This is a genomic window from Burkholderia sp. A9 (genome assembly GCF_000801975.1).
Genome location: NZ_JSZN01000028.1, coordinates 1 through 57,671, shown reverse-complemented (window position 1 = coordinate 57,671; position 57,671 = coordinate 1). Strand labels below are relative to the sequence as shown.

The window sequence follows — 57,671 nt, the reverse complement described above, 5'->3', positions numbered from 1 at the left end:
GGTCAACGGCCGCAACGCGCCCGCCGAGAACCAGTACGTGCTCGACGCGTTCGACTGCGAGGTGCTGTTCTTCCACCACGCGTTCGCGGACGCGATCGACGCGCTGCGGCCGAGCCTGCCGAAGGTGCGGCTGTGGGTGTGCATCGACGCCGACCTGCCGTGGGCGCCGTCGCTCGCGACGTGGAGCGAAGGGCAGCCGGCGACGCCGCCGGTCGTCGACTACGCGATGGACGACGTCGTCACGCTGTCGGCCACCGGCGGGACGACCGGCTTGCCGAAGGGCGTGATGAACACGCACCGCTCGTTCCAGACGTATTTCGCGAACTTCATGATCGCGATGTCGTACGGCGCCGAGCGGCCGGTGAACCTCGCCGCGGCGCCGATGACGCACACCGCCGGGATGTTGTCGCTGCCGTGCACCGCGCGCGGCGGTACGGTGGTCGTGCTGCCGAAGCCCGACCCCGCGCTGCTGCTCGGCGCGATCGTGAAACATCGCGTGACCGAGTTCTTCCTGCCGCCGACCGTGATCTACCGGCTGCTCGACATCCCCGGCATCGACAAGGTCGACTTCTCGTCGCTGCGTTACTTCCTGTACGGCGCCGCGCCGATGTCGGTCGAGAAGCTCAAGCGCGCGATCGACGTGTTCGGCCCGGTGATGACGGGCGGCTACGGGCAGACCGAAGCACCCGCGTCGATCTCGTACCTGACGCCGGCCGAGCATTTCGTCGACGGCGCGCTGGCGCCTGACGAACGGCTGGCGTCGGTCGGCCGTCCGAACCCGCTGGTGCGCGTCGAGATCATCGGCGAGCGCGGCGAGGTGCTGAAGCCGGGCGAGACCGGCGAGATCTGCGTGCGCGGCGACCTCGTGATGAAGGGCTACTACCGCGCGCCGGACAAGACGGCCGAGACGATCGTCGACGGCTGGCTGCACACCGGCGACATCGGCCATCTCGATCGTGACGGCTACCTGCACATCACCGACCGCAAGAAGGACATGATCATCAGCGGCGGCTTCAACGTCTATCCGAGCGAAGTCGAGCAGGTGATCTGGGCGCATCCGGCGGTGCAGGACTGCGCGGTGATCGGCGTGCCCGACGACAAGTGGGGCGAGGCCGTGAAGGCCGTCGTCGAGCTCAATGCGGGCCAGCAGGTGAGCGCCGACGAGCTGATCGCGCTGTGCAAGGCGCAGCTCGGCTCGGTGAAGGCGCCGAAGAGCGTGGACTTCATCGCCGCGCTGCCGCGCAGCACGGCCGGCAAGGTGCTGAAGAAGGACCTGCGCGAACAGTACTGGCAAGGCCAGCAACGCAGGATTTGAGCCTGATCGATAGGGACTCCAGACGATGAGCAACATCTACATCGCGGGCATTGCGATGACCGTGTTTGGCAAGCACCCCGACCGCAGCGTCGAGGACCTCGCACGCGAGGCACTGCAGCGCGCGTTGCGCGACGCCGGCTGCCATGCCGATGCGATCCGTGCGGCGTTCTACTCCGGCATCACCAACGGTGCGCTGCAGGGGCAGCTGTCGATCCCCGGTCAGGTCGTGTTCAGCAAGATCGGCCTCGACGGCATCCCGATGTTCAACGTCGAGAATGCGTGCGCGTCCGGCAGCACGGCCGTGCACCTGGCCGTGCGCGAGCTGCAGGCGGGCGCGTGCGACGTCGCGCTGGCGCTCGGCGCGGAAAAGATGAACGTCGCGGACAAGGCGAAGTCGTTCGCGCTGTTCGAGGCCGGCTGGGATGTCGCGCGCGTCGACGACAATTTCGCGACGCTCGCGCGGCTCGGCGAAGGGATCGAGCCGCCGCCCGGCTCGGAATCCGAGCGGCCGTACAGCCGCTTCATGAAGATCTACGCGGCGATGTGCCGGCATCACATGCGCACGTACGGCACGACGCAGCGGCAGATCGCGGCCGTGTCCGCGAAGAACCACGCGCATTCGGTGCACAACCCGTACTCGCAGTTCCGCCAGCCGTTCACGATCGACGAGGTGCTGGCAGCGCCGCCGATCACGTATCCGATCACGCTGCCGATGTGCGCGCCGCTGTCGGACGGCGCGGCCGCGGCGATCCTCTGTACCGAGGAAGGGCTGGCCCGCATCGGCGCCGATCGCAGCCGCTGCATCCGGATCGCCGCGAGCGTGATCCGCAGTTTCACGCGCCGCCGGATCGACGAGCCGCACAAGCACATCGGCCGGCTCGCTGCGCTGCAGGCATACGAGCAGGCCGGCGTCGGGCCGGAGGACATGGATGTCGCCGAAGTGCACGACGCGTCGGCGATGGGCGAAATCATCCAGGCCGAGAACCTCGGCTTCGTGCCGCTCGGCGAAGGTGGCCCGGCCGCGGAGCGCGGCGAGTTCACGCTCGGCGGGCGGATCCCGATCAACCCGTCGGGCGGCCTCGAATCGAAGGGCCATCCGCTCGGCGCGACCGGCATCGGGCAGCTTTACGAACTGGTCACGCAGCTGCGCGGCGAGGCCGGTGCGCGCCAGGTGCAGGGCGCGCGCCATGCGATCCAGGAAAACGGCGGCGGCCTGCAGGGCATCGAGGAAGCGGCGCTGGCGATTCACATTCTCAGCCGGGATTGACGGAGGCGGACATGGGCGACGCATATGGTGTGACGATGGCCGGACACACAGGACCGGCGGAACGGCAGGCGGCGGAGCGCGCCGCGGGCGGCGTCGGCGCGGCCGCGTCGATGCAGGCGGCCGGGATGGAGGCGGCCGGCCCGCTCGCGCGCTGGGGCGAGGCAATCCGTGCGGACGCCGCGTTGCAGAAGTATCGGCCGATCGGCGGCTGGATCGAAGCGCCGGATCACGCGCAGCCGCCGCTCGAAGGCGACGTGCACGCGGACGTGATCGTAGTCGGCGCCGGCTTCGCCGGCCTGTCGACGGCGCTGGAGCTGGCCTCGCGCGGCGCGAGCGTCGTCGTGCTCGAGCGCGAGTTCGCGGGCTTCGGCGCGAGCGGGCGCAACGCCGGCTATCTCGCGGGCGGCCAGGGGCTCGAGTACGAACTGTTCGTCAAGCGCGTCGGGCACGAGCAGGCGAAGCGGATCGTCGGCTTCTACGACGAAGGCGTCGCCTATGTCGAACGCAAGCTCGCCGACTACGCGATCGATTGCGACTACCGCGCGTCGGGCATCATCCGCGCGGGCGTGCATCCGTCGCAGGAGAAGCGCTTGCGCGAGAGCATGGCAACCGGAATCGAGCTCGGCTCGCCCGCGCAGTTCCTCGACGGCGCAGCGATGCGCGCGCGCGGCATTCCGCCGGCTTTCCTGTTCGGTGCGTACGTGCCGGGCGGCGGCACGCTCGATCCCGGCAAGTACGTGACGGGGTTGCGGCGCGCGGCGCTCGCGGCAGGCGTGAAGCTGTATGAGAACACCGCGCTGCTCGGCTTCGACGAAGGCGAGACGGTGCGCGTGCGCACCGCGCGCGGCAGCGCGAGCGCGCCGGTTCTGGTGCTCGCGACCAACGCGTACACGCCGCAACTCGGGCTGCTCGGCGACAAGGTGATGCCGTTGCGCGTGTCGGCGCTCGAAACCGAGCCGCTGTCCGATGCGCAGCTCGATGCGCTGGGCTGGCCGAACCGCGAGGGCATCGTGACGCCGCACCTGACGATGGAAAGCCATCGCCTCACCGCGCGCAACACGCTGCTGCTGACGACCAAGCGGCTGCACTACGTGTACGGTTCGCAGACGCCGAACGTGGCGGACGACGACGCGTATCGCGCGCTCGCGAAGACGCTGCACGCACGCTTTCCGCAACTGGGCAACGTGCCGGTGCGTGCCTGCTGGAGCGGCTACATCTCGTTCGCCGGCGACGCGCTGCCGGTGGTCGGCGCGGCCGGCGCGCACCGCAACGTGTTCTACACGGCCGGCTGTTCGGGGCACGGTGTCGGCACGCAGTCGCTGATCGGGCGCGTGCTGGCAGAGCGCATACACGACGGGCAATCGCCGCTGCTCGACACGCTGACCCACAAGACGCCGTCGGTGCCGCCGGAGCCGCTGCGCTGGTGTGCGGTCAACGCGTTGCTCGGCGTCGCGAACCTGCTCGACGAGCGCGTGAACCGCAAGGTGCGCCCGATGTAGCCCCGCACACGCTCGTTGCGACGCGGGAATGCGGATCCGGCCGGACCGCCCGGCGAAGGGGCGGCTCGATGGAAAATGAGGCTCGCATCGGGTATAGTCGTTTGCGCTCCGTAAGGTACGGAGCGTCCATTCGACGAAGCCGAACGCCATCTTCACGACGAACACGATGACAGTGTCCAACGAGCAGCGCAGCACCCGAAAGCGGCGCACTTCGACTGCTACCGCAGCAGCGGGCAACCCCGACGGTTTGCGGGCGCAAGGCCTGCGCACGCGCAACACGATCATTCGCGTTGCGCGCAAGCTGCTGCTGGAAGGCGGCCCGCTGGAATTCTCGCAGCGCGCGGTCGCCGCTGCGGCAGGGATCAGCGTCAGCAATCTGCAGTACTACTTCCCGACCCGGATCGCCGTGTTGCGGGCCGTCATCGAGCCGGTCATCGATACCTATCTCGAAGACATGAAGCGCGCGATCAGCAGCGACGCGTCGCCGCGCGACGTGTTCGAAGAGATCATCCTGCGCTCGATCTCCGATGCGAAGGATGCCAAGTACAACGCACTGTTCCGGCATTTCCTGTCGTTCGCGGCCACCGATGACGAGTGCTTCAAGCTCTATGACGAGTGGTACGCGACGCTGACGCGCGACCTCGCGCAACTGCTGCGCGCGGTCAATCCGGCGTTCAGCGCGGCCGACAGCCGGCACGCGGCGACGATGCTGATCGCGCTTGCGGACGGCTTTGCGATGCAGTATGGCACCGGGCGGCATACGCAGGCGCTCGATGCATATTTCACCGCGACGTCGCGCGCGATCGCCTACGGCACGCTGACGGCGCCCGCCGGCAAATAACCGCGCGAACCGCACAGCGGTGAATCAGGAAGAGACAGGGGAATACCCTGTCTTTTTTTTGCTCCCTGTGTTTGTCATGATGACCTATGTTTTGTATTTTTTACTAGAAGTGGGATGGCCGGGTGCAGCTGCTGCCCGGTCGACATGACTGGAGTCCAGGAGGAGAACGGAGATGATTCGTCTGAACAAGTCTGCGGCGCTGCCGCTGGTCGGCCTGACCGGCTTCGAGACGCCGCTGAGCGAAGAGGAAAACGCGATCCAGCACACGGTTCACCGCTTTGCGCGCGACGTGCTGCGGCCGATCGGCCGCGAGCTCGACCGGATGACGCCGGAGGAGGTGATCGCCCCGGGCTCGCCGTACTGGGCCGCGATCGTCGAGAGCGCGAAGCTCGGGCTCGATCCGCAACTGATCGCGCAGTTTCCGCCTGAAACGGCGGTGCGCATCGAGTCGCTGATCGGCGAGGAGCTCGGCTGGGGCGATTCGGGCCTGGCCGTGTCGATCGGCGCCGCGACGATGCCGCTGATGATGGCGCATTCGGTCGGCAGCCCGGAGCTGGTCGAGATGTGCGCGGGCAAGGTCGGCTGCTGGATGAACACCCAGCCCGATCGCGGCTCCGACGCGGCGATCCTGTATCGGCAGGAACTCGGCGCGAACGGCCGGCAGCCGGTCGGCAACGTGACCGCGAAGGTCGGCGCCGACGAGATCGTGATCAACGGGCAGAGCTCAGCGTGGATCTCGAACGGATCGGTCGCGCAGGTCGCGCTCGCATACATGGCGGCCGACTACGGCGACGGGTTCTATGGCGAAGGCGAGCGCAGCATGTTCACCAACGGCATCGCGATGATCCTGCCGCTCGATCTGCCGGGCGTGTCGCGCGGCAAGCCGCTCGACAAGATCGGCCAGCGCTCGCTGCCGCAGGGCGAGATCTATTTCGACAACGTGAAGGTGCCGAAGCGCTTCGCGATCGCGTTGAAGGACGACTACCTCGGCAACCTCGCGTCGACGTGGTCATACGCGGGCACGCACATGTGCCAGGTGTTCGTCGGCGTCGCGCGTGCGGCGTTCGAGCTTGCGCTTGCGTATTGCCACGAGCGCAAGCAGGGCGGCGTGCTGCTGATGGATCACCAGATGACGCACCTGCGCATCGGCGAGATGCTGCGCCGGCTGGAGATGGCGCGCGCGATCGCGCGGCGCAGCCTCGCGTTCTCGCGGATGTCGCCGCAGAGCCATCCGTACGCGACCGCGCAGGCCAAGGTGAGCGTGACCGAGGAAGCGATGAAGGTGACGCACGAGGCGTTTCAGCTGTTCGGCGGCAACGGCACCACGCGCGAGTTTCCGATCGAGAAGCTGTTCCGCGACGTGCGCTCGGCGCTGATCGAGGACGGCGAGAACTACGTCCTCGCGTCGCGTCTCGGCGTGCTGGCCGGCGAGCTTTATCAGAACGGGTGGACGCGGGAGTAAGCGGCGCAGTGCCGACCTGCGGCACGCCGCGCCCCGGCAGAACGCCTGCCGGGGCGCGGCGTGCGCGACGTCAGTTCCCCACTTCCTTCAGCAGTGCGGCGGCCGCGAGCTTGCCGATGCCGTTGGACGCGAGCGGACTGTCGCCCGTGATCAGCTTGCGGTCCTGATGGCAGCGGCCGGTCATGTCCTTGTTCAGCACGCGCGCGCCGAGCTTTTCAAGGCTCTGCGCGACGAGCCACGGCAGCGGGCCCGGCATGTAGCCGATGTCGAGGTTCGGCCCGGTGTCGAGCGCGTCGGGAAATACGCAGATCTCGTAGTCCTTGAACGGATAGTCCTGCGGCGCCTCGCCGACCGCCGCGGACAACAGGCACGCGGGCCCGTGACACAGCGTGATGATGTGCCGGTCATTGTCGAGCGCCCACTGGAGGGTTCGCTTGACTTCCTTGCTGTGCGGAATGGCGGCGAGGACGCCGTGGCCACCGGGAATGAACACCGCGATATATGGCGAATCGGCGCCGAGATCCTGCTCGAGCACGTCGGACAGCTTGAGCGGCGTCTTGAGCTTCGACAGGTATTTCTGGTACGTGCCCTGCACGGCTTCGTCGTCCTGCGGCATCGCCCACAGTTCGAGCTTGGCCGGGTTGCCCGACAGCGTCGCGACATCGATCTCGAAGCCCGCCTTGTCCATGTGGTGCATCGGCAGCAGCATCTCGACCGGATGGTTGCCGGTCGAGAACATCTTGCCGTTCGTCATCAGGATGTAGCGCTCGTCGGTCGCGATCATCAGGACTTTCCATTTGCCGCCCGTGTACGGATTCGGGTAATCCGCGCCGTCGAAATCGGTCTTCGACGACGTGTACTGCGACAGCGAATACGGCGACGGAAAGTACGCGTTGTTCTCCGCGTGATCGGGCGCGGGTGCGCGGTCCATCTGCGTCGTTTCGGAAGTCATGGCTGCTCCTTGCTCGGGGATGGGTTCAGGGGGGCATGGGCCAGCCGGCGTGCGGTCTCGATACGCAATCCGGAACCGGCTGCGCCGGCCCTCCGTTCGTGCCGGGTCGTGCGGACGGGTACCCCACAGGGCGGCTACGCACTGCGATGAATCCTACAACGCCGTCTTGCGGCGCAGGCCCCCCCGAACAGGTGGGTGGCGCGCCGCGGCCGTCGTGCCGCCGGTACCAGGGATCGACAGCCCGGTCGTTCCCCGGCAGCCCTCCCCCTGACAGGGGGGGGGCGCGAAACCCGACCCGTCCGGTATCGTGGCCGCAATCGCGACGACCGGCCCGGTCGCTTATGGAGACATTCATGAATTCGTCATACCCCTGCCCGGACGACGGCGCGGCCCCGGCCGCGCATGCGTACCCGCTGCTGATCAAGCAACTGCTTCATGCGCCGCTGGCGACGCGGCCCGAACAGGAGATCGTCTACGGCGACCGGGTCAGGCACGACTACTGGACGTTCCGGCACCGCATCGGCCAGCTCGCGAGCGGACTGTCGTCGATCGGTGTCGGCGCGGGCGATGTCGTCGCCGTGATGGACTGGGACAGCCATCGCTACCTGGAGTGCTACCACGCGATTCCGATGATGGGTGCGGTGCTGATGACGGCCAATGTCCGGTTGTCGCCCGACCAGCTGCTGTACACGCTCAACCATTCGGGCGCGCGCGTCGTGCTGGTTCACCGCGACTTCCTGCCGCTGCTGGCGGGCCTGCGCGACCGGCTGGAGACGGCGCGGCACTTCGTGCTGATCGCCGACGGCGACGCAGGCGGCCTGCCGGACGGTTTCGCCGACGAATACGAGCGGCTCGTCGCGGCCGGCTCGCCCGATTTCGCGTTCCCCGATTTCGACGAGCAGACCCGCGCGACGACGTTCTATACGACCGGCACCACCGGGTTGCCGAAGGCCGTCGCGTTCACCCATCGCCAGCTCGTGCTGCACACGCTCGCCGGCATGGCCGCGTTGTCGAGCCCGCGCGAGCGCGGGCGCGTGCATCGCGACGACGTGTACATGCCGATCACGCCGATGTTCCACGTGCACGCGTGGGGCATGCCTTACATTGCGACCGCGCTCGGACTCAAGCAGGTGTATCCGGGGCGCTACGCACCGGACGGCTTGCTGGCGCTGATCGCGCGCGAGTCCGTGACGTTCTCGCACTGCGTGCCGACGCTGCTCGGCATGATCCTCGACAGCCCGGCGTCGGCCGCGGCCGACCTGTCGTCGTGGAAGGTCATCGTCGGCGGCTCGCCGCTGCCCGAAGGGCTGGCGCGGGCGGCGCTCGCGCGCGGCATCGAGGTGTACACCGGTTACGGGATGTCGGAAACGTGCCCGCTGATGACGATCGCGCAGGTCGATGCGCCGCTCGCGGCCGGCGACGCGCCGGACGACGATATCGCGCGCCGGACCAAGGCGGGGGTGCCGCTGCCGCTCGTCGACCTGCGCATCGTCGACGCGCAGTTTCGCGACGTGCCGCACGACGGCCGGTCGGCGGGCGAAGTCGTCGTGCGGATGCCGTGGGCGACGCAAGGCTATCTCGGCGACGCATCGGCGTCGGCGGCGCTGTGGGCCGGCGGCTACCTGCACACGAACGACATCGGCGTCATCGATCCCGATGGCCGGCTGCAGATCACCGACCGGATCAAGGACGTGATCAAGACGGGCGGCGAATGGGTGTCGTCGCTCGAGCTCGAGGACATCCTGTCGCGCCATCCGGCCGTGCGGGAATCGGCCGTGATCGGCGTGAAGGACGCGCGCTGGGGCGAGCGGCCGCTCGCGCTCGTCGTGCTGGCCGACGATCATGTCGGGCGCGTCGAACCGGCGGAGCTGCAAGCCCATGTGAAACAGGTGGCCGACCGCGGGCTGATCTCGCGATATGCGGTGCCGGAACGCCTGCTGATCGTCGACGCCATCGAGAAGACGAGCGTCGGGAAGATCAACAAGCGCGCGCTGCGCGAGCGCTACCAGCCCGACTGAGCGGCGCGCCGGCCGCCGCGCCCATTCATCGCCAGGCCTTGCGGGAAACCGCGGCGCCGCCGGCGGCGCGGGCCGCCCGCTGCCGTCCAGTCAGGATGAAGCCACTTTTCCGCCGGAGGTAGCCCCCCGAATGGGGGGCTGAACATCGCGCGTCCGTTCAAGAACAATGCGGGTCCTTTGCCGTCGACCGTGACGCGCCGCCGCGAGCGCGCGCGCCGGTGCGGACATCACCTATTTTGACGGCCGGCGCCGAATCGCTATGCTGTTTCGGCGCGCGGCGCAACCCGGCCCGGGCATCCGGCCGGGCCGCCGGCTGCGCTTTCCGGCCGGGCGGACACGCGCACAGCGTGAGGAGAACGGGAACAGCATGACGCCGAGGGACAGCAGACAGCCGGCCGGCCCGGCGGACGCCGACACGATCGAAGTGCTGGTGCGCACCAAGCTCGCGCCGGCGTCGACCCGCGGGATCGTGTCGCGCATGGCCCGGCTCGGGCGGCTCAGGCGCGGCCTCGACCGCCGGCTGACGCTCGTCTGCGCGCCGGCCGGTTACGGCAAGACGACGCTGCTGGCGGAGTGGCGCAACGCGCTGGTCGAGTCGGACGTGAAGGTCGCATGGGTGAGCCTCGACCAGGACGACGACAACGCGTCGATTTTTGCGTCCTACGTGGTCGCGGCGATCGTCGCGGCGACCGGCGGGGTCGGCACGCGCGCGCAGCAGCTGCTGCGCGACCGCGCGTTGATTCCGCTGAAGATCGTGTTCGACGAACTGCTCAACGAGCTGGAGAGCTCGGGCATCGAACTGTTCCTGATGCTCGACGACTTCGATCGCCTCGCGTCGCCGGTCATCCACGGCGCGATGTTCGAGCTGCTGCGCTATGCGCCGTCGAACCTGCATGTCGTGCTGTCGTGCCGGTCGCTACCGGCATTGCCGCTCAGCTACTTCGAGTCGCGCGACCAGCTCGTGCGGGTGGACGAGAACGACTTGCGCTTCGACGACGCGGAGACGCACATGTTCTTCGAGCGGGTCGCCGGCAAGCCGCTCAATCCGGACAGCGTCGGGCGCCTGCGCACGGCGACCGAAGGCTGGGTGTCGGGCCTGCAACTGGCGGCCCTTGCGCTGCACGACGACAGCGACGCGGCGCGCGTCGCCGAACAGGTCAGTCACGCCCGCGCCGGCATCGCGGCGTACCTGAACGAGAACGTGATGACGCAGGTGCCGGACCCGATCCGTCAGTTCCTGCTGCACACGGCGGTGCTGGACCGGATGACCCCGGCGCTGTGCGATGCGCTGACCGGCCGGGACGATGCGCTCGACTGCCTCGAGTGGCTGAGCGCGCACAACCTGTTCATCCGGTCGATCGACGGAGACCGCCGGCGCTATCGTTACCACGCACTGTTTCTGCAATACCTGCGCGAGGAACTGGCACTGCGCGAGCCCGGCGTGGTCGCCGGGCTGCAGCGCCGCGCGAGCGAATGGTATGCGGCCGAGCGGCAATGGCCGGACGCCGTCCGGCACGCGCTCGCGGCCGGCGATTTCGACGCGGCCGCCGGCTGGGTCGAGGCGTGTGCGATGAAGCTGATCGCGTCGAGCGACGTGCGCACCGTGCTCGACTGGGTATCGCGCCTGCCCGGGCAGGCGCTGGCCGGCCGTCTGCGGCTGCGCATCGCGCATGCGTGGGCACTGGCGCTGTCGATGCAGATGGTCGACGCGCGTCGCGCGCTGGAGGCGCTCGAAGCCGACATCGAGGCCGGCTGGCTCGACACCGATGCCGTCACGGCGACCGAACTGCTGGCCGTCCGCTCGCTGATCGCCGCGCTGTCGGATCGCAGCATCGAGTCCCTGCACCTCGGCGAGCGCGTGCTCGCGGCCGGGCCGCCCGCCGGTTCGTGGATCGAGCAGATCGGGCAGACGACGCTGAGTTTCGGGCTCGGCTACGCGGGCCGCCTCGACGACGCGCGGGATCTCCGGGCGCGGGCGGAGCGCGCGGCGTCCGGCCACGAACCGCTGTTCGCGCACGTGTACCGCCAGAACATGTCCGGCCTCGCGGAGTTCGTCGCAGGGCGCCTGCACGACGCGTCGAAGACCTTCGAGACGGCGCTGCGCGGCGCCGAGCGGGCGGCGGGGCGCCTGTCGGCGGCAACGGCGCTGTCGGCCGGCTACCTGTCGGCGATCTACTACGAATGGAACGACTGGCCGAAGGTGCGCGACGCGCAGGCTGACCGCTTCGACATCGCGATGCAGGCGTGCTCGCTCGGGCCGCTGCTGAGGTTCGTGCAGACCGCCGCGCAGCTGCAGTTCGAGTCGGGGAACGACGCGCGTGCGCACGAACTGCTCGACGAGGCCGACCACGTCGCGTGCAGCCGGCAATGGCTGCGGCTGCGCGTCGCGTGCATGGCGACCGGCATCCGGTTTCACCTGACTGCCGGGCAGCCGACGCAGGCGCATCGCGTGGGGCGGGCGCTCGCGTCGCTGGTGACGGCCGCACCGCCGGAGCAAACCTCGAGCGAGGTCGAGACGTGGCAGATGGCGCAATCCGCGCATGCGCGGCTCCTGCTCGCCGACGCGCGCGCGGACGAGGCCGCGCAGGTCATGGCGACCGTGCACGAGGTGCTTGCCGCGCGCGGGTTCGACTGGCTCGCCGCGCAGGCGGCCGTGTTGCGCGCGGTGGCGTGCGAACAGGCGGGCGACGAGGATGCGGCGCTCGAGGTGCTCGCCCGCGCGCTCGAATACGGTCAGGGCAACGGGCTCGTGCGCACCTTCGTCGACGAGGGGGCGGTGGTCGAGCGGATGCTGGCGCGCGTGCAGAAGCAGGTCGAGCGGTTTCCTGCACTCGGCGGCGCATGGTATCCGCGCGAGCTGGTGCGCGCGTTCGACGCGCAGCGGGCTGCGAGCGCGACGCCGGCCGCGCGGCCCGGCGTGGCCGGCAACCTGAGCGCGCGGGAAGTCGAAATCCTCGACTACGTCGCGCGCGGGCTATCGAACAAGGAGATCGCCCGTGCGCTGCGCGTCGCGCCGGAGACGATCAAGTGGCATCTGAAGAATATCTTCGAGAAACTCAATGTCACGTCGCGCATCCAGGCGGTGCGCAGCGGCCTGGCGCTCGATGCGTCGCGCACGCGACCCGGTGACGAATGAACGGCGGCCGCCCGCCGGCGATCGGTGTCATCGATGCGCGGCAAACGCAGCCGTGATCTCGTCGATCATCGCGCGAATCCGCGCGGTGTGCCGCAGGTCACGGTGCGTCACGAGCCACACTTCGTACGGCGACTCACGGACGCGTTCCGGCCACACCCGCGCGAGCCCGTCGCGCTCGCCCATGTGGACGGGAATCTCGCCGATCCCGAGGCCCGCGCGTAGCGCGGCACGCATCATCAGGTTCGAGTTCGTGCGCGTGACGATGCGGCCGTCGCCGATCGGCTCGCCGGCGAGCGTCGGCGTGCGGCTCGCGTCGATGTACGGCTGGTAGACGACCAGGTCGTGTCCCGCGAACGCGTGGCCGCGCTCGGGCTCGCCGTGCCGGTGCAGGTAGTCGTGCGATGCGAACAGGCCCGCGTCCCAGCGCGCAAGACGGCGTGCGACGAGATCGGGATTGTCGGGCCGCACCGTGCGGACCGCGATATCGGCTTCGCGCTTCGCGAGACTCAGGATTTGCGTCGACGTGTTCAAGGCGACCGAGACGTCGGGATGCTTGGCATGCAGCCGCGCGATCGACGGCATCACGAATTCGAGCGCGAGCGCATCGGTCGTCGTGATCTTCACCTCGCCGGCGAGCCGCCGGTCGACCCCTTGCGTCAGCCGCACCAGCTCGTGTGCGTGCTGCTCCATCGCCTCGGCGGCGCGGAGCGCCAGTTCGCCGACCGGCGTCGGCAGATAGCCTTTCGACGAACGCAGGAACAGCGTGGCGCCGAGCATGTGCTCGAGCGTCGCGAGCCGGCGCCCGACCGTTGCCTGATCGACGCCGAGCGTCTGTGCCGCGCGGCGCAGCGTGCGCTCGCGATGAATCGCAAGGAAGACACGTGCGTCGTCCCAGTTCATCGTTGGTCCGGACTGATGCATTTTTGCATTCCCCGATCGGCAATTCGCTGCGTGCCTGCAAGCGGCATCGCCCCTAGACTGGCTTCACACACATTGCGATGCCGCGATTCCCGGATGGCCCGCGAATCGGCCGCGCATCGACGAACGTTGAGGATCATATCGTGAATGATGACGTGAAACCCCTCCCTGCCGACATGACCGCGATCGAGATCGTGCAGCCCGGCGGCCCCGAAGTGCTCGTGCCGACCACGCGTGCGGTGCCGTCGCCGGGCCCCGGCGAAGTGCTGATCCGCATTCACGCGGCCGGCGTCAACGGTCCCGACGTGTTCCAGCGCAAGGGGCTGTACGATCCGCCTCCCGGCGCGTCCGATATTCCCGGCCTCGAGGTCGCGGGTGAAGTCGTCGCGATCGGGCATGACGTCACGCGGTTCGTGATCGGCGATCGTGTCTGCGCGCTGATTCCGGGCGGTGGATACGCGGAATACGCGGTCGCGAACGAGAGCAATACGCTCGCGATTCCGGACGGCCTCGGCATGGCGGAGGCGGCGGCAATGCCGGAAACCTTCATGACGGTCTGGCTGAACCTGTTCCAGCGCGGCCGGCTCGCGGCCGGCGAAAGCGTGCTGATCCACGGCGGCGCGTCCGGTATCGGCACGACGGCGACGATGCTGGCGAAGGCGTTCGGCGCGTCGAAGATCATCACGACGGTCGGCTCGGACGCGCAGCGCGATGCGAGCGTGCGTCTCGGCGCCGATCATGCGATCGACTACCGCAACGAGGACTTCGTCGACGCGGTCGCGCGCTTCACGGACGGCAAGGGCGTCGACGTGATCGTCGACATCATCGCCGGCGACTACGTCGCGCGCAATTTCGCGGCGGCCGGGATGAACGGCCGCATCGTGCAGATCGGCGTGATCAACGGGCCGGCCAGGGAACTCGATTTGTTCCCGATGCTGACGAAACGCCTGACGCATATCGGCTCGACGCTGCGCTCGCGCACCTACGCGGAGAAGGCGCAGATCATTCGCGAGCTGGAGGAGGCCGTGTGGCCGCTGATCCGGCAAGGGAGCGTCAAGCCGCAGGTGTACCGGATGTTCGAGCTTCGCGATGCACGCGCCGCGCACGAGCTGATGGATTCCGGTCGTCATATCGGCAAGATCGTGCTGGTGACGCCGGCGGCGGATCGATCGCTGCAGGCCGCCGTCGACGCAAACGCCAAGCATTCCACATGAACGGTCGGCATTTCAGCCCCCCGGTCGGGGGGCTGAAGCTGCGTCGGCGAATGCCGGACAATCGGTAACACTGGATGCATCGCCGTGCCCGGCCGGCGCGCGGCGCGGATGCCGCGATGGACGAAGAGTCGAAATGGACATGCTCGAGAACATGCGGACGTTCGTGCGCGTCGTGCAGGCCGGCAGCTTCACCGCCGTCGCGAAACAGACCGACGTCGCCACCGCGCAGGTGTCGAGAGCCGTCGCGAGCCTGGAAGCGTATGCGCAGATTCGCCTGCTGGACCGGACCACCCGGAAGATCGCGCTGACCGACAACGGGCGTCGCTACTTCGAACGCCTGCTGTCGATCCTCGGCGACGTCGATCAGGCCAATGCCGAGGCCAGGAACGCACTGGTGCGCCCGTACGGGCGCTTGCGCGTGCACACCATGCCCGGACTCGGGCAGAGCCACGTGACCGCGTCGGCGGTCGCCTATCAGGCGAGCTTCCCCGACGTCGCCATCGAGATGACCTATTCGCAACGGATGCCGAATCTCGTCGAAGAGGGCTACGACGTGTCGATCGTCACCGCGTCGAGCCTGCCCGATTCCGGTTACATCGCGCATTCGTGCGGCAGGTCCTGCAGCGTGCTGGTCGCGTCGCGCGCCTATCTCGATCGCTGCGGCGTGCCGTCGACGCCCGCCGATCTCGCGAACCATACCTGCCTGCGCCTCGATACGCCCGCGGAAGCGAGCGGCGAATGGCTGCTGCACGGCGCCGGCGGCGAAACCGTGTCGCACGCCGTGCTGGCCGCGCCGTTCCAGGCGAATGCGCCGGAAGCGCTGTCGATCGCGCTGCGCGCCGGGCTGGGCATCGGTTCGCTCGCGATCTATTCGATCGTCGACGACCTGCGCAGCGGACGGCTCGTCCGCGTGCTGCCAGACTACCGGCTGACGATGCTCGACGTGTACGCGATGTACGCGTCGCGCCGCTTCCTGGATGCCAAGGTCCGTACCTTCGTCGACCACTTGCGCGCCACGCTGGCCCCCGCGCTGAAAGCCGACCAGCACGCACTCGCCGCGCTCGCGGCGCCGTGCGGCCGCGAGCGCACACGCACGTGGTCCGTCGCCGCGGCCTGATGGTCGGCGATGCGCCGTTGCCCCGTTTCCCGTTCAAGGCGCGTACCGAGCCTCTCCCCCTCCTGGAAGTGTTCGACACACCGTGGCTGCTCCTGCAATTCTCGTGCCGCTGCGTGCGGCGGCCGGCGAACGCACCCGTCCGGATACCCGAAATTCATGAAATGAATACCGGCCGATTCAGAAAATAAATTTCAAAAATGCAGGCCCGGTCGCTATGCTGGGCCTTCGGTATCACACTGACTCTGGCGGGCATGCAATGGCTGAACTCTTTCTGGTACGGCACGGGCAGGCGTCGTTCGGCACGGACGACTACGACCGGCTGTCCGCGGCAGGCGAGCAGCAGGGCGTCTGGCTCGGCGAGTACTTCGCCGCGCAGGGCCTGACATTCGACCGCGTGATCTGCGGCACGATGAACCGGCATGCGCAGACGGTCGACGCGATCCTGCGCGGGATGAATCGCGAAGGCGCGCCGGTCGACCGCCATCCGGGCCTGAACGAATACGACTTCCACGGGCTGTTCGCGGCGGCGGCCGGCGACTATCCGGAGCTCGCGCGACTCGCGGCCGGTTCGATGAAGGAGTACTTTCGCGCGCTGCGGCAGGTGCTGCACCTGTGGGCCGACGACCAGCTCGGCGACACGGCGCCCGAGACCTGGACGCATTTCCAGCAGCGCGTCGCCGACGCCCGTGCCGCGATCCGGCACGGCGACAACCAGCGCGTGCTCGCGGTGAGTTCCGGTGGCCCGATCGCGGTGACCGTGCAGCAGGTGCTCGCCGCGCCGCCGTCGAGCGCGATCGCGCTGAACCTGCAGATCCGCAACAGCAGCCTTTCGCAGTTTTTCTTCAACGCCGAAGCGTTCCACCTGGCGTCGTTCAACGGCATCCCGCATCTCGAGGATCCCGCACGGCGCACGTGGCGCACCTACGGCTGACCCTACGAACGATCGCGACGATGACGAATCCTTCCCAGCCCCTCGACGTAGCCCGCCTCACGCGCTATCTGGAAGCGCACGTGCCGGGTTTCGAAGGCCCGCTCGACCTCGAGAAGTTTGCCGGCGGCCAGTCGAACCCGACCTTCCTGCTGCACGCGAAGAGCGGCCGCTACGTGCTGCGCCGCCAGCCGCCCGGCGAACTGCTGAAATCCGCGCACGCGGTCGATCGCGAATTCCGCGTGCTGAGCGCGCTGTCGGGCACCGCGGTGCCGGTCGCGCATCCGTATCACCTCTGCGAAGACCGCGACGTGATCGGCAGCATGTTCTACGTGATGAGCTTCGAGGACGGCCGGATCTTCTGGGATCCGGCGCTGCCGGAACTGCCGAAAGACGAACGCGCGACTTGCTACGACGCGCTGCTGCGCACGATGGCCGCGCTGCACGACGTGGACGTCGACGCGGTGGGCCTCGCCGACTACGGCCGCCCCGGCAACTACTTCGAGCGCCAGATCGGCGTGTGGACGAAGCAGTATCGCGCGGCGGAAACGGAGCGCCTCGACGCGATGGAGACGCTGATCGACTGGCTGCCGAAGGCGTGTCCGGAAGACACGGGCCGGCCCGCGCTGGTGCACGGCGATTTCCGGATCGACAACCTGATGTTCGCGCGCGACGGCTTTCGCGTGCAGGCCGTGCTCGACTGGGAACTGTCGACGCTCGGCAACCCGCTCGCCGATCTCGCGTATTTCTGCATGTGCCTGCGGCTGCCGTCGGGCGGCCAGGTACGCGGGCTCGCGGGCCAGGATCGTGCCGAACTTGGCATTCCTGACGAAGCGGCGATCGTCGCGCGCTATTGCGAACTGCGCGGGATCGAGCCGATCCGCGACTGGCATTTCTATCTGGCGTTCAGTTTCTTCCGGCTCGCCGCGATCGCGCAAGGCGTGAAGGCGCGCGCGCTGCAAGGCAATGCGTCGAGCGAGCAGGCGCTGCGCGTCGGCGAAATGGCCGGCCGGCTGGCCGAGCTGGCGGTCGGCGTGATCGACGCACACCGCTGAGCCGCGACACGACAACACATCAATGGAGGAGCACAGCAACATGGCAACGAATCTGTTCGACCTGACGGGCAAGATCGCCCTGGTGACGGGCGCGAGCCGCGGCATCGGCGAGGAAATCGCGAAGCTGCTCGCGGAGCAGGGCGCGCACGTGATCGTGTCGAGCCGCAAGCTCGATGACTGCCAGGCGGTCGCGGACGCGATCGTCGCGGCGGGCGGCAGCGCCGAAGCGCTGGCCTGCCACGTCGGCCGGCTGGAAGACATCGCCGCGACGTTCGAGACCATCCGCGGCAAGCACGGCCGGCTCGACATCCTCGTGAACAACGCGGCCGCGAACCCGTATTTCGGGCATATCCTCGATACCGATCTCGCCGCGTACGACAAGACCGTCGACGTGAACATCCGCGGCTACTTCTTCATGTCGGTCGAGGCCGGCAAGCTGATGAAGGCGAACGGCGGCGGCGCGATCGTCAACACGGCGTCGGTGAACGCGCTGCAGCCGGGCGATCGGCAGGGCATCTACTCGATCACGAAGGCTGCGGTCGTCAACATGACGAAGGCGTTCGCGAAGGAGTGCGGGCCGTTCGGCATTCGCGTGAACGCGCTGCTGCCGGGCCTGACGAAGACGAAGTTCGCGGGCGCGCTGTTCGCCGACAAGGACATCTACGAAACCTGGACGGCGAAGATCCCGCTGCGCCGCCACGCGGAGCCGCGCGAGATGGCCGGCACGGTGCTGTACCTCGTGTCGGATGCGTCGAGCTACACGAACGGCGAATGTATCGTCGTCGACGGCGGCCTGACCATCTGAGCGCGCGATGAAAATCGACAGCTACGCCGGGCAGGCCGTGATGATCACCGGCGCCGCGAGCGGCTTCGGTGCGCTGCTGGCGAGCGAGCTGGCCGCGATGGGCGCGCGGCTCGCGCTCGGCGACCTGAACGACGCGGCGCTCGAACGCGTGGCCGCGCCGCTGCGCGCAGCCGGCGCCGACGTGATCGTGCAGCGCTGCGACGTGCGCATCGAAGCGGACGTCGCGGCGCTGGTCCATGCGGCGGTCGCGCGCTTCGGACGGCTCGACCTCGGCATCAACAACGCGGGCATCGCGCCGCCGCTGAAGGCGCTGGTCGATACCGACGAAGCCGATCTCGACCTGAGCTTCGCGGTGAACACGAAGGGCGTGTTCTTCGGGATGAAGCACCAGATCCGCCAGATGCTCGCGCAGCGCGAAGGCGTGATCCTGAACGTCGCGTCGATGGCCGGGCTCGGCGGCGCGCCGAAGCTGGCCGCCTATGCGGCGTCGAAGCACGCGGTGGTCGGGCTCACCAGGACGGCCGCGCTCGAATATGCGCGCCACGGCATCCGCGTGAACGCGGTGTGCCCGTTCTACAGCACGACGCCGATGGTCACCGACAGCGACATCGGCGAGCGCCAGGACTTTCTCGCCCAGGGCTCGCCGATGAAGCGGCTCGGCCGCCCCGACGAGATCGTTGCGACGATGCTCACGCTGTGCGCGAAGGAAAACACCTATCTGACCGGGCAGGCCGTCGCCGTCGACGGCGGTATCTCGGCCTTCTGAACGAACGGAAAACGGAATCTCGAGGAGTCGATCATGGATTTTGGCTACACCCCGAAAGTGGAAGAACTGTGCGAACGCGTGCGCGCGTTCATGGACGCGCACATCGTGCCGCGCATTCGTCAGTGGAACGAGGAAGTGCATGCGGGGCAGTATCCCGTGTCGTTCATGGAGGAACTGAAGGCGCGCGCGAAGGACGAGGGCCTGTGGAACCTGTTCCTGCCGCACCTGAAGGACGACGAGCCCGGCATGGGCCTGACGAACCTCGAATACGCGCCGCTCGCCGAGATCATGGGGCGCGTGAGCTGGGCGTCGGAAGTGTTCAACTGCAACGCGCCGGACACCGGCAACATGGAGCTGCTGCACCTGTTCGCGACGCCCGAGCAGCGCGAACAGTGGCTGCTGCCGCTGCTGCGCGGCGAGATCCGTTCGGCGTTCGCGATGACGGAGCCCGACGTCGCGTCGTCGGACGCGACCAACATCACGACGCGCATCGAGCGCGTGGGCGACGAGTACGTGATCAACGGCCGCAAGTGGTTCATCACGAACGCCGCGCACCCGAACTGCAAGATCTTCATCGTGATGGGCAAGACCGATCCCGATGCGGAATCGCACCAGCAGCAGAGCATGATCCTCGTGCCGCGCGACACGCCGGGCCTGACGATCCTGCGCAACATCACGGTGGTCAATCACTACGCGCCGGAAGGGCACTGCGAGATCACGTTCGACAACGTGCGCGTGCCGGCGCGCAACCTGCTCGGCGAGGAAGGCAGCGGCTTCGCGCTCGCGCAGGCCCGCCTCGGGCCGGGCCGCATCCATCACTGCATGCGTTCGATCGGCGCGGCCGAGCTCGCGCTGGAACTGATGATCGACCGCGCGCAGTCGCGCGAAGCGTTCGGCAAGCCGCTGAACCGGCACGGCACGATCGGCGAATGGATCGCGCGCTCGCGCATCGAGATCGACCAGGCGCGCCTGCTGGTGCTGAAGGCCGCGTGGATGATCGACAAGGTCGGCGCGAAGGCCGCCCGCAAGGAAATCTCGATGATCAAGGCGCTCGTGCCGACCGTGTACACGAACGTGTGCGACCGCGCGATGCAGGTGTTCGGCGCGGCGGGCCTGAGCCCCGACACGCCGCTCGCCGACCTGTGGACCTGGGGCCGTGCGCTGCGCTTCGCCGACGGTCCGGACGAGGTGCACCTGCAGGCGATCGCGCGGATGGAGATCAAGGACGCCGTGCGCGGTTCGACCGAACCGTACCTGACGCGGCCGCCGCGCGGTTGAGCCGCGCGCCGCGCGAGGGAGCGTCATGGACGAACGGGAGGCGCGCGCCGTAAGATGCCGGCAAGGAGATCCGGCGATGCGCCTTTCGAAGATTGATCTGAACCTGTTCGTCGTATTCGAGGCGATCTACAACAAGCGCAACCTGACGCGCGCGGCCGAGGTGCTGAACCTCACCCAGCCGGCCGTCAGCAACGCGCTGGCGCGGCTGCGCAAGACGCTGAACGACCCGCTGTTCGTCAGTACGCCGGCCGGGATGATGCCGACCCCGATGGCCGAGAACATCGTCGGCCGCGTGCGCGAGGCGCTGCAACTGCTCGATTCGAGCGCACATGAAGGCGACGTGTTCGATCCGGCTTCGTCCGAGCGCGTGTTCCGGCTCAGCATGAGCGACCTGACCGAGGCGCTGCTGCTGCCCGCGCTCGGCGAATTGCTGCAGACGCATGCGCCCGGTATGCACGTGCGCAGCTATACGATGGACCGCCGCGAAGTGGCGACCGCGCTCGCGAACGGCTCCGTCGACATCGCGATCGATGCGCCGCTGATCGGCGATCCGCACCTGCACCAGGCGCTGCTCGTTCGCGACCGCTACGCATGCATGATCCGCGACGATCACCCGTTCAAGGGCGATACGCTGACCATGGACGACTACCTGTCGATGGGGCACATCCACGTGTCGAGCCGCCGCAAGGGCAGCGGGCACGTCGATGCGGAACTGACGCGGCTCGGGCTGCGCCGCAACATCCAGATGCGCGTGCAGCACTACATGGTCGCGCCGCTGATCGCGATGCGCGGCGATCTCGCGCTGACGGCGCCGCTCCGGCTGCTGCAGCGCTATCCGGCGCGGATTCTCGAACTGCCGTTCGAGATGCCGGGCCTCGAATACTTCTGCTACTGGCATCGCAGCGCCGATCAGGATCAGGGGAGTCGGTGGCTGCGGGAGCAGTTGATGATGATGATGGGCGGGATGGGCGAGCCGCAGTGACGCGCGCAGGCCGTGCCCGTCACGCGTTCGCGGCCAGTGTCGTCGTGGCCTGAAACGCCGGTCGGGCGGGGAGCGCCCGCGCGCGCTCAGAACGAATCGTCGTCGAAGCGGGAGGATGCCGGCCGGCGCTTCATATCCTTCAGCCAGTCCCTGACCTTTGCCGGATCGTCGAACTCGCGCAGCGCTACCGTCAGGTCCTGGTTGCTGCGCTGCATGCCGGCAATGTCGCGCGTGAGCATGCGGACGACGGTATCGGGCGCAAGCTTGGTGGACGACGCGATGCCGTAAGTCCGCCGGAAATCGCCCTCGACGTGCACGATCTCCTGATCCAGCTCGCGGATCTGTTCCTCCAGGATACCGTTGTAGCGCGTCAGCCGCGCTTCGCTCAGCCCGTCGATCGCACGCCGGTCGATCTGTTCGATCTCCAGTTGCAGTTCCAGCAACTGCAGGAGATTACCCTTCGCATAGGCGTGGTTGACCCGCTGCATCAGCACGGTCTTGCGTTCCTGTTCGCCGGGATCGGTTTCGCGATCGGGATGCAGCGCGCTGGCGAGCTTGCGATAGATCTCGCGAATCGACTTGCTCGATTCGGCCTGCTCGGCTTCGCGCCTGGCCTGCTCGGCCGATTGCTTCGGTGCTTTCTTGCGCTTCGCGCGCTGGGCCTCGCGGGCCGCGTGAGCGGCCATGTCGCGCTCGAACTGTGCGTCCAGTTCGGCCTGCATCCGCTCGGCGAGTTCGTCGGGCGACAGCGAGTCGAGATCGTCTGCCGGCCCCGTGTCGGGCGCCGGCTCCGGTTCCCGCTTCATCGGTGCGGGAGCGGCCGCGGCGTTGCCGACATCGCTGGCTGCGTGATGCCGGCTGTAGATGACCTTCAGCGCCGCGTCGTCGCTGACGTTCAGCAGGTCGCGCGCCATACCGGCGATCAGGTCGGAAAGCGTGCGTTGTTCGGCCTTGCTCAGGCCCTTCTGCAGGAACGCGTCGTCGAGCAGATGGATCAACCTGATCCGCAGCGCCGTCGATTCCTGTTCGAGCGGCAACAGCCCGTCGACGAATTTCTTGTGGAAGACCGGCATGACGGCTTCCCACGCACCGAGACGTTCGCGCCGCTTTTCGATGTGCTTGACGAGCGTATTGAAGGTTTTCTGGGCTTTCGACAGGCTGACTGTCTCGTGGCCGGGCGCGATGGCGACCGCGGCACCGCGTCGTGCGGTCATGATGAATGTCCTCCGGCCGCGGCAGGAGGCGCGGCAGGGCGGTATTTTAGCCGGACCGGCGCGTGTGCGTGCCGGCCTGCGGCGTGCCGACGGCGAAGCCCGTGCGTTACAGCACGGCCATCGATTCCGTCATGTTCTGCTTCATGTAGTCGAGGAAGCGCTTCTGGAACAGCATCGTATGCTCGTGCGCGGCGCGCTCGGCCGCATCGGCATCGCGTCGCACGATCGCGTCGATCAGTTCGTCGTGGTCGCGGCCGAGCTTGGCCGCCGTCGGCGAACTCACGGTGAAGTCGAAATGCAGATGGAGCAGACGCTGCCCTTCGCCGAGCAGCCGCTCGTAGTAGCCGACGAAGTACGGGTTGTTCGCGGCGTGCGCGATCGCCATGTGGAGCGCCTTGTTGGTCTCCGACATCGCCTGGAAGTCGCCGCTCGCGACGGCCGCCATGTAGACGTCGTCGGCCTTGCGGATTTTCGCGAGGTCGGCTTCGGAGCGCTGCGTGGCCGCGAGCCGCGTGACCGCGCGCTGGATCAGGTCGAGCGCCGAGATGTATTTCGGGAATTCCTCGATCTCGAACGGCGTGACGAGCGTCGTGCGGTTCGGCAGGATCGTGACGAGCCCCTCGCTGCTCAGCCGGGCAATGGCGTCGCGCACCGGCGAGCGCGACAGCCCGAACTGCGCGGCCAGCGAGATTTCGTCGAGCTGCACGCCGGGTTTCAGCTTGAGCGTCAGGATCTGCTTGCGCAATTCCTCATACACATACCGCCCGCCATGCCGGCGGCCGCCACCTTCGGTTTCAACGGCCTCTTTGCTCATCTCGCTACCCTTCCTGTAATCGACCCGGGTCGCCGGGCGCGCTCTGGAGTTTAGCATCGCGTCCTCACGTGCCTGACGTCGCGGATGGCCCGAATCCGTCGCCCCACGTGTCGCTCAGCATGAACCCGGCGGCCAACGGATCGTCGGGATCGACGCCGAGCTGCTGGAACCCGAACACCCACGCACGCCCGGTGACGCGCGGCAGCACGGCGGGCCGGCCGCCCACGTCGGTCGTGCCCAGCAGTTCGACGCGGAATTCCCCGCCGATCGTCGAGCGCGACGTGAGGCGGTCGCCGACCTGCACGCGCCCGCGCGCGGCGAGCGTCGCGAGGTTGGCCGAGCTGCCGGTCCCGCACGGCGAGCGGTCGACGCGGCCGGGCGGCAGCGTCGTGCAGGTCTGGTACACCGTGTCGTCGACACGATTGCGGAACATCACGTACGCGACTTCGTTGATCTCCGGGTACAGCGGGTGCTGTACCGTGACCTGCCGGTTGATGATCTCCTTGAGCCGCACGCCGTGCGTTGCGAGCTGCCGCGCGTTGTCCGGTGCGATGTCGAGCCCGATCTGGCCGACGTCGACGAGCGCGTAGTAGACGCCGCCGAATGCGATATCGACCTTGATCGTGCCGAAGTCCGGCGTGTGCACGTCGACGTCGAGGTGTTCGACGAACGACGGCACCATGTCGAGCGATACGCCGACGCAGCGCCCGTCGCGGCACGCGGCCCGCGCGGTGACGAGCCCGGCCGGCGTGTCGAGCACGACGGTGGTTTCGGGTTCCTGCATCGGCACCATGCCGAGTTCGAGCAGCGCCGTCACGACGCAGATGCAGTTGCTGCCCGACATCGGATGCGCCTTGTCGGCCTGCAGCACGATGAAGCCGGCGTGCGCGTCGGGCCGTGTCGGCGGCAGCAGCAGGTTGACCGACATCTGCAGGCAGCCGCGCGGTTCGAGCACGACCAGCCGCCGCACACTGTCGTCGGTCTCGTTGATGTAGTTCATCTTGTCGAGCATGGTCTTGCCCGGCACGTCGAGGACGCCGCCGGTGATGACCTTGCCGATCTCGCCCTCGCAATGCACGTCGACGAGCTGCAGCGTTTTGTTCCAGCGCATGATCGATTCACCTTCCTACTTGATGTACCAGCCCCACGGTTGGTCGCTGTTGTAGCGCGTGATCTGCTTGATCTCGAGGTAGTTGTTCAGGCCCCACTCGCCGAGCTCGCGTCCGATCCCGCTCTGCTTGTAGCCGCCCCACGGCGCCTCCGTGAAGGTCGGCTGCGAGCAGTTGATCCATACGATGCCGGCGCGCATCGCGCGTGCCACGCGTTCGCAGCGCGGCAGGTCGGCCGACATGACCGCCGCCGCGAGACCGAAGCGCGAATCGTTGGCTGACCGGACCGCCTCGTCTTCCGTATCGAACGGCCGCACGCAGACGACTGGCCCGAAGATTTCCTCGCGCCAGATCCAGCTTGCCTCCGGCACGTCGGCGAACACGGCCGGCTCGATGAAGTAGCCGCGCTCGAGATGCGCGGGCCGGCCGCCGCCCGTCACGAGCCGCGCGCCTTCGTCGCGGCCGCGCGCGATGGCTTCCCGCACCTTGTCGTACTGCCCGCGGCTCACCAGCGGGCCGAGCAGCACGCCGTCGTCGCGACCGTTGCCGATCGTGATTTTGCGCGCTTCCTGAGCGAGCCGCTCGACGAGCGGCGCGTACAGCGAGCGCTCGACGAGCACGCGCGACGTCGCCGAACACACTTCGCCCTGGTTCCAGAAGATGCCGAACAGGATCCATTCGACGGCTGCTTCGAGATCGCTGTCGCCGAACACGATGAACGGCGACTTGCCGCCGAGTTCGAGGCTCACGTTCTTGATGTCGCGCGCGGCGGCCTGCATGATCCGGCTGCCGGTCGGCACGCTGCCGGTGAACGCGAGCTTGTCGATGCCCGGATGCCCGGCGAGCGGCGCGCCGGCGTCCGCGCCGAGGCCCGTCACGACGTTCAGCACGCCGGCCGGCAGCCCGGCCACGGCGGCGATGCCGGCCAGTTCCAGCGCAGTGAGCGGCGTGAGTTCGGACGGCTTGAGCACCATCGTGCAGCCGGCCGCGAGCGCGGGTGCGACCTTCCACGCGGCCATCAGCAGCGGAAAATTCCACGGGATGATCGCGCCGGCCACGCCGATCGGTTCCTTGCGGACGACGGTGCTGAAGCGTTCGTCGGCGAGCGGCACCGGCGTTTCAGCGCCGCCGTCGAGCTGTTCGGCAAGCCCGGCATAGAAGTCGAAGCAACCGGCGGCGTCGCCGAGATCCCACAGTGCTTCGGGCAGCGGCTTGCCGTTGTCGCGCACTTCGAGTTCGGCGAGTTCGGGCAGGCGATCGCGGATGCCTTGCGCGATCGCACGCAGCACGGCGGCGCGCTGCGCGCCGGTCATGCGCGGCCACGGGCCTGTGTCGAATGCGCGGCGCGCCGCATTGACCGCGAGGTCGATGTCGTCGGCGCTGGCGGCCGCCACCTTCGCGATCACGGTTTCGTCGCTCGGATCGAGCGTGTCGAAGGTACGGCCCTGAACGGGCGCCACCCAGCGGCCGTCGATGAAAAGTCGTTCGTAGGATTGCATGAAGGGTCTCGAATGTCAGGCGAAGCGATAAGCGCTGAACGGCGCCAGGTCCTGCCGCGTCGGGCGGCCGGCGACGAGGTCGCCGACCAGCCGGCCGGTGGTCGCGCCGAGCGTGAGGCCGAGCTGGCCGTGGCCGAATGCCATGACCACGTTCGGCAGCCGCTTCGAGCGGTCGATCACCGGTTTCGTGTCGGGCAGGAACGGCCGATAGCCGACGCCGTACTCGACGCGCGCGGTCTGCAGCTCGGGCAGGATGCGTCGGGCCTTGTCCAGAATGATGTCCGCGCGCCGGAAGTTCGGCGCCGCATCGCGGCCGGCGAACTCGATGGTCCCGCCGATCTGCAGCCCGCGCGTCATCGGGCTGAAGCAGAAGCCGCCGTCCGCGTAGATGACGGAGTGGCGGAACTCGACGCCCGGGTCGGTCACGAGCGCCTGGTAGCCGGCGATGCCTTCGAGCGGCACGCGCACGCCGAGCTGGCCGAAGAACTGTCGCGAACCGGTGCCGGCCGCGACGACCACATGATCGGCCGCGATGCGCTCGCCATTGGCGAGCGTCACGCCGGTCGCGCGTCCCGACCCCTCGTCGATGCGCGCGGCGTTCGCGCGGATGCGGCGTCCGCCTTGCGCCTCGAAGCTGGCCGTCAGCGCCGCGATGAAGCCTTCGGTATCGTTGACCGCGCGCCAGTCGGGAAACAGCAGCGCGTGCCGGAACCGGCCGGCGAGCACCGGTTCGAGATCGCCGATCTCGGCGGCGCTCAGTCGCTGCGATGCGAAACCGAGCGACTGGCGCAGCTCGAGATGCGGCTGTTCGTGCGTGATGCCGGCCGGGTCGTCGAACACTTCGAGCACCGGGCGCTGGCCCAGCAGCGCGTGATCGCCACATGCATCGAGCAGCGGCGCGTAGTCGGGATAGACGTCGTGAGTCAGCGTCGCCATCGCCTGCGCGATCGACACGATCTTCGCGTGACGGGCTGACGCGACGAACCGGAAGAACCACGGCAGGATGCCCGGCAGCGCGCCGGGGCGCAGCGCGAGCGGCCCCTTCTGGTCCATCAGCCAGCGCGGCACCTTCATCAGGATGCCGGGCTTCGACAGCGGAATGACCTCGCTGACCGCCATCTGCCCGCAGCTCCATTTCGCGGTGCTGTCGCCGGGGGCGGCCGGATCGATCAGCGTGACGGCATGGCCGTCGCGCTGAAGATAGAGCGCGCAGCACACGCCGACGATCCCGCCGCCGATGACGACGGCCGTTGCCTCGCGTGCGGTGCCGGTTGCCGCATGCGCAGGTTGTCGCGGAATCGCGTTCAATTCACGAACTCCTGCAGGCTGAAGCCGTGCGCATACGGTTGGGACGCATCGACGCGATACAGCGCGCGCCCGGTGACCCACGCGCGTCCTTCGATGCTCGGCCGCACCGCGTCGAGCCCGCTATCGAGGCGCACGACCGATTCCACGCGGCCGATGAAGCGGCTGCCGATCAAGCTCTCGTGGCAATACGCATCGCCAGCCTGCAGCCAGCCCCGAGCAAAACGCTGCGCCACACGTGCGGAGCTGCCGGTGCCGCATGGCGAACGGTCTACGAGACTGTCGCCGGCGATCACCACCGCACGCCCGTGCGCATCGTCGGCAATCGGCTTGCCCGTCCACATGCAATGTCGCACGCCGCGAATCGCCGGATGGTCGGGATGCACGACGTCGAGTGTCGCGTTGACCGCGCATTGCACGTCACGACCCCAGGCCAGCAGCTGATCCGGCGTGAAGTGCTCGCAGCCCGGGAAGTTCGGCTGAACCTCAACGATCGGATAGAAGTTGCCGCCGTACGCGATATCGACCGTCAGACTGCCGAGCGCAGGAATCTCGATCTCGACGTCGCGCGCGAGCAGGAAGCTCGGCACGTTGGTGAAGCGCACCGACGTCACGCGTGCACCGTCCATCTCGTAGCGCGCGACGATCTGCCCGGCCGGCACGTCGACTGTCACCGTGCCCGGTCGCTTCGGCACGACGAGCCGCTCCTCGATTGCGAACGCGATCGAGCCGATCGTCGCATGGCCGCACATCGGCAGGCAGCCCGACGTCTCGATGAACAGCAGGCTGAAATCGGCCTCGTCGCTGACCGGCGGATAGAGGATCGTGCCTGACATGTGCGCATGGCCGCGCGGCTCCAGCATCAACGTGCGGCGCACCCAGTCGTGATGCGCGACGAAGTCTTCGCGGCGCGCGCTCATCGTCGGACCGTGCAATGCCGGCGCGCCGTCGATCACCATGCGCACCGGCATGCCCTCGGTATGGCCTTCGATACAGGTAAAGCTGTGAATCGTCATGTTGAGGTTCCTCGGTCGGCGCACCGGCGCCACGCGGCGCCGGTGCGGGTACGGGTTACGCTTGCGATGCCTCGAAGATCGCGCGGAACTCCGCCTTCTCCTGTTCGGTCAGCGGCTGCAGCGGCATGCGCGCGTTGCCGACCTTGAAGCCCGCCAGATCGCAGCCGTACTTCACCTTCTGGATGAACTTGCCCGACTCCATGCTCGCCATCACCGGGAACAGCGAGCGCATCACGTTCTGCGCGCCGGCGATGTCGCCCGCCGAGAACTTGTCGTAGAAGCTCACGACCTGCTTCGCGAAGCAGTTCGCGGGCCCGCAGATCCAGCTCGTCGCGCCCCACAGGAAAAAGTCGAGCGCCTGGTCGTCCGAGCCGCACGACAGCTGGTAGTGGTCGCGGTACTTGCCGCCGATCTCGATCGCGCGCAGCAGGTTGCCGCTGCTTTCCTTGATGCCGATTACGCGCGGATGATCCTTGAACGCGTCGAGCACGCCGAAGCCGACCTCGACGTTGGTGCGCACCGGGTAGTTGTACAGGATCACGTTCACGTCGGTCACCGCGGCGAGAATCGCGTCGTAGTGCCCGATCAGTTCGTCCTGCGACGGCAGCGCGTAGTACGGCGGCGCGATCAGGATGTTCGTGTAGCCGGCATCGCGCGCCTGGCGGACCTGCTCGATCACCTCTCGCGTCGACGAGCCGTTCGCGCCGGCGATCAGCGTGCCGCGGTTGCCGACCACTTCGCGCACGGTCTTCATCACCGCGCGGCGCTCGTCGTTCGTGAGCGCGTAGTACTCGCCGGTCGAACCCAGCGGCACGAAGCCGCTGACGCCTGCGGCGAGCTGGTATTCGAGGATCGACGCGAGCGTATCGTGGTCGACCGCGCCCGCGGCATCGAACGGCGTGACGAGGGCGGGCAGAATGCCTTTCAGTTGCATGAGATTTCTCCGGCTCGGGTGAGAGCGTTGCGAGTTAATAGGCATAGCGCCTGAGCATCCTGGACTCCACTACGCCGACCAGGCGGGTCAGCGGAAAGGCGACGAGGAAATAGATGACGGCAACGGTCGTCAGGAACTCGACGGGCCGCGCGGTGCTGTTCGACACGTTCTGGCCGACGAACATCAGGTCGGCGATTCCCACCGACGAAATGAGCGCGCTTTCCTTGAACAGGCTCACGACGTTCGACAGCAGCGGCGGAATCGCTCGCAGCAACGCCTGCGGAAAGATCACGTAGATGATCTTCACGTGCGGCGACAGGCTGAGCGCGATGCACGCGTCATGCTGCTCGCCGGCGATCGACTTCAGCGAACCGCGAAACGTCTCGCTCGTGATCGCGGCCATGTACAGCGTCAGCGAGATCAGCACCGACAGGTACGGCGGGATCGGCAGCCGCAGCACGACCGGGAAGCAGAAGAACACCCAGAACAGCTGGATCAGCAGCGGCGTGCCGCGGAAGAATTCGACGAACGCGGTGACCGGCCCGCGCATCCAGCGCGACGGCGACATCCGCAGCAGGCTCAGCACGAAGCCGAGCAGGCTGCCGATCAGCGCGCAGGTCACGGTGAATGCAAGCGTCAGCCCGAGGCCTTTCGCGAGCACGAGCCAGTACGGCCAGACGACGGCAAAATCGAGATTCACGACGGGCTCCTCAGCGCTGGACGGCGACGTCCTGACGACGCTCGATGACGTGGACGAGTTTGGCAATCGGCAGCGACAGCGTGAAATACACGAGCGCGACCGCCGAGTAGGTTTCGAGCGGCCGGTAGGCTTCGGTCGCGATGTTCTTCGCGACATACATCAGGTCGGCCACCGCGACGATTGCCACCAGTGCGCTTTGCTGCAGGCTGCCGATGCCGTTGGTCAGCAGCACGGGCATCGCGCTGCGCAGCGCCTGCGGCAGCACGACGAAGATCGTGCGTTGCCACGGCCGCAGGCCGAGCGCCACCGCGGCGTCGAGATGCTCCTTCGGTACCGCCTGCACGCCGGCGCGATACGCCTCCGCATTGAACGCGGTCAGGTTCAGGCCGAGCGCGAGCACGCCCATCGCGACCGGGTCGATGAACACGTCGACCATCATCGGGATGCAGTAGAAGAACCAGATGATCTGCAGCAGCGCGGGCGTGCAGCGGAAGAACTCGATGAAGAGCTGGGCGGGCCAGCGCACGATCGTCCAGCGGCTCATCGCGAGCAGGCACAGCACGAAGCCGAGCACGAGGCCCATCGCGTTCGCGGCCACGGCCAGCACGACGGTGACCTTCAGGCCGTCGAGCAGTGCGCCGAGGCTGCCGGCTAGGAAGCTGAAATCGAATTGGTAGTTCATGGCTTCGGCCTCAGTCGAGATGTAGCACTTTCTCGAGGAATTCGCGCGTGCGGGCTTCCTTCGGACACTTGAATATCTGGTCCGGCGCGCCTTCCTCGACGATCTTGCCGTTCGCGCAGAAGACGACGCGCGTCGCGATGTCCCGCGCGAAATGCATGTCGTGCGTGACGATGATCATCGCCATCTTCTGCTCGGCGAGCTGCAGCATCACGTTCTGGACTTCGACGACCATTTCCGGATCGAGCGCGGACGTCACTTCGTCGAACAGCATCAGCTTCGGTTCGAGCATCAGCGCGCGGGCGATCGCCACGCGCTGCTTCTGGCCGCCGGACAACTGGGTCGGATACGCATGCAGCTTGCTTTCGAGGCCGAGGCGCGCGAGATACGTGCGCGCACGCTCGGTCGCTGCCGCCTTCGACAGCCCGCCGACCCGCACGGGCGCGAGAATCAGGTTGCCGAGCACCGACAGGTGCGGAAACAGCGTGTAGTGCTGGAACACCATGCCGACCTGCTTCTGCAGTTTCGCGTCGATGCGCCAGCCGCCGCGCGCGTCGCCGCCGCGGATGTACGACGCGCCCTGGAACGCGATCTCGCCGCGCTGGATGCCTTCCAGGCCCATCATCACGCGCAGCAGTGAACTCTTGCCGCTACCGCTCGGGCCGATGATCACGAGCCGGTCGTCGGCGCGCATGTCGAGGCTCATGCCGTCCATGACGACGAGGCTCGGGCTGTACGACTTGTGGACGTCGCGCAGCCGCACGAAATCGCCGTCCGGCGCGGACGCGGCGAAGCGCGTCGTCGAAAGGGGATGCATGGCCGACCTGACGGCCGTCGTTTGAGGCGACAACATGAATGTCTCTCCAGGCGCGCCCGACCTCGGCGCGCAAAGTGCGAATCGGAACATCGAAGCCCGTCGGCGCGCCGCCGGGCGCGCCTGTGAGGCCGGCGCTTACTTGCCGGGCACGAGCATCGCCTGCACGGAAGTCTTGATCAGGCGGTTCACCGCGCCGGACTTGATCTGTTGCGACAGGTAGTCGTTGAGGACGTCGAGGTCGGCCTTCGGCGTGTCCTTGCGCAGGCCGAACGCCACTTCCTGCTGCGCGAGCGGCGGCGTCGGGTTGAAGCTGGCGGCCCAGTCCGGGTGCGCTTCCGTCAGCAGCATGTTGGTGATGTTCGCGTCGGCGAGCAGGTCGGCGCGCTTCGAGATCAGCGACAGGCGCGTCTCGTCGTTGCCCGGCAGCCGCATGATCCGAGCCTGTTTCAGCTCGGCCGAAATCGCCTTGTCCTGCGACGTGCCGGACATCACCGCGATCGTGACGTTCGGCTTGTCGACGTCGGCGATCGAGCGAAGGGTCTTCGCGATCTTCGGGTTGTTCTTGTTGTAAACGAACGAAACGTTGTAATCGGTCGCCGGCGCGGAGAACGCGACGGCCTTTTCACGCTCGGGCGTGTCGTTCAGCGCGAGCGACAGGTCCCATTTGTCCGATTGCAGGCCGGCCACGATGTTGTCCCAGCTCGTGTCGACGAATTCGACCTTCACCTTCAGCACGTTCTGTCCGAAATCGCGGCACAGATCCGAGAAGAAACCGCTGTAGGTGCCCGTCTTCGGGTCGCGCATCACGTACGGCGGCGCGACCGCGGCGCCGCAGCGCAGCACCCCGGCCTTCTTCACGGCGGCCCAGGCGTCGGGCCCGGCGGCATGCGCCGGGGCGGCCGCGACCAGCGCTGCCGCCGCCACGGTGCACGCGGCGATTTGACGGGTGAAACGGGACAGTCGATTCATGGTGACCTCACTAGAGATGGGTAAACCCGCGTGTCTGCTGTTGTCTCCACACATCGGTGTGTGTTTTATTGTGTGCAGCGTTGTGTGCATCTTAGGTGGGCAAAAATCGATGTGTCAACGAGAACTTGTGCTGTGACACGGTCGGGTTTTCCCCGGGGGAGCGGGCGGCGGTGCCGGAAGGCGGACGGATAAAGGCGGTGCGACGCGGAGCCCGTGACGGCTACGCGCGGATGGCGGGAGGAAAGATCAGACGGTTGCGGTGGCCGGTTGGGCGGGGGCGCGCGGGCGGCGCCAGGACGGGCGGGGAGGCGCGGAGCGGGGCGGGGACAGGAGGCCGTCGTGCTGGCCACCGACGGCATCGCAGTGTCGGGCGGCGAGAGTCCGGCTCGGGAAGCCGTCCTCGCCGCGCCGAGCGGCGGCGTGTTACTGCTTCACTGCCGCAGCCGCGGGCGCGCCCGAGAACGTGCCCGGCGCGCCGGTCGAGCCGTATGCGGCTTCGCTGCTCTTGTGTTCGGCGAGCCGCTTCGCGGCCAAGCGTTCCTGTGCGGCGACGATATCGTCCGGATAGTTGTCGCCGTCGCCGGTCGACGGGTTGTAGCCGACCGATTCGAGGTCGAGCAGTTCCTGGCGAACCTGCGCACGCGTGAGGGTCGAGTGCGACGCCTGCGCGTACGACACGGTCGGTGCGGCGAGGAGAGCGGTGGCGGTAGCGGCGACGGTGGCGATGGTAACGATGATGGATTTCACGATTTCCTCAGACGGTTTCGTTGGGGTTGGGCGCGAATGCGATGCGCTGAACCGATGCGACAAGTTTAGGAACCCGGATCGAGCGGATATACGGCGAATCCTGGCGAGCTGTGTTCCAGAATCAGTGAGAGTGGCGGTGCACGACGACGCGCTTCACGCATCGGCAGCCGCCGCGACGGCGACCCGCGGGTTGATCGCGCTGACCGCGCCGACCGCGCGCGGTTGGGTGATCGACGGCAGCCTGAACCGGTCGGCGGCGAGATCGACGAACGCGCGCACCTTGCCGGGCAGGAATTCGCGGCCCGGGTACACGAGCGACACGGCCACGCCGTCGTTCACGATCCGGTAGTCGCCGAGCACGCGCGTCAGCGTGCCGATGCGCAGGTCGTTCGCGACCGCGTATTCGGGCAGCAGCGCGATGCCGCTGCCGGCCAGCGCGAGCTGACGCTGCATCAGTGCGCTGTTCACCGTGACCGGCGCATCGAGCGGGATCGCGTCGAGCGTGCCGCTCGGGCCGGCCCACCGGTAGGTTTTCGCCCCTGCCGCCAAGCCGACGATCCGGTGGCCGTCGAGGTCGGCCGGCCGCCGCGGCGGCGCCGCTTCGAGCAGGTAGCCGGGCGATGCGACCGCGACGAGCGGCGCATGCACCAGCGTGCGCGAGACGACGGACACCGACGTGATCATCGTGTCGGCGACGATGCCGGCATCGAACCCGCCGCCGAGCAGGTCGACTTCCGATTCGCTCAGCGTGATGTGCAGCGACACGTCCGGATGGCGCGACTGGTAGTCGGCGAACAGCCCGGCCAGTTCCGTCGACATCAGGCTGTGCAGCACGACGACGTTCAGGTCGCCGCAGATCCGGCTCGACTCCTGCGTCGCGCGCGATTCGATCTCGGCGAGATCCATCAGCAGCGCGCGGCACCCGTCCGCATAGCGGACGCCGACTTCGGTCAGCACCGTCTTGCGCGTCGAGCGTTGCAGCAGCTTCACGCCCAGGTGCGATTCGAGATCGCCGACGTAGCGTGTGACCAGCGACGGCGATAGATTCAGCTGGTTGGCGGCATGGGAGAAATGATGCGTGTCTGCAACCTTGAGAAAGACCCGCATCGCACTGAACAGATGGTTCACGACGGTTCCTGTAGCAGGGGTGTTGGAGACGGCGCTATCAGCTGCCGAAGTAGACGTTGCAGAAGCTCACCGGGCCGACGCAGTCGGCGTCCGGGGTGGCCGGCGCGGTCGGGGTGAGGGCCGGCGTTTGGCGAAGCGGCACGACGAGCTTCGGCGCGGCGGCGCGCACGCCGCTGTCGTCGTTCGAGCGTGCGGCGAGTTGCGTGGTGCCGGCCTGATCGGCGGCGTGCGATTGCTGCTGGACGGCGGGCACTGCCGGCTGTTGTTGTGCGTATGCGCTTGCGGTTGCGGTGACGCTGGAGAACGCGATGAGGGCGACTGCGACAGGGGCAAGGATCGACTTTGACATTTAGGATTCCGATCAGATGAATGTGGATTTTTACCAGTTCGATTCGGTATCTCGGCGTGGTCGAGTCGTCTTGTCGATGGCCGGGGGGCGTGTCGGATTCTTCTTGTCGAGTCTGGTCGGCGTGCTGCGGAAGGATCGTGCGACATGGGCACCGGGGCCCTCGACGCCGGGATTCGGCGCGACCGATTCACCTGGAATCGATGACGAAAGGATGAAGGAAAACCCTGATCGTGTCCAAGGCGTATTTCCGATCCGGTCGATAAGGCAAATCGATCGTTAACCGGTCAATCAAGCGCGCATGCGATAACCGGTTGATTATGGAATCCGAAATGAAATGTGCGACATGTGCGCGGCTAAACGCACAAGCGCCGCATCCGTCGCGCGGATGCGGCATTGGCTCGACACGACGGGTTGTGCGACGCGCGCCGCCGGTCGGGCGGCGGCGCAGGTGTCACGGCTGATCGCGCACCGTGAGCGTGCGCAGCGACGACAGGCTGCCGTGTTCGAGCATCTCGCGCACCATCTCCGCGAACGCCGTCGCCGCGACGGTCCGATAGGCGCCCTTGCGGCGCAGCAGCGCGACCGTGCGCACGGGAAACGGCGGATCGAGCGGCACGTACTGCAGGTCGCGATGCTCGAACTCGATCGTGCCGGGCAGGATCGTCGCGATCTTGCCGCGGCTCACGATCTTCAGCACCGCGCTGATCGAATTCGCTTGCAACGCGACGTCGGGCTGCATGGCGTACGTCTGGAAATAGCTGTCGACATAGAAGCGCGACACGAAGCTCGTCGTCAGCAGCGCGAGCGGCGTCTCGGCAAGCTGGGTCGGCGTGACGGGCTCATGCTGCGCAGTCAGCGGATGCGTGCGGCCGACCACCAGCATCAGTTGCTCGGGAAACAGCGCCTCGGCCTCGATTTCGTCGGAGCGCACGTCGACGAAGCCGAACGCGAGGTCGACCTGGTCGTCGCCGAGCGCGGTCTCCACCGCATCGAGCGACATCTCGGTGATCTCGACGACGATGCCCGGATAGCGTTCGTGAAACTGCTCGATCACGGGCGCGACGAGGTATTCGGTGAAGGTCGGCGTGAAGCCGACCCGCAGTTGCCCGCGCGACAGGTCGTGCACGTCGTGCAACGCGCGTTGCGCGGTGAGCAGGTCGTTGTACGCGCGGCGCGCATAGTCGAGGTAGACGCTGCCGAAATCGGTGAGCTGGACCATGCGGCCGCTGCGGTCGAACAGTTGCGCGCCGAGCTCGTCCTCGAGCTGGCGAACCTTCTGCGACAGAGCGGATTGCGACACGCTGAGCGCTTCGGCGGCCCGCGTGAAATTGCGGTGCTCGTCGATCGCCAGCAGATAGCTGATGTTGCGAAGCAGGGGGCTGCGTTGGGTGAACTTCATCTTCCGCGGAATGAGTCGCTGGTCGCGTGGGTCGGGCATCGCGCCATTATGCGCCGGTTGCGGCGTGGCGGTTCGGGGTCGTGCATGGCGCGGCGCGGTGCGCTCGCGCACCACGATGCCGGGGCCGGGCGCGCCGGCCGCGATCGGCGCGCCTGCTGCGTCGTCGCGCAGCAGGCTGGCGGCGGCACCGGCGTGCGGGCCCGCATCGGCGGGCGCCGCGGGTTCGATCGCGATGTCGTCGGGCGTGCTCATTGCCAGCCGCCTCCCAGTGCCAGGAACGTCGCGATCTGATCGTTGTTCACATCCTGACGCGCGGCCGCGACGGCCGTTTCTGCGGCGACCCATGTGCGCTCGGCGTCGAGCGCCGCGAGCCCGCCGACCCGGCCGCCGCGCCGCAGTTCCGCGGTCCGGTCCATCACGTCGCGTGCGGCGTCGCGCGACGCCTCGAGGCGCTGCAGCCGGTCGAGCGCACCCGCATAGGTGTCGAGCGACGTCTCGGTTTCGCGCAGCGCGGTGAGCACCGTCGAGTCGAAGTGAGCGAGGCTCGCGCGGCTGTCGGCCCGGGCGGCTTCGATGCGGTCGCGGATCGCGCTGCGATGCAGGTCCCACGTCACCATCGGGCCGACCGCGAAGCGGTTCGTCAGCGGCGTGAAGAACGCGGCGGCGCCGCCGGTCGAGCCGATGCTCGCGCCGAGTTTGATGTCCGGATACAGCGCTGCGGTTTCGACGCCGATGCGCGCCGTCGACGCGGCGAGCCGGCGCTCGGCCGCGCGCACGTCAGGGCGGCGCTTCAGCAGCGCGCGCCCGTCGCCGCTTGGAATCGGCGTCGACAGCGCGAGCGGCGTGCGGCACGCGAGCAGCGCGCGATCGTAGTTTTCCGGCGGCTGCCCGGTCAGCGTCGCGAGTCGGAATGCCGCGTTGAGCCGGCGCGCTTGCAGCGGCGCGAGCTGCGCGCGGCTGCTGTCGATGCCGCCTTGGTCGCGCCGCTGCTCGAACGTCGGCGTGCGGCCGTTCGCGATCAGCTGGCGGGTGAGCGCGAGCCGCTGCTGCTGAATCGTGATTGCGCGCTGCAGTACGTCGATCTGGTTGCCGGCATTGCACAGGTCCGAATACGCGCGCGTGACCTCCGCGGCGACGTTCACGCGCACGAGGTCGCGCGCCGCGGTGACGGCCTCGTTGTCGGCGGACGCCGCCTCGATCCCGCGCCGGATCCCGCCGAACAGGTCGAGGTCGTAGCTCATCGTGAGCCCGATGTTGTAGATCTCGTGCCGCGGCGGCTCGACATGCGACAGCACCGCGGCCGCGGACTGCTGCGTGTAGTTGGTCGACGCGTCGACGCCAATGCTCGGCTCGCGCGCCGTACGCGTCGCCGCCAGCAGCGCATGACTGCGTTCGAGGTTCGCCTGCGCGGCGCGCAGGTCGACGTTGCTGGCCAGCGCCTTTGCGACGAGACCGTCGAGCACCGGATCGTTGTAGAGGCGCCACCAGTGATCGGGCAGCGGATCGGTCGACGCGACCGATGCGCCCGCAACGAAAGCGCCGTTGGCGGCCGGTGCGTTCACGAGCGCATTCGACGGCACGCGGTAGTCGGGACCCACCTCCGCACAGGCGGCGAGCGCGATGCACAGCACGGCGATGGCGGTCCTGCGCAGGCTCACCATGGCAGGCTCCTGGGCACCGTGACGTCGCCGGCGCGCGCATGGATCTCGACCGACGCGGTCTGCCCCGGTACGAGCCGCACGCCGGGCGGCGCCGAATCGATCACGACCCGCACCGGGATGCGCTGCGCGAGCCGCACCCACGTGAACGCGGGGTTCACGTTCGCGAGCTGCGCGTCGCCGCCCGCACGCTCGCGGTCCTCGACGCCGCCGGCGATGCTCTGCACATGGCCGCGAATCTCGCTCGCGACGCCCATCAGGTAGATGCTGGCCGGATCGCCGACATGAATCGCCGGCAGCTTGGTTTCCTCGAAATAGCCCTCGACGCGCAGCGACGTGTCGTTCACCAGCGCCATCGCGCCCTTGCCGGCGTTCAGGTAGACGCCGGGCAGCAGCCCGACGTTGGTCACCGTGCCGTCGATCGGCGCGCGCACGAGCGTGCGCTCGAGGTTCAGCGCGGCGAGGTTGCGCGCGGAGCGGGCCTGTGCGAGCGCGGCGCGCAGCTTCTCGACGCGCGTCGTGCCCTGCTGGGTCGATTCCTCGGCGACCACGTCCGGCATCGCGCGGTTGCGGCGGTCCTCGCGAATCGCTTCGTCGAGTTCGGCCTGCTCGCTCGCGATGTTCGCGTCGGCCTGCTCGAGCGCGATCCGATAGCGCGACGGGTCGATCACGAGCAGCACCTGGCCCTTCGTCACCTTCTGGTTGTCGTGGACGCGCACGTCGGTGACGAGGCCGCTGACGTCGGGCGCGATCGGCACCACGTCGGCGCGGACCTTGCCATCGCGCGTGAGCGGCTCGATCTGGTAGCGGACCCACAGTCCGTAGATCGCGCCGAGGATGCCGAGGATGATGGCGGCCGTCAGCACCGTACGCAGCAAGGGGATGATTCGTTTCATGATCAGGAGAGCAGGCGATACGGGAAATAGGCGTCGGCGAGACGGGCGATGCCCCACCACAGCACGAAGAAGGCCGCCAGTTCGAGCAGCGCGGGTTGCCACAGCAGCACGCGCAGCGGCAGGCGCAGCAGCACGCCGCGCAAAAGGAACGTGACGGCCAGCGCCACGACGGCCCATGCGAGCGCGGACGGCATGTAGATGCCGAAAATATGGATCTCTTCGATCATCGCGTCGTTCCTTCGACGAGTTGCACATGCGGGAACAGGTTGCAGCGCATGCCGACCAGCGCGAGCAGCGTGGCATCGTCGCGGCCGGTGGAATTGCGCGCGGCCGCGCCGATCGCGCGAGTGAGCGCGCGCATCAGCGGCGCCGTGGCCGGAATCGGGTGGTGCGCGTCGGCGCGGGCGCGATACAGGTTCGACACCTCCTCGAGCGCGGCCTCGATTGCGTCGCGCGTGTGCGCGTCGCCCTTGTCGAGCCTCTCGCGCACCTGGATGATGTTGCGGCCGATGCGCAGGTCGCTCAGGCCGTCGACTGCATGCAGCGCATCGTCCGGATTCGCGAATGCCATGCGCGCGGCCACCTGGCCGAGCCGGTCGACCGCGCGCGCGGTCCATGCGGGCGCATCGAGCGGCCGGTGCGGATCGGCCATCTGCGCGAGATCGGCCCAGTTCTGGCGCACGATCCGGTAGGCCGTCCAGCGCGTGCTGGCCGAGCGGAACAGTCTGGTCACGACGAGCGTCGTGACGATGCCGCCGACCTGTGCGAGCCCCGTGTTGAGGAACAGCGCGAAGTCGGCCTGGAAACGATCGAGAAAGCCCATGGCGACGATGAAGCAGGAGAACATCGGGAGTGCGCGTGCGGTGCGCGCGGGATCGGCCTGGATGTAGCCCATCCAGATGAAGGCCGGTGCGAGCGTCAGGATCAGCATCCCGGCGCCGTCGACACGCGGCAGGATCACGAACAGGTACAGCGCGGCGAGCGGGAAGGTGACGAGCGTCGCTACGAGGTAGCGGCCGATCACGGGCGCGGGATCGTCCTGCGCCGCGAACGAGCAGGTGACGAGCGCGGCGAATGCGGCGGTCGCCGAGCCGTTCGGCCAGGCGAGCAGGATCCACACCGCGCAGTAGATGATGATCGCGGTGGTCGTCGCGGCGCCGGCGAGTAGCGCAAGACCGTGATCGCGCGCGAGCTTGAAGCGGCGCGCGCCGTCGACGGGCGGCAGGTGGCGCGCGAGCTCGGCGTCGCTTTCCGCGAAGGTGCGCACCAGCCCACGCGCCGCGTGCAGCGTGTCGATGAAATCGGCGGTGCGGTCGAACAGGTTCGCGGCAAGCAGCGACGTCCAGGTCGGATCGGGCAGGCGCTCGGCCGCCAGCGCGCGGCAACGCGCGGCGAGCCCGACGTCGAGCGCTTCGCCGACTTCCTGCGACGCGTGCAGGTCGTCGATGACTGCGTCGACCAGCGCGGTGGTTTCCGCATCGACTGCGTTCAGCGAGCGCAGCTGGTCGAGCCGGTTCGCGGCGGCCGACGCGATCGACAGCAGCGCGGCGAGACGGTGCTGCAGCGCGGTGACTGTGTCGCGCGTCGCGAGCGCGAAGCGCTGGTCGAACGGCAGCGTCGTCGCGATCATCCCGAGTTCGGTGACGTCGGCCGCGAGCTTGCGGCGATGCTCGTGTTCGAGCCGCGTGTGATGCGTGCCGAATGCCTCGGCTGTCCAGCGGCACGCATCGCCGAGAAACGACAGCGCGCGCTCGTGAATCACGGGCCGGCTGTTCGCGGGCTTCAGCAGCATGTGTGTGATCGTCACGCACAGGATCGCCACCGTCATTTCCTCGACGCGTGACACCGCGGTGATGAAGATGTTGGTCGGATCGTCGAGATACGGGAAGCAGATCACGGCCGAACTGAACGCGGCCATCTGGAACAGGAACGCACGCGGCGTGCGGTCGAGCACTGCGAGATAGATACAGAGGCCGATCCACAGCGCGAGGCACAGCACCAGCAGCACCGGCGAATTCTGCAGGTTGGGAGCGACCACCACCGAGACGACCGCGCCCGCGGCGATGCCTGCGAGCCGATAGATCGTCTTGGGCCGGAATGCGCCGGCCATCGGCTGCGCGGTCACGTAGACCGTCAGCAGCGCCCACCACGGACGCGGAAAGCTGACGGCAAACGAGATCAGCAGCACGAGCGCGGCGGCGATAAAAGTGCTGATCGAGAAAAGGAGCTTTCTCGGATCGATGGAGAATGGATCGCGCAACCGTAGCGGCGCGACGGTGGCTTTCGACACGTCGGTTTCCTTGGGCGAGACAGGCGGAGTGTGTTGCTGCGGCTGCGCTACGGCGTCGGAGGCGGCGTGCCGCACGTCATGTCGTGCAGCGCCGGTTTGCGGCATGCGCCGCGGCGGAGGGAGGCGGGGTGTGCGGGACCAGGAGGCCGCACGGAAAGGAGGTTTGTTGCAGGCATTTCAAGCACGGCGTGCACGCCTTTTCCTTGTTGTTCAAGCGCATGGCGACACACATCGGTGACGGCGGATGCCACGAAAACTCGGGGACGAAGGATCAGGGTTTCGTTCGATTGCGATGGACGAAATTGTGCGCTGCGGCGCGCGCGCCGTCCAAGTCGGATTTCCGACCGGGTCGATCGGTTTTACTTATCGCTCGACGTGCAGGCCCGCCTGAATGCCGATCGGTGCGGGTGGGTGGTCTGAAGAGAACGGGGCGCGAAGCGGTTGCGTGTGCAACCGTGTGACCGGATGGGCGAACGCGGTGTCGCCGCTCCGTCAGTCGCCGAACAATTGCCCCTGCCCCGAAATCACGCGTTCGAAATCGTCCCGCAGAAACGGCAGGATCGCATCGGCGACCGGCTGCAGCTGGCGGCTCACGTAGAACGCGTAGTCGATCGGCGAGCGCATCGTCTCGAGCGGCTCCGGGCCGGCCGTCGTCATCACGTAGCTGATCCAGCCGCCACGCTGGTACTGCAGCGGCCGGCCGCGCGCGTGGTTGAATTCGTCGGCGATCCGCGCGGCGCGCACGTGCGGCGGCACGTTGCGTTGATATTCGCTCAACGGCCGGCGCACGCGCTTGCGATAGATCAGTTGCGCGTCGTATTCGCCGGCGAGCGTGCGGCGCACGTAATCGCGAATGAAGTCCTGGTACGGCTCGCGCTTGAACACGCGCCGGTAGAGTTCGCGCTGGAACGCCTGCGCGAGCGGCGTCCAGTCCGTGCGCACCGTTTCGAGCCCCTTGAACACGAGGTCTTCGCCGCCGTCCGCCGCCCGTGCGAGACCCGCGTAGCGCTTCTTGCTGCCTTCCTCCGCACCGCGAATGGTCGGCATCAGGAAGCGCCGGTAATGGCGCTCGTACTGCAGTTCGAGTGCGCTTTCCAGCCCGAAGCGATCGCGCAGGTGCGCCTGCCACCAGCGGTTCACGTGCTCGACGAGCGCGCGGCCCTTGGCGGCGGCTTGCTCGTCGTCGTGCTCACGCCCGAGCCAGACGAACGTCGAATCGGTATCGCCGTAGATGACTTCGTAGCCTTGTGCTTCGATCAGTTCGCGCGTGCGATGCATGATCTCGTGGCCGCGCATCGTGATCGACGACGCGAGGCGCGGATCGAAGAACCGGCAGCCGGTCGAGCCGAGCACGCCGTAAAACGAATTCATGATGATCTTCAGCGCCTGCGACAGCGGCGCGTTGCGCTGGCGTTTCGCTTCGTCGCGACCTTCCGACACGCGCCGCACGATGTCGGGCAGGCAATGCGCGGTACGCGAGAAGCGCGCGCCGAGGAAGCCGGGCACCGACGTGTCGTCGCCCGGATGCGCGAGCCCTTCGATCAGCCCGGCCGGGTCGATCAGGAAGGTGCGGATGATCGACGGATAGAGGCTCTTGTAGTCGAACACGAGCACCGAGTCGTACAGGCCGGGCCGCGAGTCCATCACGAAGCCGCCGGGGCTGTTCTGTCCCGTCACGTCGCCGAGGTTCGGCGCGACGTAGCCGAGCCGGTGCATGCGCGGCAGGTACAGGTGCGTGAACGCGGCGACCGAGCCGCCGGTGCGATCGGCCGCGAGGCCCGTGACGGTCGCGCGTTCGAGCGCGAAGGACAGCAGGTCGGCCTTGTCGAAGATGCGCGTGACGAGCTCGCAGTCCTTCAGGTTGTAGCGCGCGAGCGCCGGCTTGTCGTGATCGAAGCGGCGCTGGATCTCGTCCATCCGCTGGTACGGATTGTCGATCGATTTGCCTTCGCCGAGCAGCGACTGCGACACGTATTCGAGGCTGAACGACGGGAACGTCCACGTCGCCGATTTCAGCATGTCGATGCCGTCGAGGATCAGGCGGCCGGCCGCGCCCGCGAAGAAGTGGTCGGGCTGCTGGCCGTGCGCGCGCCAGTCGAGCACGCTGCCGCCGCGGCCGAGCTTCAGCGGCACGCCGTATTGTTCCGCGTGCGCGTGCAGGATGCGCAGGTCGAACTGCACGAGGTTCCAGCCGATCACCGCATCGGGATCGTGCGCGGCAAACCAGTCGTTGAGCCGAGCGACCATCTCGGCCCGGCTGTCGCAGTAGTCGAGGCGGAAGTCGACGGCCGGCGCGTCGCCGTTCGGCGGGCCGAGCATGTAGACCTGCCGCTGCCCGCAGCCTTCGAGCGCGATCGAATACAACTCGCCGTGGACGCTGGTCTCGATGTCGAGCGACACGCAGCGCAGCGCCGGGCGATAGCCGGTCGCCGGTTTCAGTTCGCCGTCGGTCAGCGTGCCGTCGCGGCCGGCCGTGCCGCGAAACAGCACGGGCGCGGTGATGAAGCGCTCCATCGTGTAGCGGTCGGGCGGCTGCACGTCGGCTTCGTAGACGTCGACGCCGGCCGTGGCAAGGCGTTTCTGCAGCGCGGAAAGATGGCGGTAGCGCCGGCAGTAGAGCCCGGCTACGGTGCGCTGGCGGAAATCGCGCAGCGCAAGCGGGCGCAGTTCGGTATCGCGTTCGCCGGCCAGCGCGCGTTCGGCGAGCGGCTGCTGCTCGGCCGGCACGAACGCGACGGCTTCCTGCGGACGCAGCCGCACGCGGCGCGGACCGTGTTCGGTTGCCAGCCAGAACTCGATCTCGATGCCGGTCGCGGTGTCCCGCCAGTGGCGGGTGAGGATGAAGCCCTGCTCGAACGCCGTCAAAACGCTTGCTCGTCGTGGATGCTCAGGCGGCGGATTTTAGCGCCTGCGCGCGGTTCCCGCGCGTCGATCGATGCGACACGGGGGCGGAGCGACGCGCGCACGCACGCGCTCGGTATCGCGCTGCGGGGGCGTCGAACGTCCGGTGCCGGCCGCGGCCTACGCGGGCATCGCTGCGAATTCCTGCTTCAGCTGTTCCGGTCGCTGCGGCCGCTGGTACAGGTAGCCTTGCGCATACTGAATCCCGACCGCGCGCAGCGCGCGATGCTGTTCTTCGGTTTCCACGCCCTCGGCAATGATCTTCAGGTCGTAGTGGTGCGCGACGGCCGCGATCCCCTCGATCAGTTTCGCGTTGCCGGTCGTCAGCTGCGAGATGAACTGCCGATCGATCTTCACATAGTCGAACGGAAAGCGCGACAGCAGGTCGAGATTGCTGTGATGCGTGCCGAAATCGTCGATCGCGAACTTCGCACCTTTCGAGCGCAGCGCGGCAAACATCGCGGTGGTGCGCGCGTTCTTTTCGAGCAGGATCCGCTCGGTCACTTCGAGCACCAGCGTGAAGCCCGGCGGAAGCCGGCGGATCGTGTCTTCGATGACGGCCACGAAACGCGCGCGTTCGAGATCCTTCGGTGCGACGTTGATCGCGATGTGCAGCGGCGTCGACGGCGCGAGTTCGGTCAGTTCCGACGCAGCCGTTCGAAGCACGAATTCAGTCACCTTCGGCAGAAGCGTGCTCGATTCCACCTGCGGCACGAACACGGCCGGGCTGATCGCCCCCCATTTCGGATGGTGCCAGCGCAGCAGCGCCTCGACGCCTACGGTCCTGCGCGTTTCGGTGTCGACGATCGGCTGGTACACGACGTGGAACTCGTCGCGCTTCAGTGCATTGCGAACCGCCTTCAGCAACAGCCGCCGCGGCGCCATCGCGAGCAGGTACGCGGCCCCGACGAGCCCGTTCAGCAGCAGCGCGATCGTGATGGAGATCAACTGATAGTGCCGCTGCACCCGCGAAACGTAGGAGTCGGACGCGGTGACGGATACCGTGAACGGCCAGCGGGACGATGCGATCGTGCTGCCGGGCGCCGGCGCCGCGCCGGATTCCGGCACGAAGATGCCACGCTGATCGAGGCTGCCCGCGCCCTTGATCGACAGCATCGCGGTTTCCACGCCGTAGCGGGCGCCGTGAGCCAGCATGTCGGCGACGTAGTCGCCCTCGACCAGGTACAGGATGCCCGAACCGTGCACGGTCGAGCGAAACGCCGCCAGCACCGGCACGCAATGCTGAAACGGCGTCTGCGGCAGCAGGGTGGTGACCGTGGCGCCCGGTTCCGGCGCGCGCACGTACGCGTCGAGCGTGACGTCGATCGCGCCCAGCGCCGACGAGCAGGTGACGCGACCGTCGTTGACCAGCGCGACCGCGCGCAGGTAGCGCAGGTGAGTGCCCACTTCGGCCAGCGTCCTGAAGACCGCCGCGCACGGCCGCCCGACCAGCGCAAGCAGCTCGTCCGTGTGGCGCGAGTGAACGCCGTCCAGGATGCGGTCGACCGAACTCACGATGTCGTTCGCGACGACACGCTCGTGCCGGGCAACCGATTCGCGCACGAGACGCTCGGCCACGACGAGCGCCAGGACGAGCACGAGCATGCAGACGATCACGGTAATGGAGAAGACGATGTGCGGCCACGCCCCGCTGCGCGGGAATGCGGGCTTCGGGCCCGGCATGGGCGTGGTGGTTCCTCGGGTCGCGTTTGTTGTTGTGCGCATGGGAATGCAGGTCGAACCGGTCGTAGGACAGACGCAAGGCATTCGCCATGCCTGGACCGGAGCACGGCGGCTCGTGCCGATATCGGGACGCTGATCGATTCTACGCTCGCGACCGCTTGAAGCGGCAAGGCGGCGGAATCGCCGGTGTCGGCGCGCTTCTCGGTAACCAATAACATACATCGGGTTTGAATGTATGTTGGCTTGGCGCATCGAAAAAAGCCCCGGCCGCAGCGGAGTGCGGCCGGGATGGAAGACACCGTCTCTTGGCACGAGGATGGTGCGCCGCAAGTATAAGATGCAGCGCACGATTAAGAAATATCGTTATTCAACAAATGGTTAATATTTCCGATTGATGCTTAAAAGGAAATATTTGCGTAACGCGTCACCTTGCGCGGCGCGGCCGCGTTTCAGAAATCGTCGCGCATCTTGTGGAGCAGGTCGCGCGGCGACTGATGCGTGTCCACTGCGGTGAGTACGTCGGTCAGAAACCAGGGCAGGTTCAGTTGCGTGTCGGAGTCGCCGACGCATACGCGGATCGGCGGGGCCTTTGTCGTCGAGCGGGAACCTGGCTGGGTGCCGGATGACGTGGAGGACGGCACGCAATTCTTCGCTGGCTGCGGAATCGGCGCGGCGGCACCGGCCGGCACGCTGGCAGCGAGAAGCAGGATCAGGATGGCGACAGGCGCGGCGCGTTTCATGTGAGTCTCCGGCGATGCTCGTTCGACTCCGTTCGCGAACGCGAGTTCGGTGGCGCGAGGGTTGCGGCGGTCGCGATCCGCGCCAGACTGGTGCGCCAATCATCAAGAATCGATCGGCTCACTGGTTGGACGCTTGCGATGCCGAATGCGCTCATCTATCGTGCCGCCACGACGACGCCGACATCGGGCGTCGACACCGAAGCGCAAGGAGCACCCGTCATTACCGCATCCAATCGTCGCACGCATGTTCGTGCGTTTCTCGTGGCGTCGGTCGCCTATTTCAATCTGTCGAATCCTGCATCGGCGGCATACACGGAGGCGTGGATGAGCGATCACGACGTCAACGCGTACGCGCAGCAGGCCAAGCATCCGCCCGTGGCGGCCAACACGCCGACGGCCGTCAAGCAGGCACCGAAAGCCGCGCGTCCGCCATCGAAGGCACCGGCCGCGGCGCACGCCGACGCGAACCATGCAGCGAAGCCGCATGCGGCTCCCGCCCAGGCCCGCACATCTCACCACGTGGGTAGCGCGGATTCGAAGTTGCAGGTCGCGGCGCATCCGAAGGGTCCACGGGCGGCACACACGGGCACGGCGACGCTGCATTGATGCAGCACGCAATCCACCACGCGCGCCGTACGCGTCACGGATACCCGTAACAGCGCGTCAACCCCGCGTAGTCGTAGAAGCGACTCCCCGGCGCGCTCTTCGTCTTGCCGTTGCCCTTCCGCGTATTGGTGAACTTGCCGTCCGGCGACGTGAACGCGCAGGTTCCCGTGTTCGCGAACGTATAGCCGTCCGTGCCGAGCCTCGCGATGAACGCCGGTGACACGAGCGCGGCCGAGAAGCAGGTCGAACTGTCGAGCGCGCGGTCCTGCCTCGAGTTGACGGCGACGATCTGCCGGCTACCCGACGCGAACGGCGCCGGCAGCCGCTGCGCGACACGCGTGGCGAACTGCTGGTGTTCGCGGAAGCCGGTTTGCGTGAGATGTCAGGTCTCGGTCGGGCAATCGTCGGCATGCCGCCGGATCGCGACCGGCCGGCGAGTGCCGGCCCGTGTGCAGGCGCTCAGTTCAGTGCACGCCAGCCGATGCGATCGATCGCACCGTGTCGGTGATGCGCACGCAACGCGACAGGCCGAACGTCTCGGCTTCGCGGCGTTCCGGTTCGCTGCTCGCGACGGCCACCGCGCGCTCGGGCGGCACGCCGAGTGCCTGCAGCGCGACGTCGAACGGATGCTGGCTTGATACGGAGTCCTGCTGATTGGCGTCGGTCACGACGACCGAGAAGCGGTCGAGGTTCGCGCGGCCGAACTGGCCTTCGAACATGTCGCTGAGCCGGGCGGCCGGCAGCGTCGTGACGAGACCGAGTCGATATCCTTGCTCCGACGCGCTATCGAGCCACTGGATGATCGCATCGCGCTGGTTGCGCGACTCGTGCGAGTCCGGCGTTGCTTCGATCTGCGCGAATGCTGCGTCGAGACGGGTGACGATGGCTTCGATGACCACGGTGTTTCCTCTCCAGTGACGTAACGATCCGTTCGCGGACGGGAATGCCACACACCTTAGCGTCGATCCGGAATATGCGACCAATTAATATTTATATCAGACTCATAGGATTCGACTAATGAATCGGGTCGCCAGCCAGAGCTGGCGCGGGATGCACACAGCACGGCGTGTTCGCATGATTTGCATTGCATCGACGGCCTTCGATGTGATGCACCAAACGTGCACACGATGCGAATGCACCGGATGGGTGCAGACAAGCAAACGGCGTATCGGGCGATGCACGCCCGATACGCCGTCTTGCGATGCCGCGTGCGGGCCGGCGATCAGTGCAGCTTGATCGACGGCTGGTTGCGGCCTTGCAGCCAGTGGCTCAGCGACTGGAACAGCGCACGCTTCAGTCCGACCACGCTGAACAGGTGCTTGCGGTACAGGAACTTGTACAGGCCGATCGCGGCGAGCCCGTCGACGATCAGCGAGCGCGAGCGCACGCCGAGGTCGCCCTGGTACACGGCGCCGGCCGAACCAAGCGACACGACGGTGCCTGCGTCGCGGAACGTGAAGCTCGCCACCGGCTTGCCGGCGAGGCGCCGCGCGAGCGCCTCGCCCAGGTACACGGCCTGCTGGTGCGCGACCTGCGCGCGCGGCGGCAGGAAGCCGCTCGCATCGGCCGACGGGCACGCGGCGCAGTCGCCGAACGCATACACGTGCGGATCGTCGGGCGTCTGCAGCGTATCGGTCACGATCACCTGGTTCGACCGGTTCAGCGCGATGTCGCCGAGTTCCCGCAGGATCGCGGGGCCCGCGACGCCCGCGGCCCAGATCGTGATGTCGCTCGCGAGCGGCTCGCCGGTCGCGGTCGTGACCGCGTCCGCGCCGACTTCCGCGACGCGCGTATCCGTCAGCACGTCGACGTTCAGCGTGCACAGTTGCGCGTGCATCTTGGCGGACAGCCTTTCATCGAGCGCCGGCAGGATGCGCGGGCCGCCTTCAATCAGCCGGATGTGCACGTCGCGCGCCGACACGAGCGCCTTGAAGCGATACGTCGTCAGCTGCTGGATCGCGTGCCGCAGGGCGGCGGCCAGCTCGACGCCCGTCGCGCCTGCGCCGATCACGTTGATGCAGATCGGCGCCGCGCGCCGTGCGGGCTGCTGTTCGGCCTGATGGTTCGCCTTCGTGCACGCCGCAAGGAACTTGCGGCGGAAGTCCTCCGCCTGGTCGAGGTTTTCGAGCGGCAACGCGTGGCGCGCGGCGCCCGGCACGTTGAAGAAGTTCGTCACGCTGCCCACGGCCAGCACGAGATCGTCGTAGTCGAGCGCGCGCTGCGGCAGGATTTCCGTGCCGTCCGCGTCCTGCACGGCGGCGATCGTCGCCGTGCGTGCCGCGCGGTCGACCCGTTGCAGCGCGCCCTGCACGAAGCGGAAGCCGTGGCGCTTCGCTTGCGCCGCGTATTCGATCGTGTGCGATGCCGGATCACGATGGCCCGACGCGGCTTCGTGCAGCAGCGGCTTCCAGAAGTGCGTCGGGTAGCGGTCGACGAGCACGACGTCGGCTTGCCCGCGGCGCCCGACGGTGTCGCCGAGGCGCGTGGCGAGCTGCAGGCCGCCGGCGCCGCCGCCGACGATCACGATGCGCGGCACGCGCGGTGCGCGATCCGTTGCAAGGGTAGGCGTGATGTTGTCCATGTTGTGGCTCCCGCTGATGACGATTCGGATGACATTGCTCAAGAACCGACGATATAGTTTTGAACCTGCACGAACAATTTAATGTTTATAAGCGACTCATATGTATTCACTTATAGGAAAGACCGCGACGTTCCGGCAGCTGAAGGCGCTGGACATGATTGCGCGGCTCGGCAGCGTGTCGCGTGCGGCCGAGGAGCTGAACCTGACGCAGCCGGCCGTATCGCTGCAGGTTCGCCTGCTCGAGGAGGCGGTGGGCGCCGCGTTGCTGCAGCGGGTGGGGCGCGGCGTGCAGTTGACCGCGGCCGGCGAGATCGTGTCGCGCTATGCGCGCGAGATCCTGCATCTGTGGAGCGAGGCCGGCGACGAAGTGGCCGCGCTGACGGGCGATCTCGGCGGCACGCTGCGGATCGGCGCGATCACGACGGCCGAGTACCTGATCCCGCCGCTGCTGGTGAAGTTCACCGCGACGCGTCCGCACGTGAAGACATATTTCAAGGTCGGTAATCGCGACGACATCATCCGCATGCTCGCGACGCATGAAATCGATCTCGCGGTGATGGGCAGCGCGCCGAAGGAGCTGCGCACGCACGCGGTCGAGTTCGCGAAGCATCCGATGGTGTTCGTCGCGGCGCCCGGGCATCCGCTGATGCAGCGCAAGCGCGTTGCGCTGAAGGATCTCGAATCCGCGCACCTGCTCGTGCGCGAACGCGGCGCGGGCACGCGCTCCACGGTCGAGAGCCTGTTCAAGACGGCCGGCTACCGGTTCCATGTGGGCTCCGAACTGTCGAGCAACGAGGCGATCAAGCAGATGGCTGAAGCCGGGCTGGGCATCGCGTTCCTGTCGTTGCACGCGTGTGCACTCGAGCTGCGCGCGGGGTTGCTCGGGCAGCTGCCGTTTCCGGGCAACCCGATCGAGCGCGAATGGTACGTGGTCACGCTTGCCGACCGGCGGATCTCGCAGGTGACGGGATTGTTTCGCGACTTCCTGATCAAGCAGGGCGCGCCGGTGATCGACGGCGCGACCGTGGCGCCGCACGAGCGGCGGCGCAAGTAGGCGGATGAGGTCGGCGCGCGAGCGCCGTGCGGGCCGACCGTCAGACGATCCCGAAGTCGTCGTTGCTGTCGGGAATCGATGCGAGCAGCCGTTCGAGCCGGTACCAGCCGATCATGCGCAAGCATCGCATGGCGACGGTGGTCCGGTCGTGGCGGGAGGCGGGGCGGCGGGCGGCGCGGGACGGCGAAGAGGCGGCGAACGCCGCGCGTTGCGGGCAGTAATGGGGCATGGCGGGCTCCGTAGGTGTCGGATGAGGCGATCGTAAGCGTCGCGACGCCTGCTGGCGCGCACGCAAGGATCGGCCGGAGCAGAAACGGATGATCTTTTTCTGCTCGGTGCGGGAATGGCCGCGCAGGCCCGGCAGGCAGCCGCAAAAGGCGTCACAATGCGCGTTCGACACCCGATCTGGTGGAGGGCAACCATGAGCGATCCGATTCTCGCCGCGCCGGCCGACAACGGCGTGCCGGTCAGTCTGCGCTCCAGCCGCGGGCTCGGCTGGCGGGGCTTCGGCGCGTCGCTGCTGGAGATTCGCGCGGGCACGTACCGGATTCCGGCCGCCGACCATCACCGCATCGGCGTGCATATCGGCTCGCCCGTGCGCGCGGACTGCGTGTGCGACGGCGAACGCGTGTCGCGCATCCAGGCGCACGGCGACGTCGACGTGATTCCCGCCGGCCTGCCGGGCCAGTGGACCGACAGCGCCGACTGCCGGATCCTGCACATCGCGCTCAGCGACACGTTCGTGCAGCGTACGTTCGAGCAACTGGAGCTGAAGCCGTCGCAGGCGCAGATCCGCCGGCGGCTGCAGGTGCGCGATCCGCGCCTGCAGCACATCGCCTGGGCGATGGCCGCCGAGCTCGAAGCGGAAGATGCGTCCGATCCGCTCTATGCGGAGAGCCTGTGCACGGCACTCGTCGCGCGGCTGGTCGACAGTCAGCCGGTGTTCCGCGAGCGCCGACGTACGCTTGCGCCGAAAGCGGCGGCGCGCGTGATCGACTATGTCGAGGCCAACCTCGAACGCCGCATGACGCTCGCCGAACTCGCGGCGCTCGTGTCGATCAGCGTGCCGCATTTCAAGGTGCTGTTTCGCGAGACGCTCGGGATGCCGGTGCATCAGTACGTGGTGCGGCGCCGCGTCGAGCGTGCGAAGGTGTTGCTGCTCGAAGGCAGGCTCAGTATCAGCCAGGTTGCGCTGGAAGCCGGGTTTGCGCACCAGAGCCATATGGCGAACTGGATGAATCGCGTGCTGGGGGCGACCCCGACGGAGATCGTGCGGTCGGGGGCGCGGGGCGGGCTCAGGCTCGCTCATGACGGCGAGGACCGTTGATCGACCGCCGCACCAGACGGGTTCCGCGCGCGGGCCGACGATGGGCGACTCCGCAGTCTGCTGGCGCAGGTAATGCGTTGTTCCGCCTGCTTCGGTGTGGCAGCAACACCAGGTCAGGCTCCATGGCAATGGTCCAACCAGCCTGCTGGACCATTGCCGCGTCCGGCCACGCAGCGGACGAACCCGGCAACCGCCTGATCCGTCATCCATTCCTGTCCGGGTCATCCGTCTGTGCGCGTCACGCTGGCGGTGAGCGCCGACAATCACCACACCCTTTTCCCCAGGAGCGGATCGTGTTCGTGATTTTCGGTGCATCAGGTAACGTCGGCCTGTCGACAGTAACGACCCTGCGCGACGCAGGCCATCCCGTGCGAGCGGTGTTGCGCGACGCGCGCCATCGCGAACGCTTCGCGCAGCTCGGCTGCGACGTGGCGATTGCCGACCTGACGGACGCACGCGCGGCCGCCGCGGCGATCGATGGCGCGCAAGCCGTGCAGATGCTGTGTCCGGTGCCCGTCGCCGACAGCGACCCGGCCGCGACGATGGAGCGGACGATCGACATCGTGACTGGCGCGCTCGCCGCGAACCCGCCGCCGGTGCTGCTCGCGCTGTCGGACTATGGCGCGGAGCGCGACGGCAACACGGGCATCACGCGGCTCTTTCATCGTCTGGAAGAAAAGCTGAAGACGGTTCCGACGCAGCTCACGCTGTTGCGCTCGGCCGAACACCTGCAGAACTGGACGCGCGTGCTGCCGGTCGCGCTCGCAACCGGCGTGCTGCCGAGCTTTCATCATCCGGTCGACAAGGTGTTTCCGACGGTGTGGGCACCCGATGTAGGTGTCGCGGCGGCGCGGCTACTGCTTGATCCGGCCGAACCGGGTAACGGACCGCGCATCGTCAGCATGGAAGGGCCGCAGCGCGTGAGCGTGCGGGACATCGCGGACGGGCTCGGCGCGGCGGCTGATCGCCAGATCGTCGCGCGTGAACTGCCGCGTGACGCCTGGACCGCGACGCTATTGCGCGCGGGGCTCAGCGAGCGCCATGCGCAACTGATCGTCGATCTGTACGACGTGCACAACGCGGGGCAGATCGATGTCGAGTCTGGCGTGTCGGAGCGGGTGTATGGCACGACGACACCGACGGACGCACTCGCGACGCTGGTGCGCAAGCGTGCGCAGTGAGCGACGGCTGAAAATACGCCTGATGTGGTATGGCACAACGATGTGCTCCATGTGATCGCTAAAGTCGCCTTGCAAAGGCAATCCGCTCGGCGGTCACATCATTACCTTTTGCTGAGGATATGTTGACCTGAACCGGTCAGGTCTCGCGTGGTTGAAATCTTCGCCTCGAATCGCCGACTCCTCACTGGATATCGAAGTTCGCCGACGCGTGTGGTCGCCTGGGGGCAGCGGGTTATGCGGTAGTGGGCCATTGGATTCATGGCAAGCCGGCTACGATGACCTCCTCGCTTGATGTCCAGGCGGAGCAGCTCGGCTTGAGCCTGCGTGATGAGATGGCGGCCGGTAACGTCGAGCTGCATCGGGATACGGCGACGAACGCACTGACGCTCCGGTTCAACGGCATGTACGGGTCGGGTGACGTGACGGTCGCGCCGTGATGGGCTTCCATGATGGCTACGGTCGGTCGGACCATTGTCGCGTTGGCACCCGCTGCGCCCGTGCGAGTCGCTGGTTACACCGACATCGTGCCGGCTGGCGCGACATCACGGGACAACAATCAGGCGCTTTCCGAATCCCGCGCCCGACAGGTCGCGCAGATTCTTGCGGCGGTGGGGGGCGATGCAAAACATCTCCGCGACCGGACAGAGCGATGCCGATCCGCTCGCCGACAACGGCACGGCACCGGGCAGGTCAAGGAATCGCCGTGTCGAAGTGACCGTATCGAACTGAACGGCGAGTCGATGTGCGTTGCGATTCGCCGATACAACGGACGTGCCTTTTGCAGCAGGCATTCCGAGCCTGCCTAAACGCCCCGACGCCCCCGCACCCTGCTCAACACCGCATACGCGACCGATCCGATCACGATCCCCCAGAACGCGGAGCCGAGCCCAAGCCACGTCATCCCCGAAGCGGTCGCGAGAAACGTGATCACCGATGCTTCGCGATGATCCTCGTCCTCGAAGATTCCGTGCACGTTCGCGCCGATCGCGCCGATCAGCGCGAGCCCCGCGAGGATCGCGACGAAGGCCTTCGGCAGCGCGAAGAACAGCGTGACGATCGTTCCTGCGAAGAGCCCGCCGATCAGGTAGATCACGCCGTTCGCAATACCGGCTATATAGCGCCGGTCGGGATCCTCGTGCGAGTCCTTGCCCGTGCACAGCGCCGCGGTGATCGCCGCGACGACGATCGTGATCCCGCCGAAGCACGCGACGACGAGCGACATCACGCTGGTCGCGGTGATGATCGGCCGCGCCGGCGTGTGATAGCCCGATACGCGCAGGATCGTCATCCCCGGCAGGAACTGGCCGGTGAGGCTGACGACGACGAGCGGCAGCGCAAGGCTGAGCGTGGTGCCGAGCGTCCATTCAGGCGCGATGAAGATCGGCCGCGCGATGCTCGGCGACACGTTGCCGAGGTGCGTCATCCCGAGCAGCGTCGCGAGCGCGGCGCCCGTCAGCAGTACCAGCACGATGCTGTAGCGCGGCAGCAGGCGCTTGAAGATCACGTACGCCGCGATCATCCCGAAGCCGAGCACCGGCTGCGCGGTCGCGGCGGAGAACGCATGCATGCCGAACGGCAGCAGGATGCCGGCCATCATCCCGCACGCGATGCCGCGCGGAATGTGGCGGACGAGCCGATCGAAATAGCCGCTGATGCCGATCACCAGGATGATCAGCGCGGCCGTGATGTACGCGCCGACGGCCTGGTTCAGCGTCAGCTGCGGAAAGAGGCCCACTAGCAGCGCGGTGCCGGGCGCCGACCACGCGGTCACGATCGGCACCTTCAGTTTCCAGCTGGCGAACAGGCCCGACACGCCCGCGCCGATCGAGATCGCCCAGACCCACGAAGCCACCATCTCGTTGGACGCATGCGCAGCCTGCGACGCCTGGAAGAAGATCGCGAGCGGGCCCGCGTAGGAAATCAGCACCGCGAGAAAGCCCGCGGTGATCGCGGAGACGGACCAGTCGTTGCCGATCGAGCGGATCGCGCCGGGCGAGGTGTTCGGTTGCATCGTCGTAGGGGTAACGTGCGCGGCCGGGGCCGGATCCGCAGCGGAGGGTTGTCTGGTAGCCAGGAGGTGCCGACATTTTCGGCGTTGTCGGTGGAATTGACAATTCATCGCTGGATATCAACACTGTTTACTTTCGATAAACAGTCCGGGCGAACAAGATGGACAGATTGGTGGCGATGCGGCTCTTCACGTGCATCGTCGATTCCGGCAGCTTCACGCGCGCCGCGCAGCAGCTCGGCATGCAGCGCGCGTCGGCGACGCAGATCATGAAGCAGCTCGAGTCGCACCTCGGCGCGCGGCTGCTGGTGCGCACGACGCGGCACGTGAGCGCGACGGTCGACGGTGCCGCATACTATCGGCGCTGCGTGGAGATCCTGGACGGGATCGACGAGGCCGAAGCGTCGTTCTCGCACGCGGCGCGCCATCCACAGGGCGCGCTGAAGGTCGATCTCGCGAGTTCGTTCGCGCGGCTCGTCGTGATTCCGGCGCTACCCGAATTCTTCGCGCGCTATCCGCAGGTCACGCTCGACCTCAGCGTCGGCGACCGTCGCGTCGACCTCGCGCGGGAAAGCGTCGACTGCGTCGTGCGAATCGGCGAGCTGACGGATTCGTCGCTGGTCGCGCGCCGCGTCGGCCTGCTCGAGCAGGTCACGTGCGCGAGCCCCGGTTATCTGGCCGCGCATGGCCGGCCGCGCAATTTCGCCGATCTCGCGAAGCATCGCGAGGTTGCCTATGTGTCGGCGTCGAGCGGCAAGCGCGTGCCGCTCGTGTTCGGGATGGACGGCAAGACGGAGACGACGGAGCTGCCGGCATCGGTGTCGGTCAACAACGGCGACGCGTACGTGACGGCGTGCGAGGCCGGGCTCGGGATCATTCAGGTACCGCGCTATCACGTCGTGGAGAAGCTGCGCGGCGGCACACTGACGGAGATTCTCACGCGACTGCGTCCGCCGCCGTTGCCGTTGTCGGTGCTGTATCCGCATCGCGGCCACCTGTCGCCGCGGCTGAGGGTGTTCATCGACTGGATCGGCGAGCTGGTGCGCGAGCGCGCGCGGTGACGTGGGCGATGCGGGCTCGGCGAGCCGTTACGTACTGATCTGAAGATAGCCGCCGACCACGGCCACCTTCGCGCCACTCCCCGTCGACAGTGATGCCGTACCCTGGTCGAACGGATGCACGGGCGTGTCGGTCGGCGTCCATGCATGACGCGCCAGCAACTCGCGATACCCGCCGCGAATCACGAAGCCGCCGCATTTCTCCGCATACGCGTCGCGCCGCATCCGGTATGCGCGCGGCAGGTCGTACCAAGGCAGCTTCGGCAGGTCGTGATGGACGAGGTGGTAGTTGTTGTTCAGGTACAGCAGGCGCATCGCGAAGCCGGCTTCGTTGATCACGATGCGCGCCTTCGGATGCCGGGCGGCGCGGTGCTCGTACAGCGAGCGGATCATTGCGAGCGACAGCGCGGGCCACGTGATGGCCAGCAGGTAGTACCACCACGGCACGCCGATTGCCCACTGCAGCCACGCGAGCAGTACGACCACGCAGGCGGCGTGCGTTCCCCACATCGGCAGATAGCGAAAATCGCCGCGCCGGAACGCGCGGAACGCGTCGGCGAACATCGCGGCGATACTCGTCGGCGGACCGAACACCAGGCGCCCGATGAAGGTTGTGCGCGCAACCGTCAGCGCGCGATGCCAGCGTGGCAGCCGCGCCCACTGATCACGCGATACGTAGTTCGATTCGGGGTCGACGCCCGGTACGGTCAGGTCATCGTCGCGGTGATGATCCAGGTGCGTGTCGCGATACAGCGTGTACGGATACCAGATCGTCAACGGCGGATAGCCGAGCAGCCGGTTCACGAACGCGGAGCGCGTCGGATGGCCATGCAGCAGCTCATGCTGCAGCGACATATGCCACGCGCCGAGCAGGATCAACGGCGGCGTCGCGGCGGCGAGCGACAGGTGCGCCGCACGCACGAGCAGCAGCACGGCGAGCCAGCCGGCGTAGATCGCGACGACCAGCAGCCAGGTCGGCCACTCGGTGCGGGCGGTGAAGCGGGCATAGAGCGCGGCGATCGCGCGCGCGTGGTCGACGTCGAAGTATTCGGCCATGGTGCTGGGGCGGGATGAAACAGGCGATACGGGTGATACGGTGGCGGACGGTCACGCTCCGGTGCGGGACGCGATGCGGTTGGCCGACAGGCGTCGCGGCTTGCTCAAAAGGATCACGACACTGGAACGCTAACCGGGCCGCATCGTCAGGCCAACCAAGCAATTCGCATTTGCTTATCGCTGCTAGGCCGATAAGCATTGGCTACAGTCCGCAGTCCGCAGTCCGCAGTCCGCAGTCCGCAGTCCGCAGTCCGCAGTCCGCAGTCCGCAGTCCGCAGCCCGCAGCCCGCAGCCCGCAGCCCGCAGCTCGCAGCTCGCGGCCCACAGCTCGCGGCCCACAGCTCGCAGCTCGCGGCCCGCCACCTGCTACCTGCCACCTGCCAAGGCACCAAGGCACCAA

50 protein-coding genes and 1 pseudogene (1 of these 51 running past the window's edge) are annotated in these 57,671 nt (G+C 67.6%); 22 read left to right on the top strand and 29 right to left on the bottom strand.

Annotated features, from left to right (window positions below; all coding sequences use genetic code 11):
* From PI86_RS13045 to PI86_RS13025, 5 genes are all read left to right on the top strand, one after another.
* On the top strand, nucleotides 1–1,315 hold the 3' portion of the coding sequence (locus PI86_RS13045) for an AMP-binding protein (protein WP_039322982.1). 239 nt of this gene lie to the left of the window's left edge; 1,315 of the gene's 1,554 nt are visible here — the last part of the coding sequence; the start codon falls outside the window, past its left edge; its stop codon occupies nucleotides 1,313–1,315.
* Between the two features lie 25 nt (nucleotides 1,316–1,340).
* The gene (locus tag PI86_RS13040) at nucleotides 1,341–2,582 is read left to right on the top strand and encodes a thiolase family protein (protein ID WP_039322978.1); all 1,242 of its coding nucleotides are present in this window, start codon (nucleotides 1,341–1,343) and stop codon (nucleotides 2,580–2,582) included.
* An 11-nt stretch (nucleotides 2,583–2,593) separates the two neighbouring features.
* On the top strand, nucleotides 2,594–4,081 hold the full coding sequence (locus PI86_RS13035; protein WP_039322974.1) for an NAD(P)/FAD-dependent oxidoreductase: 1,488 nt from the start codon (nucleotides 2,594–2,596) through the stop codon (nucleotides 4,079–4,081).
* Nucleotides 4,082–4,247: 166 nt separating this feature from the next.
* Nucleotides 4,248–4,922: a TetR/AcrR family transcriptional regulator gene (locus PI86_RS13030; RefSeq protein WP_014900594.1), complete on the top strand. Its 675-nt coding sequence runs from the start codon at nucleotides 4,248–4,250 to the stop codon at nucleotides 4,920–4,922.
* A gap of 172 nt (nucleotides 4,923–5,094) precedes the next feature.
* Complete coding sequence (locus tag PI86_RS13025; RefSeq protein ID WP_039322971.1) at nucleotides 5,095–6,384, top strand: acyl-CoA dehydrogenase family protein; 1,290 nt, start codon at nucleotides 5,095–5,097, stop codon at nucleotides 6,382–6,384.
* 70 nt (nucleotides 6,385–6,454) lie between these two features.
* On the opposite strand, the gene hchA is transcribed toward PI86_RS13025, so the two are convergent.
* The gene (gene hchA / locus PI86_RS13020) at nucleotides 6,455–7,336 is read right to left on the bottom strand and encodes a glyoxalase III HchA (RefSeq protein WP_039322967.1); all 882 of its coding nucleotides are present in this window, start codon (nucleotides 7,334–7,336) and stop codon (nucleotides 6,455–6,457) included.
* 353 nt (nucleotides 7,337–7,689) lie between these two features.
* Between hchA and PI86_RS13015 the strand changes: the two genes are divergently transcribed.
* Both PI86_RS13015 and PI86_RS13010 read left to right on the top strand, forming a co-directional pair.
* Nucleotides 7,690–9,354: a fatty acid--CoA ligase gene (locus PI86_RS13015; RefSeq protein ID WP_014900591.1), complete on the top strand. Its 1,665-nt coding sequence runs from the start codon at nucleotides 7,690–7,692 to the stop codon at nucleotides 9,352–9,354.
* Nucleotides 9,355–9,721: 367 nt separating this feature from the next.
* Nucleotides 9,722–12,490 (top strand): LuxR C-terminal-related transcriptional regulator, encoded by a 2,769-nt coding sequence (locus PI86_RS13010; protein WP_039323051.1) that lies wholly within the window; start codon nucleotides 9,722–9,724, stop codon nucleotides 12,488–12,490.
* A gap of 27 nt (nucleotides 12,491–12,517) precedes the next feature.
* On the opposite strand, the gene PI86_RS13005 is transcribed toward PI86_RS13010, so the two are convergent.
* Nucleotides 12,518–13,390 (bottom strand): LysR family transcriptional regulator, encoded by an 873-nt coding sequence (locus PI86_RS13005; protein ID WP_014900589.1) that lies wholly within the window; start codon nucleotides 13,388–13,390, stop codon nucleotides 12,518–12,520.
* A gap of 194 nt (nucleotides 13,391–13,584) precedes the next feature.
* Here PI86_RS13005 and PI86_RS13000 point away from each other — a divergent pair, with 194 nt between their 5' ends.
* The 8 genes from PI86_RS13000 to PI86_RS12965 all read left to right on the top strand — a co-directional run bounded on the left by PI86_RS13000 (nucleotide 13,585) and on the right by PI86_RS12965 (nucleotide 21,553).
* Nucleotides 13,585–14,622, top strand: a complete 1,038-nt coding sequence (locus tag PI86_RS13000) for an NAD(P)H-quinone oxidoreductase (RefSeq protein WP_039322961.1) — start codon at nucleotides 13,585–13,587, stop codon at nucleotides 14,620–14,622.
* 133 nt (nucleotides 14,623–14,755) lie between these two features.
* Entirely contained in the window at nucleotides 14,756–15,739 is a 984-nt protein-coding gene (locus tag PI86_RS12995; RefSeq protein ID WP_039322957.1) for a LysR family transcriptional regulator, read from the top strand.
* A 256-nt stretch (nucleotides 15,740–15,995) separates the two neighbouring features.
* Nucleotides 15,996–16,670, top strand: coding sequence for a histidine phosphatase family protein (locus tag PI86_RS12990; protein ID WP_039322954.1), 675 nt, complete (start codon nucleotides 15,996–15,998; stop codon nucleotides 16,668–16,670).
* Nucleotides 16,671–16,690: 20 nt separating this feature from the next.
* A complete protein-coding gene (locus tag PI86_RS12985; RefSeq protein WP_014900585.1) occupies nucleotides 16,691–17,722 on the top strand; it encodes a phosphotransferase in 1,032 nt (343 codons plus the stop codon).
* A gap of 40 nt (nucleotides 17,723–17,762) precedes the next feature.
* The gene (locus PI86_RS12980; protein WP_014900584.1) at nucleotides 17,763–18,527 is read left to right on the top strand and encodes an SDR family oxidoreductase; all 765 of its coding nucleotides are present in this window, start codon (nucleotides 17,763–17,765) and stop codon (nucleotides 18,525–18,527) included.
* A 7-nt stretch (nucleotides 18,528–18,534) separates the two neighbouring features.
* Nucleotides 18,535–19,293, top strand: coding sequence for an SDR family NAD(P)-dependent oxidoreductase (locus PI86_RS12975; protein ID WP_039322951.1), 759 nt, complete (start codon nucleotides 18,535–18,537; stop codon nucleotides 19,291–19,293).
* Between the two features lie 33 nt (nucleotides 19,294–19,326).
* A complete protein-coding gene (locus tag PI86_RS12970; protein WP_014900582.1) occupies nucleotides 19,327–20,571 on the top strand; it encodes an acyl-CoA dehydrogenase family protein in 1,245 nt (414 codons plus the stop codon).
* Between the two features lie 76 nt (nucleotides 20,572–20,647).
* Nucleotides 20,648–21,553, top strand: a complete 906-nt coding sequence (locus PI86_RS12965; protein ID WP_039322948.1) for a LysR family transcriptional regulator — start codon at nucleotides 20,648–20,650, stop codon at nucleotides 21,551–21,553.
* Between the two features lie 86 nt (nucleotides 21,554–21,639).
* Here the strand turns inward: PI86_RS12965 and PI86_RS12960 are convergent, their stop codons facing one another.
* The 21 genes from PI86_RS12960 to PI86_RS12860 all read right to left on the bottom strand — a co-directional run bounded on the left by PI86_RS12960 (nucleotide 21,640) and on the right by PI86_RS12860 (nucleotide 45,660).
* Nucleotides 21,640–22,767, bottom strand: a complete 1,128-nt coding sequence (locus PI86_RS12960; protein WP_039322945.1) for a J domain-containing protein — start codon at nucleotides 22,765–22,767, stop codon at nucleotides 21,640–21,642.
* 106 nt (nucleotides 22,768–22,873) lie between these two features.
* On the bottom strand, nucleotides 22,874–23,581 hold the full coding sequence (locus PI86_RS12955; RefSeq protein WP_200885200.1) for a GntR family transcriptional regulator: 708 nt from the start codon (nucleotides 23,579–23,581) through the stop codon (nucleotides 22,874–22,876).
* 64 nt (nucleotides 23,582–23,645) lie between these two features.
* A complete protein-coding gene (locus PI86_RS12950) occupies nucleotides 23,646–24,692 on the bottom strand; it encodes a proline racemase family protein (RefSeq protein WP_039322942.1) in 1,047 nt (348 codons plus the stop codon).
* 15 nt (nucleotides 24,693–24,707) lie between these two features.
* On the bottom strand, nucleotides 24,708–26,189 hold the full coding sequence (locus tag PI86_RS12945) for an aldehyde dehydrogenase family protein (protein WP_039322939.1): 1,482 nt from the start codon (nucleotides 26,187–26,189) through the stop codon (nucleotides 24,708–24,710).
* Nucleotides 26,190–26,204: 15 nt separating this feature from the next.
* Nucleotides 26,205–27,497: an NAD(P)/FAD-dependent oxidoreductase gene (locus PI86_RS12940; RefSeq protein ID WP_039322936.1), complete on the bottom strand. Its 1,293-nt coding sequence runs from the start codon at nucleotides 27,495–27,497 to the stop codon at nucleotides 26,205–26,207.
* Nucleotides 27,494–28,510 (bottom strand): 4-hydroxyproline epimerase, encoded by a 1,017-nt coding sequence (locus tag PI86_RS12935; RefSeq protein WP_039322934.1) that lies wholly within the window; start codon nucleotides 28,508–28,510, stop codon nucleotides 27,494–27,496. The genes PI86_RS12940 and PI86_RS12935 overlap by 4 nt, the downstream gene beginning before the upstream one ends.
* Before the next feature lie 55 nt (nucleotides 28,511–28,565).
* A complete protein-coding gene (locus PI86_RS12930; protein WP_039322931.1) occupies nucleotides 28,566–29,444 on the bottom strand; it encodes a dihydrodipicolinate synthase family protein in 879 nt (292 codons plus the stop codon).
* Nucleotides 29,445–29,478: 34 nt separating this feature from the next.
* On the bottom strand, nucleotides 29,479–30,144 hold the full coding sequence (locus PI86_RS12925; RefSeq protein WP_039322927.1) for an amino acid ABC transporter permease: 666 nt from the start codon (nucleotides 30,142–30,144) through the stop codon (nucleotides 29,479–29,481).
* Between the two features lie 10 nt (nucleotides 30,145–30,154).
* The gene (locus PI86_RS12920) at nucleotides 30,155–30,826 is read right to left on the bottom strand and encodes an amino acid ABC transporter permease (protein WP_039322924.1); all 672 of its coding nucleotides are present in this window, start codon (nucleotides 30,824–30,826) and stop codon (nucleotides 30,155–30,157) included.
* Nucleotides 30,827–30,836: 10 nt separating this feature from the next.
* On the bottom strand, nucleotides 30,837–31,676 hold the full coding sequence (locus PI86_RS12915) for an amino acid ABC transporter ATP-binding protein (RefSeq protein ID WP_039322922.1): 840 nt from the start codon (nucleotides 31,674–31,676) through the stop codon (nucleotides 30,837–30,839).
* Between the two features lie 99 nt (nucleotides 31,677–31,775).
* On the bottom strand, nucleotides 31,776–32,609 hold the full coding sequence (locus PI86_RS12910; RefSeq protein ID WP_039322919.1) for a substrate-binding periplasmic protein: 834 nt from the start codon (nucleotides 32,607–32,609) through the stop codon (nucleotides 31,776–31,778).
* Between the two features lie 423 nt (nucleotides 32,610–33,032).
* The gene (locus PI86_RS12905) at nucleotides 33,033–33,356 is read right to left on the bottom strand and encodes a DUF4148 domain-containing protein (protein WP_039322916.1); all 324 of its coding nucleotides are present in this window, start codon (nucleotides 33,354–33,356) and stop codon (nucleotides 33,033–33,035) included.
* A 153-nt stretch (nucleotides 33,357–33,509) separates the two neighbouring features.
* A complete protein-coding gene (locus tag PI86_RS12900) occupies nucleotides 33,510–34,484 on the bottom strand; it encodes a LysR family transcriptional regulator (RefSeq protein ID WP_039322913.1) in 975 nt (324 codons plus the stop codon).
* A 37-nt stretch (nucleotides 34,485–34,521) separates the two neighbouring features.
* Entirely contained in the window at nucleotides 34,522–34,833 is a 312-nt protein-coding gene (locus tag PI86_RS12895) for a hypothetical protein (RefSeq protein ID WP_039322910.1), read from the bottom strand.
* 451 nt (nucleotides 34,834–35,284) lie between these two features.
* Nucleotides 35,285–36,232 carry a transcriptional regulator CynR gene (cynR, locus tag PI86_RS12890; protein ID WP_039323046.1) on the bottom strand — a complete coding sequence of 316 codons (948 nt, stop codon included), beginning with the start codon at nucleotides 36,230–36,232 and terminating at the stop codon, nucleotides 35,285–35,287.
* Nucleotides 36,233–36,480: 248 nt separating this feature from the next.
* Nucleotides 36,481–37,893: an efflux transporter outer membrane subunit gene (locus PI86_RS12885; RefSeq protein ID WP_052319444.1), complete on the bottom strand. Its 1,413-nt coding sequence runs from the start codon at nucleotides 37,891–37,893 to the stop codon at nucleotides 36,481–36,483.
* Complete coding sequence (locus tag PI86_RS12880; RefSeq protein WP_039322907.1) at nucleotides 37,887–38,786, bottom strand: efflux RND transporter periplasmic adaptor subunit; 900 nt, start codon at nucleotides 38,784–38,786, stop codon at nucleotides 37,887–37,889. Before PI86_RS12880 ends, PI86_RS12885 begins: the two co-directional genes overlap by 7 nt.
* A gap of 2 nt (nucleotides 38,787–38,788) precedes the next feature.
* Nucleotides 38,789–39,013, bottom strand: coding sequence for a DUF1656 domain-containing protein (locus PI86_RS12875; RefSeq protein WP_039322904.1), 225 nt, complete (start codon nucleotides 39,011–39,013; stop codon nucleotides 38,789–38,791).
* The gene (locus PI86_RS12870; protein WP_039322901.1) at nucleotides 39,010–41,076 is read right to left on the bottom strand and encodes an FUSC family protein; all 2,067 of its coding nucleotides are present in this window, start codon (nucleotides 41,074–41,076) and stop codon (nucleotides 39,010–39,012) included. The genes PI86_RS12875 and PI86_RS12870 overlap by 4 nt, the downstream gene beginning before the upstream one ends.
* 492 nt (nucleotides 41,077–41,568) lie before the next feature.
* Complete coding sequence (locus tag PI86_RS12865; protein WP_039322898.1) at nucleotides 41,569–43,941, bottom strand: DNA polymerase II; 2,373 nt, start codon at nucleotides 43,939–43,941, stop codon at nucleotides 41,569–41,571.
* Nucleotides 43,942–44,097: 156 nt separating this feature from the next.
* Nucleotides 44,098–45,660 (bottom strand): EAL domain-containing protein, encoded by a 1,563-nt coding sequence (locus tag PI86_RS12860; RefSeq protein ID WP_235362756.1) that lies wholly within the window; start codon nucleotides 45,658–45,660, stop codon nucleotides 44,098–44,100.
* Between PI86_RS12860 and PI86_RS17755 the strand changes: the two genes are divergently transcribed.
* Nucleotides 45,581–45,796, top strand: a complete 216-nt coding sequence (locus PI86_RS17755) for a hypothetical protein (protein WP_235362758.1) — start codon at nucleotides 45,581–45,583, stop codon at nucleotides 45,794–45,796. The genes PI86_RS12860 and PI86_RS17755 overlap by 80 nt on opposite strands.
* A 313-nt stretch (nucleotides 45,797–46,109) precedes the next feature.
* On the opposite strand, the gene PI86_RS12855 is transcribed toward PI86_RS17755, so the two are convergent.
* Nucleotides 46,110–46,400 carry a hypothetical protein gene (locus tag PI86_RS12855; RefSeq protein ID WP_039322892.1) on the bottom strand — a complete coding sequence of 97 codons (291 nt, stop codon included), beginning with the start codon at nucleotides 46,398–46,400 and terminating at the stop codon, nucleotides 46,110–46,112.
* Nucleotides 46,401–46,538: 138 nt separating this feature from the next.
* Between PI86_RS12855 and PI86_RS17550 the strand changes: the two genes are divergently transcribed.
* Nucleotides 46,539–47,006: a transcriptional regulator gene (locus tag PI86_RS17550; RefSeq protein ID WP_082012229.1), complete on the top strand. Its 468-nt coding sequence runs from the start codon at nucleotides 46,539–46,541 to the stop codon at nucleotides 47,004–47,006.
* 91 nt (nucleotides 47,007–47,097) lie between these two features.
* On the opposite strand, the pseudogene PI86_RS16555 reads toward PI86_RS17550, so the two are convergent.
* The 3 genes and pseudogenes from PI86_RS16555 to PI86_RS12835 form a co-directional block, all read right to left on the bottom strand.
* Nucleotides 47,098–47,388, bottom strand: a pseudogene (locus PI86_RS16555) (hypothetical protein); the annotation flags it as partial.
* An 82-nt stretch (nucleotides 47,389–47,470) separates the two neighbouring features.
* Entirely contained in the window at nucleotides 47,471–47,905 is a 435-nt protein-coding gene (locus PI86_RS12840; protein ID WP_039322886.1) for a phosphatase, read from the bottom strand.
* Between the two features lie 323 nt (nucleotides 47,906–48,228).
* Nucleotides 48,229–49,587 (bottom strand): NAD(P)/FAD-dependent oxidoreductase, encoded by a 1,359-nt coding sequence (locus PI86_RS12835; RefSeq protein ID WP_039322882.1) that lies wholly within the window; start codon nucleotides 49,585–49,587, stop codon nucleotides 48,229–48,231.
* Between the two features lie 100 nt (nucleotides 49,588–49,687).
* Between PI86_RS12835 and PI86_RS12830 the strand changes: the two genes are divergently transcribed.
* The 4 genes from PI86_RS12830 (at nucleotide 49,688) to PI86_RS17750 (ending at nucleotide 53,586) form a co-directional block, all read left to right on the top strand.
* Complete coding sequence (locus tag PI86_RS12830; protein ID WP_014900562.1) at nucleotides 49,688–50,641, top strand: LysR family transcriptional regulator; 954 nt, start codon at nucleotides 49,688–49,690, stop codon at nucleotides 50,639–50,641.
* A gap of 421 nt (nucleotides 50,642–51,062) precedes the next feature.
* Nucleotides 51,063–51,968: an AraC family transcriptional regulator gene (locus PI86_RS12820; protein WP_039322875.1), complete on the top strand. Its 906-nt coding sequence runs from the start codon at nucleotides 51,063–51,065 to the stop codon at nucleotides 51,966–51,968.
* Between the two features lie 293 nt (nucleotides 51,969–52,261).
* Nucleotides 52,262–53,149 (top strand): NAD(P)H-binding protein, encoded by an 888-nt coding sequence (locus PI86_RS12815; protein ID WP_039322872.1) that lies wholly within the window; start codon nucleotides 52,262–52,264, stop codon nucleotides 53,147–53,149.
* Nucleotides 53,150–53,424: 275 nt separating this feature from the next.
* Nucleotides 53,425–53,586 carry a hypothetical protein gene (locus tag PI86_RS17750; protein ID WP_235362755.1) on the top strand — a complete coding sequence of 54 codons (162 nt, stop codon included), beginning with the start codon at nucleotides 53,425–53,427 and terminating at the stop codon, nucleotides 53,584–53,586.
* Between the two features lie 365 nt (nucleotides 53,587–53,951).
* Here the strand turns inward: PI86_RS17750 and PI86_RS12805 are convergent, their stop codons facing one another.
* On the bottom strand, nucleotides 53,952–55,160 hold the full coding sequence (locus PI86_RS12805) for a benzoate/H(+) symporter BenE family transporter (RefSeq protein WP_039322869.1): 1,209 nt from the start codon (nucleotides 55,158–55,160) through the stop codon (nucleotides 53,952–53,954).
* Nucleotides 55,161–55,318: 158 nt separating this feature from the next.
* Here PI86_RS12805 and PI86_RS12800 point away from each other — a divergent pair, with 158 nt between their 5' ends.
* Complete coding sequence (locus PI86_RS12800; RefSeq protein ID WP_039322866.1) at nucleotides 55,319–56,218, top strand: LysR family transcriptional regulator; 900 nt, start codon at nucleotides 55,319–55,321, stop codon at nucleotides 56,216–56,218.
* Nucleotides 56,219–56,245: 27 nt separating this feature from the next.
* On the opposite strand, the gene PI86_RS12795 is transcribed toward PI86_RS12800, so the two are convergent.
* Nucleotides 56,246–57,271: a fatty acid desaturase gene (locus PI86_RS12795; protein WP_039322863.1), complete on the bottom strand. Its 1,026-nt coding sequence runs from the start codon at nucleotides 57,269–57,271 to the stop codon at nucleotides 56,246–56,248.
* Nucleotides 57,272–57,671 lie beyond the last annotated feature (400 nt).

Coding starts and splice junctions, on each gene's coding strand:
- PI86_RS12830 (WP_014900562.1), top strand. CDS start 49,688: ATGTATTCACTTATAGGAAAGACCGCGACGTTCCGGCAGCTGAAGGCG.
- PI86_RS12800 (WP_039322866.1), top strand. CDS start 55,319: ATGGACAGATTGGTGGCGATGCGGCTCTTCACGTGCATCGTCGATTCC.
- PI86_RS12860 (WP_235362756.1), bottom strand. CDS start 45,660: ATGCCGGGCCCGAAGCCCGCATTCCCGCGCAGCGGGGCGTGGCCGCAC.
- PI86_RS17550 (WP_082012229.1), top strand. CDS start 46,539: ATGCCGAATGCGCTCATCTATCGTGCCGCCACGACGACGCCGACATCG.
- PI86_RS13005 (WP_014900589.1), bottom strand. CDS start 13,390: ATGAACTGGGACGACGCACGTGTCTTCCTTGCGATTCATCGCGAGCGC.
- PI86_RS12820 (WP_039322875.1), top strand. CDS start 51,063: ATGAGCGATCCGATTCTCGCCGCGCCGGCCGACAACGGCGTGCCGGTC.
- PI86_RS17755 (WP_235362758.1), top strand. CDS start 45,581: ATGCAGACGATCACGGTAATGGAGAAGACGATGTGCGGCCACGCCCCG.
- PI86_RS12930 (WP_039322931.1), bottom strand. CDS start 29,444: ATGCAACTGAAAGGCATTCTGCCCGCCCTCGTCACGCCGTTCGATGCC.
- PI86_RS12910 (WP_039322919.1), bottom strand. CDS start 32,609: ATGAATCGACTGTCCCGTTTCACCCGTCAAATCGCCGCGTGCACCGTG.
- PI86_RS13015 (WP_014900591.1), top strand. CDS start 7,690: ATGAATTCGTCATACCCCTGCCCGGACGACGGCGCGGCCCCGGCCGCG.
- PI86_RS12945 (WP_039322939.1), bottom strand. CDS start 26,189: ATGCAATCCTACGAACGACTTTTCATCGACGGCCGCTGGGTGGCGCCC.
- PI86_RS12980 (WP_014900584.1), top strand. CDS start 17,763: ATGGCAACGAATCTGTTCGACCTGACGGGCAAGATCGCCCTGGTGACG.
- hchA (WP_039322967.1), bottom strand. CDS start 7,336: ATGACTTCCGAAACGACGCAGATGGACCGCGCACCCGCGCCCGATCAC.
- cynR (WP_039323046.1), bottom strand. CDS start 36,232: ATGAAGTTCACCCAACGCAGCCCCCTGCTTCGCAACATCAGCTATCTG.
- PI86_RS12795 (WP_039322863.1), bottom strand. CDS start 57,271: ATGGCCGAATACTTCGACGTCGACCACGCGCGCGCGATCGCCGCGCTC.
- PI86_RS12970 (WP_014900582.1), top strand. CDS start 19,327: ATGGATTTTGGCTACACCCCGAAAGTGGAAGAACTGTGCGAACGCGTG.
- PI86_RS12965 (WP_039322948.1), top strand. CDS start 20,648: ATGCGCCTTTCGAAGATTGATCTGAACCTGTTCGTCGTATTCGAGGCG.
- PI86_RS17750 (WP_235362755.1), top strand. CDS start 53,425: ATGACCTCCTCGCTTGATGTCCAGGCGGAGCAGCTCGGCTTGAGCCTG.
- PI86_RS12995 (WP_039322957.1), top strand. CDS start 14,756: ATGGACATGCTCGAGAACATGCGGACGTTCGTGCGCGTCGTGCAGGCC.
- PI86_RS12885 (WP_052319444.1), bottom strand. CDS start 37,893: ATGGTGAGCCTGCGCAGGACCGCCATCGCCGTGCTGTGCATCGCGCTC.
- PI86_RS12835 (WP_039322882.1), bottom strand. CDS start 49,587: ATGGACAACATCACGCCTACCCTTGCAACGGATCGCGCACCGCGCGTG.
- PI86_RS12935 (WP_039322934.1), bottom strand. CDS start 28,510: ATGACGATTCACAGCTTTACCTGTATCGAAGGCCATACCGAGGGCATG.
- PI86_RS13030 (WP_014900594.1), top strand. CDS start 4,248: ATGACAGTGTCCAACGAGCAGCGCAGCACCCGAAAGCGGCGCACTTCG.
- PI86_RS12990 (WP_039322954.1), top strand. CDS start 15,996: ATGGCTGAACTCTTTCTGGTACGGCACGGGCAGGCGTCGTTCGGCACG.
- PI86_RS12960 (WP_039322945.1), bottom strand. CDS start 22,767: ATGACCGCACGACGCGGTGCCGCGGTCGCCATCGCGCCCGGCCACGAG.
- PI86_RS12955 (WP_200885200.1), bottom strand. CDS start 23,581: ATGAGCAAAGAGGCCGTTGAAACCGAAGGTGGCGGCCGCCGGCATGGC.
- PI86_RS12855 (WP_039322892.1), bottom strand. CDS start 46,400: ATGAAACGCGCCGCGCCTGTCGCCATCCTGATCCTGCTTCTCGCTGCC.
- PI86_RS13040 (WP_039322978.1), top strand. CDS start 1,341: ATGAGCAACATCTACATCGCGGGCATTGCGATGACCGTGTTTGGCAAG.
- PI86_RS12805 (WP_039322869.1), bottom strand. CDS start 55,160: ATGCAACCGAACACCTCGCCCGGCGCGATCCGCTCGATCGGCAACGAC.
- PI86_RS13035 (WP_039322974.1), top strand. CDS start 2,594: ATGGGCGACGCATATGGTGTGACGATGGCCGGACACACAGGACCGGCG.
- PI86_RS12985 (WP_014900585.1), top strand. CDS start 16,691: ATGACGAATCCTTCCCAGCCCCTCGACGTAGCCCGCCTCACGCGCTAT.
- PI86_RS13000 (WP_039322961.1), top strand. CDS start 13,585: ATGACCGCGATCGAGATCGTGCAGCCCGGCGGCCCCGAAGTGCTCGTG.
- PI86_RS12920 (WP_039322924.1), bottom strand. CDS start 30,826: ATGAACTACCAATTCGATTTCAGCTTCCTAGCCGGCAGCCTCGGCGCA.
- PI86_RS12915 (WP_039322922.1), bottom strand. CDS start 31,676: ATGTTGTCGCCTCAAACGACGGCCGTCAGGTCGGCCATGCATCCCCTT.
- PI86_RS12875 (WP_039322904.1), bottom strand. CDS start 39,013: ATGATCGAAGAGATCCATATTTTCGGCATCTACATGCCGTCCGCGCTC.
- PI86_RS13025 (WP_039322971.1), top strand. CDS start 5,095: ATGATTCGTCTGAACAAGTCTGCGGCGCTGCCGCTGGTCGGCCTGACC.
- PI86_RS12880 (WP_039322907.1), bottom strand. CDS start 38,786: ATGAAACGAATCATCCCCTTGCTGCGTACGGTGCTGACGGCCGCCATC.
- PI86_RS12975 (WP_039322951.1), top strand. CDS start 18,535: ATGAAAATCGACAGCTACGCCGGGCAGGCCGTGATGATCACCGGCGCC.
- PI86_RS12950 (WP_039322942.1), bottom strand. CDS start 24,692: ATGCGCTGGAACAAAACGCTGCAGCTCGTCGACGTGCATTGCGAGGGC.
- PI86_RS13010 (WP_039323051.1), top strand. CDS start 9,722: ATGACGCCGAGGGACAGCAGACAGCCGGCCGGCCCGGCGGACGCCGAC.
- PI86_RS12895 (WP_039322910.1), bottom strand. CDS start 34,833: ATGTCAAAGTCGATCCTTGCCCCTGTCGCAGTCGCCCTCATCGCGTTC.